The 57671-nt window shown below is 69.5% G+C and carries 44 protein-coding genes and 2 pseudogenes (2 of these 46 running past the window's edge); 21 read left to right on the top strand and 25 right to left on the bottom strand.

Translation table 11 applies throughout. From position 1 onward, the window contains the following. Both AACH11_RS12025 and AACH11_RS12020 read right to left on the bottom strand, forming a co-directional pair. Positions 1 to 476, bottom strand: partial view of an AI-2E family transporter gene (locus tag AACH11_RS12025; protein WP_341374471.1) — the start only. 2296 nt of this gene lie to the left of the window's left edge; 476 of the gene's 2772 nt are visible here — the first part of the coding sequence; it begins with the start codon at positions 474 to 476; its stop codon lies off the left edge, out of view. 130 nt (positions 477 to 606) lie between these two features. Further along, positions 607 to 1860, bottom strand: a complete 1254-nt coding sequence (locus AACH11_RS12020) for a DUF3734 domain-containing protein (RefSeq protein WP_341374470.1) — start codon at positions 1858 to 1860, stop codon at positions 607 to 609. Positions 1861 to 2056: 196 nt separating this feature from the next. Between AACH11_RS12020 and AACH11_RS12015 the strand changes: the two genes are divergently transcribed. The 10 genes from AACH11_RS12015 to AACH11_RS11970 all read left to right on the top strand — a co-directional run bounded on the left by AACH11_RS12015 (position 2057) and on the right by AACH11_RS11970 (position 10894). After that, entirely contained in the window at positions 2057 to 3586 is a 1530-nt protein-coding gene (locus tag AACH11_RS12015) for a serine hydrolase domain-containing protein (protein WP_341374469.1), read from the top strand. Positions 3587 to 3718: 132 nt separating this feature from the next. Further along, positions 3719 to 4105 (top strand): Fur family transcriptional regulator, encoded by a 387-nt coding sequence (locus AACH11_RS12010; RefSeq protein ID WP_341374468.1) that lies wholly within the window; start codon positions 3719 to 3721, stop codon positions 4103 to 4105. Beyond that, on the top strand, positions 4102 to 4260 hold the full coding sequence (locus AACH11_RS12005) for a hypothetical protein (protein WP_341374467.1): 159 nt from the start codon (positions 4102 to 4104) through the stop codon (positions 4258 to 4260). Before AACH11_RS12010 ends, AACH11_RS12005 begins: the two co-directional genes overlap by 4 nt. Continuing rightward, positions 4257 to 5207 carry a metal ABC transporter ATP-binding protein gene (locus AACH11_RS12000; protein WP_341374466.1) on the top strand — a complete coding sequence of 317 codons (951 nt, stop codon included), beginning with the start codon at positions 4257 to 4259 and terminating at the stop codon, positions 5205 to 5207. The genes AACH11_RS12005 and AACH11_RS12000 overlap by 4 nt, the downstream gene beginning before the upstream one ends. Beyond that, positions 5207 to 6073, top strand: coding sequence for a metal ABC transporter permease (locus AACH11_RS11995; RefSeq protein ID WP_341374538.1), 867 nt, complete (start codon positions 5207 to 5209; stop codon positions 6071 to 6073). Before AACH11_RS12000 ends, AACH11_RS11995 begins: the two co-directional genes overlap by 1 nt. Before the next feature lie 167 nt (positions 6074 to 6240). Next, positions 6241 to 7284: a metal ABC transporter solute-binding protein, Zn/Mn family gene (locus tag AACH11_RS11990; RefSeq protein WP_341374465.1), complete on the top strand. Its 1044-nt coding sequence runs from the start codon at positions 6241 to 6243 to the stop codon at positions 7282 to 7284. Then, positions 7281 to 8036, top strand: coding sequence for a ZrgA family zinc uptake protein (locus tag AACH11_RS11985; RefSeq protein ID WP_341374464.1), 756 nt, complete (start codon positions 7281 to 7283; stop codon positions 8034 to 8036). Before AACH11_RS11990 ends, AACH11_RS11985 begins: the two co-directional genes overlap by 4 nt. A gap of 109 nt (positions 8037 to 8145) precedes the next feature. Next, positions 8146 to 8934 (top strand): ABC transporter ATP-binding protein, encoded by a 789-nt coding sequence (locus AACH11_RS11980; RefSeq protein WP_341374463.1) that lies wholly within the window; start codon positions 8146 to 8148, stop codon positions 8932 to 8934. 4 nt (positions 8935 to 8938) lie between these two features. Beyond that, the gene (locus AACH11_RS11975; RefSeq protein WP_341374537.1) at positions 8939 to 10204 is read left to right on the top strand and encodes an ABC transporter permease; all 1266 of its coding nucleotides are present in this window, start codon (positions 8939 to 8941) and stop codon (positions 10202 to 10204) included. Positions 10205 to 10288: 84 nt separating this feature from the next. Next, complete coding sequence (locus tag AACH11_RS11970) at positions 10289 to 10894, top strand: DUF3299 domain-containing protein (RefSeq protein WP_341374462.1); 606 nt, start codon at positions 10289 to 10291, stop codon at positions 10892 to 10894. A 40-nt stretch (positions 10895 to 10934) separates the two neighbouring features. On the opposite strand, the gene AACH11_RS11965 is transcribed toward AACH11_RS11970, so the two are convergent. Then, entirely contained in the window at positions 10935 to 11441 is a 507-nt protein-coding gene (locus AACH11_RS11965) for a tellurite resistance TerB family protein (RefSeq protein WP_341374461.1), read from the bottom strand. A gap of 294 nt (positions 11442 to 11735) precedes the next feature. On the opposite strand from AACH11_RS11965, the gene AACH11_RS11960 reads away from it, so the two are divergent. Beyond that, positions 11736 to 12713, top strand: coding sequence for a TerC family protein (locus tag AACH11_RS11960; protein ID WP_341374460.1), 978 nt, complete (start codon positions 11736 to 11738; stop codon positions 12711 to 12713). On the opposite strand, the gene AACH11_RS11955 is transcribed toward AACH11_RS11960, so the two are convergent. The 3 genes from AACH11_RS11955 to AACH11_RS11945 form a co-directional block, all read right to left on the bottom strand. After that, positions 12701 to 14653 (bottom strand): O-linked N-acetylglucosamine transferase, SPINDLY family protein, encoded by a 1953-nt coding sequence (locus tag AACH11_RS11955; RefSeq protein ID WP_341374459.1) that lies wholly within the window; start codon positions 14651 to 14653, stop codon positions 12701 to 12703. The two genes, AACH11_RS11960 and AACH11_RS11955, sit on opposite strands and share 13 nt — an antisense overlap. A gap of 129 nt (positions 14654 to 14782) precedes the next feature. Further along, positions 14783 to 15193: a hypothetical protein gene (locus AACH11_RS11950; protein ID WP_341374458.1), complete on the bottom strand. Its 411-nt coding sequence runs from the start codon at positions 15191 to 15193 to the stop codon at positions 14783 to 14785. Positions 15194 to 15249: 56 nt separating this feature from the next. Then, entirely contained in the window at positions 15250 to 18078 is a 2829-nt protein-coding gene (locus AACH11_RS11945; RefSeq protein WP_341374457.1) for an ATP-binding protein, read from the bottom strand. 445 nt (positions 18079 to 18523) lie between these two features. Between AACH11_RS11945 and AACH11_RS11940 the strand changes: the two genes are divergently transcribed. Both AACH11_RS11940 and AACH11_RS11935 read left to right on the top strand, forming a co-directional pair. Beyond that, on the top strand, positions 18524 to 19402 hold the full coding sequence (locus AACH11_RS11940) for a helix-turn-helix transcriptional regulator (protein ID WP_341374456.1): 879 nt from the start codon (positions 18524 to 18526) through the stop codon (positions 19400 to 19402). Positions 19403 to 19493: 91 nt separating this feature from the next. Then, positions 19494 to 20360, top strand: a complete 867-nt coding sequence (locus AACH11_RS11935; RefSeq protein ID WP_341374455.1) for a DMT family transporter — start codon at positions 19494 to 19496, stop codon at positions 20358 to 20360. A 70-nt stretch (positions 20361 to 20430) separates the two neighbouring features. Here the strand turns inward: AACH11_RS11935 and AACH11_RS11930 are convergent, their stop codons facing one another. The 3 genes from AACH11_RS11930 to AACH11_RS11920 are packed head-to-tail and all read right to left on the bottom strand — an operon-like array spanning position 20431 to position 23589. Continuing rightward, positions 20431 to 21519 (bottom strand): tripartite tricarboxylate transporter substrate-binding protein, encoded by a 1089-nt coding sequence (locus AACH11_RS11930; protein ID WP_341374454.1) that lies wholly within the window; start codon positions 21517 to 21519, stop codon positions 20431 to 20433. Continuing rightward, a complete protein-coding gene (locus AACH11_RS11925; protein ID WP_341374453.1) occupies positions 21495 to 22943 on the bottom strand; it encodes a sensor histidine kinase in 1449 nt (482 codons plus the stop codon). Before AACH11_RS11925 ends, AACH11_RS11930 begins: the two co-directional genes overlap by 25 nt. Continuing rightward, positions 22909 to 23589, bottom strand: coding sequence for a response regulator (locus tag AACH11_RS11920; RefSeq protein WP_341374452.1), 681 nt, complete (start codon positions 23587 to 23589; stop codon positions 22909 to 22911). The genes AACH11_RS11925 and AACH11_RS11920 overlap by 35 nt, the downstream gene beginning before the upstream one ends. Before the next feature lie 149 nt (positions 23590 to 23738). Here AACH11_RS11920 and AACH11_RS11915 point away from each other — a divergent pair, with 149 nt between their 5' ends. Continuing rightward, positions 23739 to 24746: a Bug family tripartite tricarboxylate transporter substrate binding protein gene (locus tag AACH11_RS11915; RefSeq protein ID WP_341374451.1), complete on the top strand. Its 1008-nt coding sequence runs from the start codon at positions 23739 to 23741 to the stop codon at positions 24744 to 24746. Between the two features lie 70 nt (positions 24747 to 24816). On the opposite strand, the gene AACH11_RS11910 is transcribed toward AACH11_RS11915, so the two are convergent. Then, positions 24817 to 25440, bottom strand: a complete 624-nt coding sequence (locus tag AACH11_RS11910) for a hypothetical protein (protein WP_341374450.1) — start codon at positions 25438 to 25440, stop codon at positions 24817 to 24819. A gap of 242 nt (positions 25441 to 25682) precedes the next feature. On the opposite strand from AACH11_RS11910, the gene AACH11_RS11905 reads away from it, so the two are divergent. Continuing rightward, complete coding sequence (locus tag AACH11_RS11905) at positions 25683 to 27389, top strand: sensor histidine kinase (RefSeq protein WP_341374449.1); 1707 nt, start codon at positions 25683 to 25685, stop codon at positions 27387 to 27389. Next, complete coding sequence (locus tag AACH11_RS11900) at positions 27386 to 28120, top strand: response regulator transcription factor (RefSeq protein ID WP_341374448.1); 735 nt, start codon at positions 27386 to 27388, stop codon at positions 28118 to 28120. The genes AACH11_RS11905 and AACH11_RS11900 overlap by 4 nt, the downstream gene beginning before the upstream one ends. An 18-nt stretch (positions 28121 to 28138) precedes the next feature. Here AACH11_RS11900 and AACH11_RS11895 read toward each other — a convergent pair whose 3' ends face one another. The 6 genes from AACH11_RS11895 to AACH11_RS11870 form a co-directional block, all read right to left on the bottom strand. Then, positions 28139 to 28501 (bottom strand): copper-binding protein, encoded by a 363-nt coding sequence (locus AACH11_RS11895; protein ID WP_341374447.1) that lies wholly within the window; start codon positions 28499 to 28501, stop codon positions 28139 to 28141. A gap of 15 nt (positions 28502 to 28516) precedes the next feature. After that, on the bottom strand, positions 28517 to 29914 hold the full coding sequence (locus AACH11_RS11890; RefSeq protein ID WP_341374446.1) for a multicopper oxidase family protein: 1398 nt from the start codon (positions 29912 to 29914) through the stop codon (positions 28517 to 28519). 20 nt (positions 29915 to 29934) lie between these two features. Continuing rightward, complete coding sequence (locus AACH11_RS11885; RefSeq protein ID WP_341374445.1) at positions 29935 to 31431, bottom strand: TolC family protein; 1497 nt, start codon at positions 31429 to 31431, stop codon at positions 29935 to 29937. Positions 31432 to 31778: 347 nt separating this feature from the next. Then, on the bottom strand, positions 31779 to 32291 hold the full coding sequence (locus AACH11_RS11880; RefSeq protein ID WP_341374444.1) for a hypothetical protein: 513 nt from the start codon (positions 32289 to 32291) through the stop codon (positions 31779 to 31781). A gap of 65 nt (positions 32292 to 32356) precedes the next feature. Further along, entirely contained in the window at positions 32357 to 34219 is a 1863-nt protein-coding gene (locus tag AACH11_RS11875) for a sensor histidine kinase (protein WP_341374443.1), read from the bottom strand. 33 nt (positions 34220 to 34252) lie between these two features. Beyond that, positions 34253 to 34777 carry an acyl-CoA thioesterase gene (locus AACH11_RS11870; protein ID WP_341374442.1) on the bottom strand — a complete coding sequence of 175 codons (525 nt, stop codon included), beginning with the start codon at positions 34775 to 34777 and terminating at the stop codon, positions 34253 to 34255. A 79-nt stretch (positions 34778 to 34856) separates the two neighbouring features. On the opposite strand from AACH11_RS11870, the pseudogene AACH11_RS11865 reads away from it, so the two are divergent. Then, positions 34857 to 35069 (top strand): annotated as a pseudogene (locus AACH11_RS11865) (hypothetical protein); the annotation flags it as partial. A 35-nt stretch (positions 35070 to 35104) separates the two neighbouring features. Here the strand turns inward: AACH11_RS11865 and AACH11_RS11860 are convergent. After that, positions 35105 to 35479 carry a DUF2185 domain-containing protein gene (locus tag AACH11_RS11860; protein ID WP_341374441.1) on the bottom strand — a complete coding sequence of 125 codons (375 nt, stop codon included), beginning with the start codon at positions 35477 to 35479 and terminating at the stop codon, positions 35105 to 35107. 549 nt (positions 35480 to 36028) lie between these two features. Here AACH11_RS11860 and AACH11_RS11855 point away from each other — a divergent pair. Next, positions 36029 to 36619, top strand: a complete 591-nt coding sequence (locus tag AACH11_RS11855) for a hypothetical protein (RefSeq protein WP_341374440.1) — start codon at positions 36029 to 36031, stop codon at positions 36617 to 36619. On the opposite strand, the gene AACH11_RS11850 is transcribed toward AACH11_RS11855, so the two are convergent. Both AACH11_RS11850 and AACH11_RS11845 read right to left on the bottom strand, forming a co-directional pair. After that, complete coding sequence (locus AACH11_RS11850) at positions 36620 to 37039, bottom strand: hypothetical protein (RefSeq protein ID WP_341374439.1); 420 nt, start codon at positions 37037 to 37039, stop codon at positions 36620 to 36622. 73 nt (positions 37040 to 37112) lie between these two features. Continuing rightward, the gene (locus AACH11_RS11845) at positions 37113 to 37313 is read right to left on the bottom strand and encodes a hypothetical protein (protein ID WP_341374438.1); all 201 of its coding nucleotides are present in this window, start codon (positions 37311 to 37313) and stop codon (positions 37113 to 37115) included. Between the two features lie 757 nt (positions 37314 to 38070). Between AACH11_RS11845 and AACH11_RS11840 the strand changes: the two genes are divergently transcribed. The 3 genes from AACH11_RS11840 to AACH11_RS11830 are packed head-to-tail and all read left to right on the top strand — an operon-like array spanning position 38071 to position 42553. Further along, entirely contained in the window at positions 38071 to 38304 is a 234-nt protein-coding gene (locus tag AACH11_RS11840) for a ribbon-helix-helix domain-containing protein (protein ID WP_341374437.1), read from the top strand. Then, the gene (locus AACH11_RS11835) at positions 38301 to 39398 is read left to right on the top strand and encodes a DNA cytosine methyltransferase (protein ID WP_341374436.1); all 1098 of its coding nucleotides are present in this window, start codon (positions 38301 to 38303) and stop codon (positions 39396 to 39398) included. The genes AACH11_RS11840 and AACH11_RS11835 overlap by 4 nt, the downstream gene beginning before the upstream one ends. 41 nt (positions 39399 to 39439) lie before the next feature. After that, positions 39440 to 42553, top strand: a complete 3114-nt coding sequence (locus tag AACH11_RS11830) for an N-6 DNA methylase (protein WP_341374435.1) — start codon at positions 39440 to 39442, stop codon at positions 42551 to 42553. 56 nt (positions 42554 to 42609) lie between these two features. Here AACH11_RS11830 and AACH11_RS11825 read toward each other — a convergent pair whose 3' ends face one another. From AACH11_RS11825 to otnI, 6 genes and pseudogenes are all read right to left on the bottom strand, one after another. Then, positions 42610 to 44298 (bottom strand): nuclease-related domain-containing DEAD/DEAH box helicase, encoded by a 1689-nt coding sequence (locus AACH11_RS11825; protein WP_341374434.1) that lies wholly within the window; start codon positions 44296 to 44298, stop codon positions 42610 to 42612. A gap of 1 nt (position 44299) precedes the next feature. After that, positions 44300 to 50656 carry a DEAD/DEAH box helicase gene (locus AACH11_RS11820; protein WP_341374433.1) on the bottom strand — a complete coding sequence of 2119 codons (6357 nt, stop codon included), beginning with the start codon at positions 50654 to 50656 and terminating at the stop codon, positions 44300 to 44302. Further along, complete coding sequence (locus AACH11_RS11815; RefSeq protein ID WP_341374432.1) at positions 50614 to 53658, bottom strand: hypothetical protein; 3045 nt, start codon at positions 53656 to 53658, stop codon at positions 50614 to 50616. The genes AACH11_RS11820 and AACH11_RS11815 overlap by 43 nt, the downstream gene beginning before the upstream one ends. A gap of 294 nt (positions 53659 to 53952) precedes the next feature. Then, a pseudogene (locus tag AACH11_RS11810) lies at positions 53953 to 54444 on the bottom strand (transposase); the annotation flags it as partial. A 295-nt stretch (positions 54445 to 54739) separates the two neighbouring features. Then, positions 54740 to 56788: an NHL repeat-containing protein gene (locus tag AACH11_RS11805; RefSeq protein WP_341374431.1), complete on the bottom strand. Its 2049-nt coding sequence runs from the start codon at positions 56786 to 56788 to the stop codon at positions 54740 to 54742. Between the two features lie 157 nt (positions 56789 to 56945). Next, positions 56946 to 57671, bottom strand: partial view of a 2-oxo-tetronate isomerase gene (gene otnI, locus AACH11_RS11800; RefSeq protein ID WP_341374430.1) — the 3' portion only. Its footprint extends 84 nt past the window's final position; 726 of the gene's 810 nt are visible here — the last part of the coding sequence; its start codon lies off the right edge, out of view — the gene reads right to left on this strand; it ends in the stop codon at positions 56946 to 56948.

Raw genomic sequence — 57671 nt, 5'->3', positions numbered from 1 at the left:
TCGAGCTCGCCGCTGACGACCTCGATCATGCGGCCCAGGTCATCGAGCACGCCGCGGCCCGACATCTGCTGGCGCAGCGTGCGCAGCTTGGTCTGCATCGTGGCCTGGTAGGTGGGCATGTCGCGGCCCAGCGCCACCGCCTGGCCGCCGACGAAGACCGAGGACGCGCCGATGGCCAGCACGGTGCCCGTCACCACCAGGCCCACCGCCAGCCCGCGCGGCACCTGACGCCGGGCCAGACGGTCGACCAACGGATCCAGCACGAAGGCCAGCAGCGCACCGAGCGCCAGCGGCACCAGGATCTCGCGCCCGCTCCACAGCATCAGCACCACCAGCGCGGCCGAGATCAGCAGCAGCGCGGGCTGCAGCAGCGGGGGCAGTGCGGCGGATGTGCCGGCGGCCGCGGGCGGGGCCTCGTCCGCCGGGGCGCTGGCGCGGGGTGGATCGCGGGCCGGATCGCTGGACGGGGCGTGCATGCCCGATGCTCGCCGCGGGCCGGCGGCGCGGCTGTCGGCCTCCGGCGCTCCGGCGTGTCGGAGTCCGCCGATGGTGCGCGGTGCCGGCCCGGTCGCGGCCTTGGCCTCGGCCTCGGCCTCGGCCGCGTGGTCAGCCGCGGGTGCGCAGGCGGTCGTGGGTGGCGAAGGCCGGTGCGTCGCGGCCCAGCGTGTGCCAGTCCTGGTGGCGCAGCGTGTCGCGGATGTCGTCCAGGCCGGCCTGCCAGTGGTCGCGCATGGTGCGCGGGCTGAACTCGTAGTCCTTGCTGTAGCCCTCCCAGGCCTTGTCCTGGTAGATCAGGTGGATGACCGACACCCGCTGGGCGCAGGCCTCGGCCCGGGCGGCCTGGGCCAGCGGGCTGTCCTGCAGGCTGGCCGGCAGCTGCTGCAGCAGCGCGTGCAGCAGGTGGCGCAGCTGGCGGTCGCCGGCCCGGCCGTCGGTGGCCGCGCGGGTGCGGCTCGAATACTGGATGTCCTTGAGCCGCTCCTGCGCGTCGTAGACATGGCGGGGCAGCGGCCCGCGCGCGCTCCACAGATCGACCTGGAAGGCCACCAGATCGTGGCGCAGGGTTTCCTGCAGCACATGGTCCAGCGGGGTGTTGGAGACGATGCCGCCGTCCCAGTAGTGCTCGCCGTCGATCTCCACCGCCGCGAAGGCCGGCGGCAGCGCGCCCGAGGCCATGATGTGCGCGGCCCCGATGCGGGTGTGGCCGATGGCCTCGTCCGCGGTCCGGCGGTGCCCGTCGACGGTGGCGCCGGGCGGTGGCAGGCGGCGCGGTCCGCGGGCGGCCCGCGGCCCGTTGTCGAACCAGCGCAGATTGCCGCTGCGCACGTTGACCGCGCCCACCGACAGCCGCACCGGGCCGTCGTTGACGAGGTCGAAGTCGACCAGACGCTCCAGCGTGCGGCGCAGTGCGGTGGTGTCGTAGAAACTGGCTTCCTCAGGGGCCTGCTCCAGGCCCAGCCAGGGCCAGGGGCCGCGTGGGGTGAAGAAGGCGCTCTGTCCCTCGGCCACCGCGCGCGTGGCCGCTCCCGCGTTGAACCAGCGTCGCAGCGAGGGCGCGGCCTGCAGCATCAGGTCCTGCCAGGCATCGAGCGCGGGCAGGGGCACGGCCGGGCGGCAGACCGTCTCCCAGAACTCGCGCAGGCGCTCCACCCGGCGGGCCGGCGGATTGCCGGCGATCAGGGCCGCGTTGATGGCCCCGATCGAGATGCCGGCCACCCAGTCGGGCGCGATGCCGGCCTCGCTCAGTCCCTCGAACACGCCGGCCTGGTAGGCGCCGAGGGCACCACCGCCCTGCAGCACCAGGGCACAGGCCGGCGCACGGCCGGGCGGGTCGGTATCACGGCTGGATTCCGGATGCATCGCGGGCGCCTCGCGTCGGTGATCGGGTGTCCAGTGTGCATGTTGCAGTGCAATAAGTCGATGACCGGCGGCGCCCGGCGGCGCCCGGCGGTGGCGGCCGCGGGTGCGTCACCGCGGACTTCGTGTGTGGGGGGGCGCCCCTGCACTTGAGCGGCGCGCTGAAGTGTATTGTTACAAATACGGGCACACTGCCGCCATGTCCCGCCGGAGTTCCCGTTCCTCGTCGCCGCGCCCGCCCGCCCCGCCACCGTCCGCCTGGCGTTGGGTGCTGGCCGTGCCCCTGATCCTGGCCCTGATGCTGAGCATGACGGCCATGGGCTATCCGATGGTCTACCTGACGCGCGTGCTGCGCCATTGGCACGAGGGCCAGGCCGCCACCGACGCCACGCTGCCGCGGCGCGCGGTGGCCGCCCGCGCCGGTGTCACCGAGCTGCAGCCGGTGCGCGACCCGCTGCGCGCCGAGCCCGCGCTGCGCCAGGCCTTCGACGGCCGTGCGCCGGCCGGCTGGCTGGCCGAGCGCGGCACCCGGGCGCTGCTGGTGCTGCAGCACGGCCGCATCGTGGCCGAGCACTATGCCGACGGCGCACAGGCCGACAGCCTGCAGCCGGTGCGCCAGATCGGCGACGCGGTGCTGCCGATGCTGCTGCTGGCCGCCATCGAGGACGGCCTGGTGCAGGGCCTGGACGATCCGCTGACCCGGTTGCTGCCCGAACTGGCCGATCGGGATCTGCGTTATGAGCTCTACACGCTGCGCCATCTGGCCCGGCAGCAGGGCGGCCTGCGCTGGTCGGCACGCGCCGGGCTGGCCGATGACCGCCTGCGCAGCCTCTACTGGCCCGACCGGCGGGCCTGGCTGCTGCGCGGCCTGTCGCTCGACGGCAAGCCCCGTGACGAGCACGTGCCCCACGCGTGGCAGGCCGATCTGCTGGCGCTGAGCCTGGAGCGCGCCACCGGCCGCCCGCTCAGCGACTACCTGTCGCAGCGCCTGTGGCAGCCGCTGGGCATGGCCCGGCCGGCGGCCTGGCTGCTCGATGTCGAGGACGGCCTGGAGCGGGCCGACAGCGGCCTGCTGGCCCGCGCCCGCGATCTCGCCCGACTGGGCATCCTGATGAGCGCGCTGGGCGTCGGCCCCGACGGCCGCGCGGTGCTGACGTCCGGCGCGGTGCAGCAGCTGATCACGCCCGACGGCGCCCACCGCCTGAACGGCGGCACCTGGGTCCAGCTGGGCTGGCATGCCCGGCCCGATCCGCAGCAGGGCCTGCTGTGGTGGGCCGAGGGCAGCGACGGCCAGCTGCTGCTGGTCTGGCCACGCCAGCAGATCGTGATGGTGCGCCTGGGCACCCGCGAGGGCGAGCCGGTGCCCGCCTGGCTGGACCGCCTGGGCGGCCTGGCGCGCGCGCTGGCCGCGAGCGATCCCTGCGGCGCATCCGGCACCCCGCCCCCCGCGGCCGAGCCGCACGAGGGCGCGGATGCGGCCATCGCGCAGGCCGGCGCGCCGCTGCAGCGGGTGAACCTGACGGTGGGCACGGCGGAGGCGGCCGGTCCGGCCCGCACGGCCGCGCCCGAGGCCGGCGCCCATGCCGGTGTCAGTGCCAGTGCCACCCCCGTGGCCGGCGCGGCCAGCACCGCGGGCGTGCGCCCCGCCCCGTCACCGGTGCCCGCCTGGGCCCGGCTGCCGTTGAAGGTCGATCCGGCGCTGGCCTGGGGCGGTTGTCCGGCCCTGTGAGGCGGGCGGGCGGGCCGGCCGTCTCCGGCTCGGCCTGATAATGAAACTCGATTATCATGAAAGCCTGTGCACCGTCGGTGCGACGGGCCGGCGCCGTGCCGGTGCCGCGCCTGGACCGTCGGGCCAGGCCCGATGGAACGTTCGACCCGACAACGCCAGGCGATCCGCGACGCGATCGCCGCCGCCGGCCGGCCGCTGCTGCCGCAGGAAGTGCTGGCCGAGGCCCAGCGCGGTGCGCCCGGCCTGGGCCAGGCCACCGTCTACCGCACGCTGAAGGCGCTCGTCGAGGACGGTGCGCTGCATGTCGTCAGCCTGCCCGGCGAGAACCCGCGCTACGAGCCCGCCGGCCACCACCATCACCACCATTTCCAGTGCACCGCCTGCCAGCGGGTGTTCGATGTCCACGCCTGTCCGGGCGATCTGGCCCGTCTGGCGCCGGCGGGCTTCGAGGTCTCGGACCATGAGCTGACGCTCTACGGCCGTTGCAGCGACTGCCGCCAGGCAGCCCCGGCCCGATGAGCCGCCCCGCACCGCAGGTCGTCCGCCGGCCACCCGACCCCGCCGGACGGCTGACGCTGCTGATGATGGGCGTCGGCCCGCGGCTGGCCGGCGCGACGGTGCTGGCCGTGCTGATCTGGGCCGCCGTGGCCTGGGCGCTGGCGGAGGTCGCATGAGCGCCGCCTCCCGCCTGGGCATCGGCCACGGGCCGGCCGACATCCTGGCCCAGGGCCATCCGCAGGCCCACGGTCATGCCCACGACCACGGCCCCGACCACCCCCATGGCCACCCCCATGGCCACGCGCATGACCCCGGTCACCGCCACGCGCACGGCGCGGCCGATGCCGCCCCGGCTGACGGCCCGTGGCCGGCCGAGGTCGCGCTGCGCGTGCGCGACCTGACCATCGCCTGGCGCGGCCATCCGGCCGTCCACCACCTCAACGGCCGCTTCGCCCGCGGCCAGCTGACGGCCGTCGTCGGCCCCAACGGCGCCGGCAAGAGCACGCTGCTGGGCGCGCTCGCCGGCCAGCATCCGGGCCATGAGGGCCATGTCGAGCGCGCCGCGGACCTGCGCCTGGCCTGGCTGCCCCAGCTCTCGGCCATCGACCGCAGCTTTCCGGTGCGGGTCGACGAGCTGGTCGCCATGGGCCTGTGGGCCGAGATCGGCGCCTTCGGCCGCGTCAGCGCCGCGCAGCGCCAGCGCATCGCCGCGGCGCTGTCGGCGGTCGGCCTGGCCGGCTTCGAGCGCCGCTGGCTGGGCGAGCTGTCGGTGGGCCAGGCCCAGCGCGTGCTGTTCGCCCGCCTGGTGGTGCAGGACGCCGGCCTGATCCTGCTCGACGAGCCCTTCAGCGCGATCGACGCGCGCACCCGCGACGACCTGCTGCGCCTGCTCGGCCAGTGGCGCGACGAGGGCCGCACCGTGATCGCCGTGCTGCACGAGATGGAGCCGGTGCGCCTGCATTTCGACGAGACGCTGCTGCTGGCGCGCGAGGCCATCGCCTGGGGCCCGACGGCCGAGGTGCTGACCGACGCGCACCTGCGCCGGGCCCGCCACATGGCCGAGGCCTGGGACGAGCAGGCCTCGACCTGCACGCTGCCACCGGCCGCCGGAGACGCCTCATGATGTCCGACTGGTTCGGCCCCCTGGTCGAGTTCGCCTTCATGCGCCGTGCGCTGGTCGCCACGCTGGTGCTGGCCCTCGGCGCCGCGCCGGTGGGCGTGCTGCTGGTGCTGCGCCGCATGAGCCTGGTCGGCGACGCGATGTCGCACGCGGTGCTGCCCGGCGCGGCCGTGGGCTTCCTGCTGGCCGGCCTGTCGCTGCCGGCGATGAGCCTGGGCGGCTTCGTCGCCGCGCTGGTGGTGGCCCTCGGCGCCGGCCTGGTCTCGCGCCACACGCCACTGCGCGAGGACGCGAGCTTCGCCGCCTTCTACCTGATCGCGCTGGCGCTCGGCGTGCTGCTGGTGTCGTGGAAGGGCAGCCAGGTCGACCTGATGCACCTGCTGTTCGGCAGCGTGCTGGCGGTCGATGACGCGGCGCTGCTGCAGATCGCCGCCGTCAGCAGCGGCACGCTGCTGGCGCTGGCGCTGATCTGGCGCCCGCTGGTGCTCGACAGCTGCGACGCGGCCTTCCTGCGCGGCGTGGGCGGCGGCGGCGGGCGCTCGCACGCGGTGCTGCTGCTGCTGCTGGTGGCCAATCTGGTCAGCGCCTTCCAGGCCATGGGCACGCTGATGGCCGTCGGCCTGATGATGCTGCCGGCCGCGGCCGCCCGCTTCTGGGTGGCCAGCCTGGGCGGCATGGCGGCCGTGGCCGCGGTGATGGCCATGGCCAGCGGCCTGGCCGGTCTGCTGTGGAGCTACCACGCCGAGCTGCCGTCGGGCCCCTGCATCGTGCTGGCCTGCGGCATCGCCTATGGCCTGTCGCTGCTGCTGGGGCCGCGCGACGGCATGCTCAGCCGCCACTGGCAGAACCGCCACCACCGCACGGCCTGAGCACTCCGCCCGACCGCCCGCCCACCGTTTCCCCCAGCGGAAGGCGCCGGCCCCCGGCCGTGCCGCCTTCCGTCATCGGGCCGCCCGCCGGTGGCCGCAACCGCATCGACCGTGGCGCGTCATCGTCATCGACCTGACGCCCATGGCGAGGACACTGGAAGTCCGCCATGCCAGACCGCACCCCGAGCGCTCCCCTGAAGACATCCTGGAACACCTCCCGCCGCCAATGGCTGCTGGCGGCCTGTGGCGGCCTGGCCGGTGCCATGCAGGCCCCGCAGGTCCGGGCCCAGGCCCAGGCCCAGACCCAGACCCCGTCGGCTCCGGCTCCGGCCGCGTCCCGCCCGCCGCGCATCGTCGTGAGCTTCTCGATCCTGGCCGACATCGTCAGGAGCGTGGCCCCTGCCGACGCGCAGGTCGACAGCCTCGTCGGCCCCGATGCCGATGCCCACGTGTTCGAGCCCAGCCCGGTCCACGGCAAGCGCTTGGCCGCGGCCGATCTGGTCGTCGTCAACGGCCTGGGCTTCGAGGGCTGGATCACCCGCCTGGTCAAGGTCTCGGGCTACAAGGGGCCGCTGGTGGAGGCCGCCCGTGGCGTCCAGACCCTGCGGGCGACCGAGGCCGATGGCCATGATCACGCCCACGCCCACGCCCACGACCCTGCGCACGGCGCCGGCGGCGCGGTCGATCCCCATGCCTGGCAGGATCCGCGTCAGGTGGTCCGTTATGTCGCGAACCTGGGCGAGGCCTTCATCCAGCGCTGGCCCGAGCGGCGGGCCGAGATCGAGCAGCGTGTCCGGCAGCAGACCGCGGCGCTGCAGGCGCTCGATGCCGCGCTGCGCCAGCGCCTGGCCGCCATCGCGCCCGGGCAGCGCCGCGTGATCACCTCGCACGATGCCTTCGGCTATCTCGGTCGGGCCTACCAGATCCAGTTCCTGGCGCCGCAGGGCTGGGCCACGCACAGCGAGCCGTCGGCCGCGGCCGTCGCGCGCCTGATCCGCCAGATCAAGGCACGCCAGGCGCGCGCGCTGTTCGTCGAGAACATCAGCGACCGCCGCATGATCGACCGCATCGCGCAGGAGGCTAAGGTGGGCGTCGGCGGCGCGCTGTACTCCGACGCGCTGTCCGCACCCGGCGGCCCGGCCGACAGCTATGAGCGGTTGATGCGCCACAACGTCGAATCGATCGCCCGCGCGCTGGAGCAAGCCCGATGAGCCGCCTGCCTTTCTTCTTCAGCGGCCTGCGGCCGTCGTGCCTCTCGTCACGCGCCCGGGCGCGAGGCCTGCTGGCGCGTGGGCTCGCCCTGGCCGCCGTCTCGGCGCTGTGCGGGCTGGCGCCGGTGGCCTCCGCGCTGGCGGCCGGCACCTCTGCGCCTGCGGTGGACCCTGGCCATCGCCCCGCCGCCGCCGGATCGCCGGCCGCCCACCATCACGGCGTGGGCCAGCTCGACATCGGCCTGGACGGCGACCGGCTGCAGGTCACGCTCACGCTGCCGCTGGACAGCCTGCTGGGCCACGAGCGTGCACCCCGCACCACGGCCGAGCGTGAGGCCGCACGGCGCGCCGTGCAGCGCCTGCGGGCGACCGCTGACTGGTTGCGGCCCGACGCGGCCGCGGCCTGCCGCCTGGTCGATCTCGCGATCGAGGCCCCGGTGCTGCGGGCCGTGCTGGAGGGGGGGACCGTCCCGCCTGCCCAGGCTGCGCCGGCACCGGCCCGCGCCACGGCCCGGCCCGGTCCGGCGGCAGCGTCGTCCGTGCTCGCGCCTGCCGTTCAGGATGAAGGGCATGCCGATCTGGACCTGGACGCCACCTGGCAGTGCGCTGCCCCCGGGCAGCTGCGCACGATCGAGCAGCGCCTGTTCGCCCAGCATCCGCGTCTGCAGACGCTGGAGGTGCGCATCGCCGGCCCGCGCGGCCAGCGCCAGCGCACGCTGTCCCGGCCGCAGGCCCGCATCGACGGGCTCTGATCGACGGGCTCTGATCCGGCCGCGCGGGGCGGATCCAGCCGCCGGCCACCGTCGCCACCCGGTGCGGCCTGCCCCGCACCTTCGCTGCCGATCTTCCGGCCCGATCGCCATGGACCGACTTTCCGAGCCTTCCACCGCCACCCCGTCCCAGGGCCGTCCGGCCGGTGATGCCGCTGAAGCCGCCGACGCCGTGATGGCCACCGCGGCCCCGCCGGTGCTGGCCATGCAGGCGGCCCGTCACCGCTGGCCGGGCCGGGCGGCGGCCGAGCTGATGCTGCCGGCCATCGCCCTGCCGGCCGGCCGCTCGCTGCTGCTGCGCGGGCCCAGCGGCAGCGGCAAGTCCACGCTGCTGTCGCTGGCCGCCGGCGTGCGCGTCGGCGCACCGGGCCAGGTGCGGGTGGCCGGGCAGGACTGGGCCGCGCTGCCCGCCGCCCGCCGCGACGCCTGGCGCGGCGAGGTCATCGGCTACATCTTCCAGCAGTTCAACCTGCTGCCCTGGCTGGACCTGATCGACAACGTGCTGCTGCCCTGCCGCTTCTCGGCCCGGCGGCGCGCGGCCTGCGGCGCCAGCGGTCCGCGGCGCGAGGCCGAACGCCTGCTGGACGCGCTCGGCCTGCCGCGCGACGCCTGGCGGCGGCCGGCGGCCACGCTGTCGGTCGGCCAGCAGCAGCGCGTGGCCGCGGCCCGCGCGCTGATCGGTGCGCCCGCCCTGGTGCTGGCCGACGAGCCCACCTCGGCGCTGGACGAGCCGCGCACCGCGGCCTTCATGGCGCTGCTGCAGGCCGAATGCCGCGCCGCCGGCAGTGCGCTGCTGATGGTCAGCCACGACAGCCGCCTGGCCCCTCATTTCGACGCCACGCTGAGCCTGGACGCCCCCGCCGGAGCCGAGCATGACTGAACGCCTGAGGGCCCTGCTGCGCCTGGCCGCGGCCAGCGCCTGGTACCGCCGCGGCACGCTGGCGCTGGTGACGCTGGCCATCGCGCTGGCGACGCTGCTGCAGCTGGGCATCGAGCAGCTGCGGCGCGACGTGCGGCTGCACTTCTCCAGCGCCGTCTCGGGCACCGACCTGATCGTCGGCGCGCGCACCGGGGCCACCCAGCTGATGCTCTACAGCGTGTTCCGCATCGGTCAGGCCACGCAGAACATGCGTTGGGCCTCGGTGCAGGCCATCGCCCAGGACCGGGCGGTGGCCTGGGTGGTGCCGATCGTCCTCGGCGACAGCCTGCGCGGCCATCCGGTGGTCGGCACCACGGCCGACTACTTCCGTCACTTCCGCTACGGCGACGACCAGGCGCTGGCGCTGCGCGAAGGCCGCGTCTTCGCGCACTGGTCGGAGGCGGTGCTGGGCGCCGACGTGGCCGAGGCCCTCGGCCTGCGCGTGGGCGCGCCGCTGGTGCTCAGCCACGGCATGGCCGCGGGGCTGCCCGGGGCCGAGCATGCGGACCGGCCCTTCACCGTCGTCGGTGTGCTGGCGCGCACCGGCACGCCGGTCGACCGCTCGGTGCACATCGGGCTCGACGGCATGGCCGCGCTGCACGTGGACTGGATGGCCGGCGTGCCGCTGCCCGGGCAGTCGACCCCGGCCGCTGACCTCCAGGCCGAGGATCTGGCGCCGACCCAGGTGACAGCGGTGCTGGTGGGGCTGAAGTCGCGCGCGGCCGTGTTCTCGGCCCAGCGCCGCATCCAGGCCCTGCGCGAGGAGCCGCTGGTGGCCGTGTTGCCGGGGGTCACGCTCGACGAGCTGTGGGCGGTGGTCGGCGTCGGCGAGCGCCTGTTGCAGGCGGTGGCCGCCCTGGTCGGCGTGGTCAGCCTGGCCGGGCTGAGCGCCACCGTGCTGACCGGCCTGGAGCAGCGCCGCCGCGAGCTGGCCGTGCTGCGCGCCGTCGGCGCCAGCCCGCGCACCCTGGCCGCGCTGCTGCTGTGCGAGGGCCTGTGGCTGGCCACGGTCGGCGTGGCGGTGGGCGCGGCCGCCGGCTGGGTGCTGCTGCAGGGGCTCGGGCCCTGGCTGGCGCGCCACCACGGCCTGGTGCTGGGCCGTGCCGAGCTGGCCGACGGTGCGCTGCCGGCGTTGGCCGCCGTCTGGCTGGCGGCCCTGCTGGCCTCGCTGCTGCCGGCCTGGCGGGCCTGGCGGCTGTCACTGGCCGACGGGCTGGCGCCGCCGCCCTGAGCGCTGAACCCTGAGCCCGAACGTGTCATCGCGATGCGCGACACTGTCAGGCCGGCGATGTCGCCCGTGCTGTTCGCTGCCACCATGTCCACTGACCTGAACCGAAGCCGCCGCCGTGCGCTCCTCTGCCTGCTGGTGCTGACGGGCACGGCCGGGCCGATCCGGGCCCAGACGGCGGCCCGCGGCGCCGTGCCGGCGGGCAAGCCCGCCGCCGGCGTGCGCACGCTGAACTGGGACGAGCTGATCCCCGCCGGCTGGGATCCGCGCAAGGAGCTCAAGCTGGACCCGAAGGCGATGCGCAGCGCGCTCGAGGGCGGCGAGGCCGAGCAGCAGATGATGCGGCAGCTGCGCGAGGTCTGGGACACCGCGCCCACCCGGCCCGAGCTGGATGGGCTGACCGTGCGCATGCCCGGTTATGTGGTGCCACTCGACGGCCATGACGGCCGCATCCGGGAGTTCCTGCTGGTGCCGTACTTCGGCGCCTGCATCCACAGCCCGCCACCGCCGGCCAACCAGATCGTCCACGTGCACCTGCCGCAGCCGCAGGCCTTGCGCACGATGGACACCGTCTGGGTCACCGGCCGCCTGCTGCGCCAGCGGGCCGACAACGAGATGGGGGTCAGCGGCTATGCGCTGACCGGGGCCGCGGTGGCCCCGTACCAGCCGGCGCAGGCCGCGCCGGCCCGTTGAAGCCCCGGGAGCCGGCGCTCGCCGGCCCCCGCGAGGCCCCTCAGACCGACAGCTTGACCTGGTAGCCGGCCGCGTTCTTCGGGTGGTTGGCGGCGGTGAAGACGCTGCGGTCGTTCTTCAGCACGATCACCTCGAAGAACGGGCGGAAGCGCTCCTCGCTGACGCCGAAGGCCTGCAGGAACTTGCCGATCATCTCCTGTTCCTCGCGCTCGGGCTGGCCGTCGGCCAACGAGGAGTCGATCAGGTTGGTCAGGATGCACATCTTCTGCGCGTCGCTCAGCAGCGGTGCGGCCTCGGTCAGGAAGGTCTCGACCGAGTTCTTGCGGCGGTACTTGACGGCCGAGTCCAGCAGCGCCTGGTTCTGCGCGCCGACACCGATGCTGCCGTTGCCGTCGTCCTTGCCGCCGAGCACGGACAGCAGGTGGCCGACCTCCTCGGCATCCATCTCGCCGTCGGCGCTCATGATGTAGATCAGCGAGGTGGCGAAGGCCAGATGCGGCGTCATCTTGTCGCCGGCATCGCTCTTGAACATGTCGAACAGACCCATGGTGTCAGGCTCCTGGTGTGATGGTGGTGGATGGCGCACAAGCGCCTCGTGCGCCGCTCCGATGCCCGCCGCAGATGTGAAGTTCCCCGTATTTTTTCAAGACCCCACGGCGCGTCGGATTTGTTTTCAGTCGGCAGAATCCGTCCCGTCGAAAGGGGAGTAGCCGGCCGCACCAGCGGTCGCGGCCCCCCGTCAATACGGAGGCTGGCAAGGCCGCCTCCCGGGACCGCAAGGGCACCCTCGCCCTCGCAAGACCTTTCGGCGCGACCCCAACCTTTCACTCAAGGAGTGTCCGTGGACACGATCGCGCCGGCCTGGCTGTGGGCCTTTTTCATCGGCACCGTTGTGGTGGCCCTGTTCGTCGACTTCGTCGTGCTGCGCAAGCAGGGCGCCCATGTGGTCACCGTCAAGGAGGCGATCAACTGGTCGCTGGTCTGGGTGGCCGCGAGCTTCGCCTTCAACGGCCTGTTCTGGTGGGCCGTGCAGATCGACCACGGCACCGCCGTGGCCAACACCAAGGCCCTCGAGTTCCTGACCGGCTACCTGATCGAGAAGAGCCTCGCGGTCGACAACATCTTCGTCTTCCTGATGATCTTCACCTACTTCGCGGTGCCGCCGGCATTCCAGAAGCGGGTGCTGATGATCGGCATCATCGGCGCCATCGTGCTGCGCACGGTGATGATCCTGGTCGGCTCGATGCTGATCGCGCAGTTCCACTGGTTGCTCTACGTCTTCGGCGCCTTCCTGCTGATCACCGGCATCAAGATGTGGTGGGCGGCCGGCCAGGAGCCCAGCCTGGACGACAACCCGGCGCTCAAGCTGCTCAAGCGCGTGATCCCGGTCAGCCCGTCCTTCGACGGCGAGAAGCTGTTCACCGTGCAGAACGGTAAGCGCATCGCCACGCCGCTGCTGCTGGTGGTGGCGCTGGTCGGCGTCATCGACGTGATCTTCGCCGTCGACTCGATCCCCGCCATCTTCGCCATCACGACCGATCCGTTCATCGTGCTGACGTCGAACATCTTCGCCATCCTGGGTCTGCGCGCGATGTACTTCCTGCTGCAGGCCATGGCCTCGAAGTTCCATCTGCTGAGCTACGGGCTGGCGGTCATCCTGGCCTTCATCGGCACCAAGATGCTGTTGATCGACCTCTACAAGATCCCGGTGATGGCGTCGCTGGGTGTGGTGATCGGCATCCTGGCGCTCACGATGTGGCTGTCGGTGCGCACCGCGCCGAAGCTGCCGCAGAACGCGCCGCAGCGTCAGCAGGGTTGATCGCCGGGCCGCCCGCCTGACGGGCGGCCTGATGGGCGGGCGACCTGATGGGCGACCTGATGGGTCTGCCACAGGGCCCGCAGCGTGCGGGCCCAATCGTCCGCATGGCGTGCACCGTCGAAGAGGGCGGTGCCCGGCAGGTGGTCGCGCAGGCCGGCCCGCAGCTCGGCCAGTCCGGCGCGCACGCCGGGCCGCGGTGAGGCGCAGCGCACGGCCTTGGCCACGTAGTCGTCCGCGTCACGCGCCACCCAACGCGGCAACTGCGCTGCCTTCATCAGGCCTTCGCCCTGGCGGCCCAGCATGCCGGGGGTGGCCAGGGTCAGCGTCGGCACCCCCATCCACAGGGCCTCGCAGGTGGTGGTGCCGCCCGGGTAGGGGAAGGTGTCGAGCAGCACGTCGACCTCCGCATGGCTGGCCAGGTAGGCGGCGCGGTCCATCGGGCCGTGCAGCTCCAGCCGGGCCGCCGGCAGGCCGGCGCGCAGCGCACGGGCGATGAAGGCCTCGCGCACGTCGGCCTGGGCCAGGCGCGCGCTCTGGAGGCGCAGGCGCGCATGGGGCACGGCCTGCAGCACGCGGGCCCACAGTGCCAGCACCTCGTCGTTGATCTTGGCCAGCTCCTGATAGCTGCCGAAGGTGAAGTGTGGCCGCGTCAGGCAGGGCAGCGGGCTGGGCGGCGGTGCGTCGTCCGGCGCGCTGAAGCACAGCCGGCTGCCGGCCAGGCGCACCACGCGCTCGCTGAACCAGCGCTCCTCGCCGGGCGGTACGCACTGCGCATCGGCCAGCACGGCATCCATCTGCGGCAGGCCGGTGGTGGCGAACCAGCCCAGCCAGCCGATCTGCAGCGGCGCCGCCCGGCGCGCGAACACGCCCAGGCGGTTGAGCGCGCTGTGGCCGGCGAGGTCGATCAGGATGTCGATGCGGTCCTCGGCGATGCGCCGCGCCAGTGCGGCATCGCTCCAGGTGTCGACCGTCTGCCAGCCGGCACAGCGTGCGCGCAGGCGCTGGGTGACGGCGTCGGGCGGGCCGCCGTGGTTGGCATAGGCGTACAGCGGCAGGTCGGGCGCCGCCAGGTGCTCGAACAGCGACAGCAGGAAGAAGCCGACCGGATGGGCGCGCAGGTCGCCCGAGACGAAACCGATGCGCAGCGGGCCGTCGGGGCTGATGGCCGGTGCCGGTGCCGGTGCCGTTGTTGCCGTCGTCGTCGTGCCCGCCGGCCGTGCCACGGCGGGGGCGGCCGCGCGGCCGGGGGCCTCGGCGGCCATCGCCCGTGCCGTGGCCGCGGCCAGCGCCTGTCCGGCGCCGCGGGCCTCCTTCAGCCGGGTGTCCGCATCGGTGCGCGGCAGGTACTGCAGGCAGAACACCAGGTTGTTGTGGGCGCCGGGATGGCCCGGATCGCGTGCCAGGGCCTGGCGGTAGGCGTCGACGGCGCGGTCGAAGTCCAGCCGCTTCTGCCACAGCACGCCGCGGGCGAAGACCGGCTGCGGATCGCCGGCCTGCAGGCGCGCCGCCGTGTCGTGGGCCTGCAGGGCCTCGTCGAAACGCTGCAGATCGGCCAGCGCCAGCCCCAGGTTGTGCCAGGCGCCGGCATGCTCCGGGGCCCGCCGCAGCGCCTGCCGCAGACAGGCCTCGGCCTGGGCCGGGCGCTGCAGGCCGCGGTAGAGCAAGCCGAGGTTGACCTGGCCTTCGACCCAGTCGGGCGCGCGGCGCAGCAGCCCCAGCCAGATCGCCTCGGCCTCGGCCTCGCGGTGGGTGCGGGCGGCCAGCACGGCCGCCAGGCTCAGCCCGGTCCAGCTGTCGACATGGCGGGCCAGATGAGGGGCCAGCGCGGCCTGGGCCGCCGCCAGTTCACCCGCGTGGAAGGCGGCGATCGCCTGTTGCAGGGCCGGGTCGGCCGTGGCGGGATCGTGGCGGGGGGCGGGCGCAGCGGTCGGCGGGGGCATCGGTGGCACAGGCCGCCGGGCGGCCGGCAAAGGCAGGATCGGCCCAGTATAGGAAGGCCCTGTGCGGCGCCGGGTGGCGCTGGCGCATCCAGTTGCGTCCGGGTGTGTCGGGGCGCAACGGCGCCGGGATCAGGCGGCCGTCGCGTCGACGCGGGCCGGATCCACCTGGCGCACCCGCTCGTCCTGATAGTAGCCACCGTACTCGGTGTAACGCAGGTACAGCCGCGCGCAATGCCGGCAGCGCCAGACCGTGCAGCGGTTGTACGGGTGGAAGGCCGGCGCGATCGGCGCGTCGGGGCTCCAGCCGTGGGTGCCGGCCGGATGCCATTCGTCCAGCGTGGGCTCGATGTCGGGATCGGCGGTGCGCAGCGTGCCCACGCCTTCGAGCACGCCGGTGTCGAAGGTCGAGGGCAGGGATTCCCAGCCCGGGCAGCGCAGGCTGTCACAGGCCGGGCAGGGCTGTCGGGTGTCGGCGCGGGCGGCGAGCGCGCGCAGTGCCTCGGCGTCGAGGGGAGTTCCGGAAGCGGGGGTGGGGGTCATCGGGGCGGTTGACCGCGGCAGGGCGGCAGGGCGGTGTCGGGTGCAGTGTGCCGTCTTCAGGGCGGGGGCAGCCGCTGCTGCACGGCCTGCAGGCCCTGCAGCAGGGCGCGCAGGCGCGGCTCGATGCGGTCGGCCGCGAGCGGCCGGGGCGCCGTGCCGGTGTCGCCAGGAGGGCCGGCTTCGGCGGGGCGCGCGCTGCGGCCCGCTTCGGTCAGGGCCAGCTCCAGCGCCCGCGCGCGGGCCTGCAGGGCCGGCAGCAGCAGGTGGGCGGCCATGCCGACGATGCCATGGGCCAGGCCGCGCAAGCCCTCCAGATCCCCGTCGTCCCAGGCCGCCTGCAGGCGCGCGGGCTCCTGCGCCAGGCTGTCGCGCACCCGCGCCAGCAGCCGCGGCAGGAAATCCGGGCCGACCCGGTAGTGCGCGAGCAGCGTGTCACCGTCGATGCGCCAGGGGTCGTCGTCGGCCTGCGGATCGGCGGCGGCGCGGGACAAGGGGCGGGGATCGGGGGCCGTGATCGCCGTCGGCGCCGGCACGCTGCGCCGCCGGGCCGGCAGCTGCTGCACGATCGCCTGCACCAGCACGTCCACCAGATAGGGCTTGGTGACGTAGTCGGCCATGCCGGCCTCGCGGCCGCGGTGGCGGGCGGCATCGAAGGCATGGGCGGTCAGGCCGATCACCGGCAGGCTGGCGTTCAGGCCGTGGATGCGCCGCGTGGTCTCGTAGCCGTCGAGCCCCGGCATCTCGATGTCGCACAGCACGATGTCGAAGGCGGCGGGTGTGCGTCGCACGGCCTCCACGGCGGCCAGGCCGTTGTCGACGGCCACCATCCGCGCGCCCTCCTGTTCGAGCACGTGGGCCAGCACCATCCGGTTGACCGGATGGTCCTCGGCCACCAGCACCCGCACCCCGGGCAGACGCGCCGGCTCCTCGGGCGTGGCACGGGCCTGACCGTCAGTCTCAGGGGTCTGCAGCCAGGTCGGCCAGCGTGCATCCAGGTCGGCCGGCAGCTGCTCGGCGCAGACTGCCGTCAGCGGCAGCGAGACCTCGAAGCGGCTGCCCTGGCCGGGCGTGCTGTGCACGCGGATCACGCCGCCCATCATGCCGATCAGGCGGCGCGTGATCGACAGCCCCAGCCCCGTGCCGCCGACCCGTCGCGTGATGCTGCCGTCGCCGCGCTCGAAGGGCTCGAACAGCCGCGCGACGATCTCCGGCGCCATGCCCACGCCGGTGTCGGTGACCGACATCACCAGCCCGCCACCGTCGCGTGCGCTCAGCCGCAGATCGACGCGGCCGTGGGTGGTGAACTTCACCGCGTTGGTCAGCAGATTGATCAGGATCTGCGTCAGCCGCACCGGATCGCCCAGATAGGCCGGCGCCAGCGCCGGATCGCGCGTGACGTTCAGCCGCAGGCCCTGCGCCGTGGCCAGCGGCCGCACGACGGTCAGCGCGCGTTCGACCAGCAGGTCCAGCGCCACCGGCACCTGCTGCAGCTCGACCTTGCCGGCCTCGATCTTGGAGAAGTCCAGGATGTGGTCGATCAGGCTCAGCAGGTGCTGGCCGGACTGCATGATCTGCGCGAAGACCGGTGCCGGTGCCTGACCCGCGCAGCGCCGCGCGCCGACCTGGGCCAGACCCAGCACCGCGTTCAGCGGCGTGCGGATCTCGTGGCTCATGCTGGCCAGGAAATCGCTCTTGGCGCGGCTGGCGTCGGCGGCGGCCGTCTGGGCCTGCTTGACCTCGGTGATGTCGAAACCCATGGCGATGAAGCCGACCACCGTGCCCTCGCGCAGGTCCGGCACGTAGTGCACCATGAACCAGCTGTCGCCGGTGCGCCCGGGCGCGGTCACCGGGCCGACCTCATAACGCGTCGGATGGCCGGACAGCACACGGTCGACATGCGGCCGCACGAAGGCCATGCGCTCCGGGCCGATCATGGCCTCCATCGCCATGCCGATGCCGCCGTTCTCACCCTCGTGGACCAGCCGTGTGCGGTGCTGGTGGTTCGCATAACGCAGAACCAGATCGGCATCCCAGTAGGCGACCAGACCGGGCATCCCTTCGAGGATGGTCTGCAGCTGGCGCTCCTTGTCGGCCAGCGCGTGGGTGCGCTCGGCCACCAGCTCCTCCAGCCGGGCCAGGTCGGCGCGGTGCTGCAGGCGTGGCGGGTCATCGGCCGGTGATGTGGGCGGTGATGTGGGCGGTGAGGCGGCCTGTGGTGTGGCCTGCCGTGCGGCCTGTCGTGCGGCCTGTCGTGCGGCCGGCGCCTCGTCGCGGCCTGCGGATCCCGCCGGCTGGCGCCGGTGGAGCGGCCACGGGCCCGGCTCGGCGGCGAAGCCGGCCGCCGGCGCGTTCACGGCATCGGACGGGGCCAGCAGCAGCCGGCCACCGTCGTCCAGGGCCTGGTGCAGACGCCTCAGGATGCCGGTCTGCACCGGGGGCGGCAGGTGGCTCAGCGCGTGGCGGCAGCTGACCAGATCCAGGTGCAGGAACGGCGGCGGGCTCAGCAGGTCGTGGACGACGAACACGCACAGCTGGCGCAGCGCCGGCACCACCTGCACCTTGTCGCCGTCGCCGATGACGTAGCGCGCGCGCAGCGCTGCCGGCACGGCATCGAACGCGGCGCGCGGATAGCGACCCTGGCGGGCCAGGCGCAGCGCGCCGGCATCGGGATCGGTGACGATGATGCGCAGCGGCGTGGTCGCCGTCAGGCCGCCGAGGGCCTCGCAGGCCAGGATCGCGAGCGACCAGACCTGCGCGCCGGTTCCGCAGCCGGCCACCCACAGGCGCAGCGGCCGATCGTCCCGCCGTTGTGCGGCCAGCGTGGCGATCAGCGGCAGCCAGGCGTCCAGTGCGGCAGGCGGGTCGACGGCGGAGAGCGGGTCCATCGGTGTCAGGGCCGATCCCCGCCCGTTGCCGCGGCCGGTGCCGACCCCTGCACCGCAGGCCGGCACGCGCGGGCCGGTTCACGGCGCGGCGAGGATCGTGTCTTGGTCCAGTCACCGACGATACCCGATGCGGTGTGGCGGGCCGGCCACAGGCCACAGGCCACAGGCCACAGGCCACAGGCCGCCTACCGCCTACCGCCGACCGCCGACCGCCGACCGTCGACCGTCGACCGTCGACCACCCGCCATCTCGCCATCTCGCCATCTCGCCGGACAGCCGGACAGCCGGACAGCCGGACAGCCGGACAGCGGGCCGGCCGCCCGGTTGGCCGCCGCGCACCGACCGTGCCAGACTCCAGCCCGCACCGCACCGCACCGCACCGCACCGCACCGCCCGGCCCGGCCCAGCCCAGCCCAGCCCAGCCCCTTCGCCCCCCACTCCCACCATGTCCCCCGCCGCCCCCCGAGCCACCGATCCGGCGCTGACGCCCGAATTCAGCCTGCGCCGCTACGGGCCGCAGCAGCAGGCCCATGCCCACGGCCATGCCCAGCTGCTGTGGGCGCTCGACGGCACGCTGGACCTCGAGATCGACGGCCACGCCTGGCGGCTGGCCGCCGGCCAGGGCCTGGTGATCGCAGCCGGCGAATGGCATGCCTACGGTGCCGAGGCCGTCAGCCGCTGCCTGGTGCTGGACACGCCCGACGGCGGCTGGCCGGCGCGTGGCACCCGGCCGATGGCCGCCGGCCCGCTGCGCCAGCTGCTCGGCCATGTCGCGGACCGTCTGCAGGCCGGGCGGCCGCTGGCCCATGGCGCGGCGGCGCTGCTGCTGCGCGAGGCCTGTGCCGATGCCGGTCCGGGGCCGGCCGGGGCGGTGGCCACCGTCGGCGGCGCCGTCGGTCTGGCGCCGCGGGCGGCGCGCCCGGTGGACTGGGACGGGCTGGGGCAGTGGCTGAGCCAGCGCCTGGCCGCGCCGCTGCAGGCGCAGGATCTGGCCCGGCGCGCCGGCCTGGGCACCAGCCAGCTGCGCGCGCGCTGTCTGGCCGAGCGGGGCTGTACGCCGATGCAGTGGGTGCGCGCGCTGCGCCTGCAGCAGGCGCGGCGGTGGCGGGCCGACGGCCTGTCGGTGGCCGAGACCGCCCGCCGCGTCGGCTACGAGTCGCCCGCGGCGCTGACGGCCGCGCTGCGCCGCGAGGCCGCGCTGCATCGCGAGACCGCGGGGAGCGCAGGGATCGCCATGGCCGCCGTGGGCGACATCGCCCCCCTCGCCCCCTTCGCCGCCGCCGCCGCCCTCGACGCCCACGCACCCGCGAACCGCGGGCGCTGAGCCCCCCGGCCGGCGTCGCGCGATCACCGCACCGGCGTCGCGCGATGGTCGGCCGCGCCGGTGCGCCAGCGCCGGGCCTATGCTCGGGCCCATGTCCCGTTCCGATCTGCTGGCGCTGTCCGCCATCGTGATGTGGGGAGGTCTGGCCGCGCTCGGTGTCAGCCTGTCCCATGTGCCCCCGTTCCTGCTGACCGGCCTCGGCCTGCTGGTGGGCAGCCTGATCGCCTTGCCCCTGTCGCGCTTCAGGCCCGCGGCCTGGAAGGTGCCGCTGCCGACGCTGGCGCTCGGCCTCTACGGCCTGTTCGGCTTCCACCTGCTGCTGTTCATCGCGCTGCGCACGGCGCCGCCGGTGCAGGCCAATCTGGTCAATTACCTGTGGCCCCTGGGCATGGTGGTGCTGGCGCCGCTGCTGCTGCCGGGATCGACGCTGCGCCTGCGGCAGGTGGTGGCGGCCGTGCTGGGCTTCGCCGGCGCGGCGCTGGCCATCCTGGGCCGCAGCGGCGACGCGGCGCCGGCCGGTGCGGCCGCGGGCGCGCTCGATGCCGCCTGGCATCCGGGTTATGCCTTCGCGCTGGCCTCGGCCTTCGTCTGGGCCAGCTACTCGCTGCTGACGCGCCGCGTGCCCCCGTTCCCGACGGCGGCGGTCGGCAGCTTCGCGCTGGCCTCGGGCCTGCTGTCGCTGGCCTGCCACGCCGTGTTCGAGCCGCCGGCCGCGCTGTCGGCCCGCGATGTGGCCTTGATCGTCGCGCTCGGCCTGGGGCCGTTGGGCGGCGCCTTCTTCCTCTGGGATGCGGCGCTCAAGCAGGGCCAGCCGCAGCGCATCGGTCTGCTCGCCTTCCTGACGCCGCTGCTGTCGACGCTGGTGGTGGTGTGGACCACCGGCCAGTCGCTGAGCGCCTCGGTGGTGCTGGCGGCCGCGCTGATCGTCGGTGCGGCCTGGTGGGGCAGCCGCGGCTGAGCGGGCGCAGCGGCGGCGTCAGCGCCAGCCCGGCCCGCCCCGCCCCCCGGCGCGCCCAGGCCCGGGCCCGTCAGCGCAGCGGCCGGGCGGCCAGACCGTAGGGCGCCACCAGGGCCGCATAGTCGGCCAGCTGGCGCGTGACCTCGGCCTGCAGCGCGTGGCCGGTCAGCGCCAGCGGCTGCAGGCCGGCGGCGCGCACCCGCTCGGCATGGGCGGCGCCGGCCAGCCCGCGTTCGAGCCGGGCCTGCACGGCGGCCCGCCGGGCCGGCGCCATGTCGGCGCTGGCATAGACGCCGCGCAGGATCGGCCACTGCAGGTCCAGCCCCTGCTCGATGGCCGTGGGCACGGCCTGCAGGCGGCCGTCCAGGCGCCGCGGCGCCAGCACCGCCAGCAGGCGCAGCGGCGCGCCGTCGCGCAGCGCCGGCAGCAGCTCGGCCACATCCCCGCACAGCACGCCCGCGTGGCCGTTGAGCAGCGCGCGCTGCGCGTCGCCGCCGCCCTCGAAGGCCAGCACCCGCAGCGCGCGGTGGCTGACCCCCGCGCCGCGCGCCAGCAGGGTGGTCTTCAGCCAGTCCTGGCTGCCGATGGTGCCGCCGGTGGCGAAGGTGATCGCGGCCGGATCGGCCCGCAGCGCCTGCAACAGCGCGCCCAGCCGCGGCCAGGGGGCGTCGCGGTGGACGGCGACGGCGCCGTGGTCCCGCGCCAGGCCGGCCATCCAGCACACGCGCTCGGGCGACCAGGCGCCGAAGCGGCCCTGGGCCAGGTTCAGCAGCGTGCCGCTGGAGAAGGCGACCAGCGCGTCGTCGTCGGGCCGCAGGCCCTGGACCAGCGCCTGCCAGGTCAGTGCGCCGATGCCGCCGGGCTGGTAGCGCCGCTGGGGCGTGCCGTCGCCACCATCGAGCAGCGGCTGCAGCAGCGTGCAGGTCAGGTCGAAGCCGCCGCCGGCCTTGGCCGGCACGATGCAGCGTGCGACGCGCGCCGCGCCCGGGCCCACCGCTGACGCCGCCGTGGCCGTTGACGCCGCCGCGGCCTTCGGCGGCGATGCGGCCGGTGCCGCGACCGCGCGGCCCGGCCCGGTGCCGGGGCCGGCGAGCAGGGCGGCGGCGGTCGTCGGCCCGCACAGGGCCCGGCGGATCAGGTGGCGGCGGTGGGCGTCCATGGGGTGTCCGGCAGGGGCCAGAGCAGGCACACGCGCAGGCCGGGCGCGGCGGTGGCGGCCGCGGCCGCCAGGGTGAGCTGGCCGCCGTGGCGTTCGGCCACCGCGCGGGCCATCGCCAGGCCCAGCCCGGCCCCGCGGCTGCCGCGGCCCTTGGCGAAGCGCTGGCCGGCCCGTGCCTGCAGATCCTCGGGCAGGCCCGGTCCGGCATCGATGACCGACAGCCGGGCCCAGGTCGTGGCCTCCGCCACGCCCGCGGGCGCCGGCCCGGCCGGCCGTACGGCGGCCTCGATCGTCACCGGCCCCGCGCCGTGCACCAGTGCGTTGTGGGCGAGGTTGGTCAGCGCCTCGCGCCACAGCAGGCGGTCGCCGTGCACCGGCAGCGGACCGTCCGGCGCCTCGACGCCGAAATCGATGCCGGCCGTCCGGGCCTGCGGCAGCAGCGCCAGCGCCACCTCGCGCGCCAGATCGCCGAGATCGAAGGCCTCGGGCTGCAGCTCGGCCGCATCGGCGCGGGCCAGGCGCAGCAGCTGGTCGGTGGCGCGGCTGGCGTGGGCCAGCTCGCCCGACAGCGCCTCCAGCGCGGCACGGCGTTCGGCCGGATCGGCGGTGCGCCGCGCGTAGTCGAGCTGCGCCCGCAGCGTGGTCAGCGGCGTGCGCAGCTGGTGCGAGGCGTCATCGACGAACTGCCGGCGCTGGGCCAGCAGCGCCGCGGTGCGGGCCAGCTGGGCGTTGATCGCCGCCAGCAGCGGCTGCAGGTCGGCGCTCAGGCCGTCGTCGGGCAGCGGGTCCAGCGCCTGGGGCGGGCGATCGCGGGTGGCCTGCACCAGCGCGCGCACCGGCCGCAGCGCCAGCGTGGCCGCCACCGCCACCAGCAGCGCCAGCAGCGCCAGCAGCAGCAGATCGCGCACCAGCGCCTGCCGCACGAAGGTGGCGGCGAAGCGCTGGCGCGAGCCGGTGGCCTCGGCCACCTGGATCACCACGCCGCGCGCCTGGCCCACCGGCGGGCGCAGCGGCCGCCACAGCGCGCCCACGCGCACCGGCTGGTCGAAGTACACCGCGTCGTAGAACTGCGGCGTGCCCTCGCGCAGCGGCCGGGGCGGTGCGGGCAGATCGGGCGCGCCGATCTCGACCAGGCCGTCGTCGGTGGCCACGCGGTAGTGGACGGGGCCGTCGGCGCTGAGGGCGAAGAACTCGAACAGCGTCCACGGCTGCTCGACCGACAGCCCGCCCGAGGCGGTCGAGATGCCCTGGTCCAGGCCCTTGATCGCACCCATCAGCGAGCGGTCGAAGGCCGCGTCGGCCGCGCGCAGCGCGTCCACCCGCGTCGCCCACAGGCTCAGGCCCAGCACCAGGGCGAGCGCCGGCAGCACCAGCGCCAGCAGGCGCTGCCTAAGCGTGGCCTGACGGATCGGCTTCCAGCGCATAGCCCAGGCCGCGGTAGGTCCGGATGTGCACGCCGCGCCCTTCGAGGCGGCGCCGCAGGCGGTGCATCAGCACGTCGAGGGCGGCCGGCTGCACGTCGGTCTCGTCGTCGAAGACGCGGTCGAACAGCGCCTGGCGGGCCATCGGCTCGCCGCTGCGCACGATCAGCGCGCGCAGCAGGCGCTGCTCGCGCGGGGTCAGGGCCAGCACCTCGTCGGCCAGCGTGAAGTGGCGGGCCACGGTGTCGAACTGCAGCGGGCCGCAGGCCAGGCGCGGATGGGCGTTGCCGCGCGCGCGGCGCACCAGCGCCGTCAGCCGCGCCTCCAGCTCCTCCAGCGCGAAGGGCTTGGGCAGGAAGTCGTCCGCGCCCAGGTTCAGCAGCGCCACCCGCTCGGCCAGCGTGTCGCGCGCGGTCAGCACCAGCACGGGCAGCGGGCTGGCGCGCTCGCGCAGGCGGCGCAGCAGGCTGGCGCCGTCGAGCCCGGGCAGGCCGAGATCGAGCACCAGCGCGTCGTGGTCGCCGTCGATCAGCGCGCGTTCGGCCAGACGGCCGTCGTCGAGCCAGTCGACGCGGAAGCCGGACTGGGCCAGGGCCTTGCTCAGCCATTCGCCCAGCGCGTGTTCGTCTTCGGCCAGCAGGATGTGCATGCGGCGGATTGTGGCGGCAGCCCGCACGGCCGCCCGGCCGACGCGCTGAGAGAAGACTGAAAGGTGGCCTGCGGCACAGTGCGCGCCACGCTGCGGCCGCCGGCAGGTGCCGGTGCAGCCGCAGGGATCCCGATCCAGGAGACAGACCGATGACCGCACCGACCCACGGCGAGCGCCGTGCATTCCTCCAGCGCCTGGCTGCCCTCGGCAGCGTGGGCGCCGGCAGCCTGGGCCTGGCCGACGCCGCCCACGCCAGCGAGGCCTGGCCCTCGCGCTCGATCCGCCTGGTGGTGCCCTTCGCCCCCGGCGGCAGCTCGGAGATCATCGCCCGCCTGACCGCGGCCGAGATGGCCAAGACGCTGGGCCAGTCGGTCTACGTCGACAACAAGCCGGGCGGTGCCGGCAACGTGGCGATGCAGGAGGTGGCGCGCGCCGACGACGGCCACACGCTGATCCTGGGCCACATCGGCACGCTGGCGGTCAACCCGTACATCTTCCCCAAGCTGCCCTACGACGCCGAGCGCGACTTCAAGCCCGTCTCGCTGCTGGCCAAGGTGCCCAGCCTGTATCTGGTGCGCCCGGACTGCCCGGCGCGCAACCTCAAGGAGTTCGTCGAGCTGATGCGCAAGAACCCGGGCCGGCTGAGCTATGGCTCGGCCGGCAACGGCAGCGCCGGCCATCTGGCGATGGAGTACCTGAAGATGGCCAGCAGCACCTTCATGCTGCACGTGCCCTACCGCGGCACCGGTCCGATGATGACCGACCTGCTGGCCGGCCGCCTCGATGCCGCGTCCGTCGGCGCGCCGGCGGTCATGGGCTTCATCAAGGCCGGCAAGCTGCGCTGCATCGCCACCGGCACCACCGAGCGCCTGGCCGCGCTGCCCGATGTGCCGACCGTGGCCGAGCAGGGCTTCCCGGGCTTCGAGATGACGCAGTGGTACGGCCTGATGGCACCGGCGAAGCAGCCGGCCGATCAGGTCGCCCGTCTGGCCGAGGCCGCCGGCACCGCGCTGCGCCAGGCGAGCTCGCGCGAGAAGCTGGCGCAGGAGGCGGCCCAGGGCATCGGCGGCAGCCCGGCCGACTTCGCCCGCTTCATCGCCGCCGAGCAGAAGCGCTGGAAGGCGGTGGTGGCGCGGGCGCAGATCAAGCCGGACTGACCGGACTGACCGGACTGACAGGCCTGATCGGACCGACCGGTCCGGGGCCGGATGCCGGCCCCCGTGCCGCTCACTTCGGGTCGTATTCCAGCGACGAGTGGTGCAGCACGATGCGCAGGCGGCCGGCGTCGTCCTTCACGTAGCCCCAGGTCTTGTCGACCGTGGTCACCTTGCCGTCCTTGCCGGTGAAGTGCACCTTGCCCAGGGTGGTGGCGCTGTCGCCGGCGATGAACACGCCGGCGTTGGCCACCTCGCACTTCGTCCAGCCCTTGAGGGCGAAGCCGGTGTCCTTCGGGTAGGTCGGATCGTCGCCGACGAAGTACGACAGCGCGCCGGCCCGTGTGGTGCGGAAGGTCTGCGGGTTGACCGTCAGCGTGGGCTTGAACAGCACGGCGCCCATCTGGTAGCCGTAGGCCGCGTCGATCACCTGGCCGGCCAGCGCCTTGGCGGCCGCCTTGCCGCTGCGGGCGTAGGTGGCGCTGATGTCGGTCAGGGCCGCACACCAGGCCTGTTGGGCGGCCAGCACCTCGGTCTCGGTGATGGCCTGGTTGACGAGGGTGGTGGTCTGGGCACCGGCGGTGGCCGGGGCCAGGGCGGCCGCCAGGGCCAGCGCGCAGGTGGCGGCGGTGGCGGCGGTGGTCGCGGTGGTGGAGGCCGTGGCCGAGGCGGTGCGGGAGAACTGCAGGGTCTTCATGATCGGGGGACGGTTCGTCGCAGGGGCCGGGCGCGGGCCCGGCCGTGTCGGGGTGGGGGCCCGGCGGGGGCGGAGGGTGGCCGGCATGCCGGCCTCTCCGTCCGGGCTCTGCGGCATTGGATGCAGGCGGCTTGACGCCGCGCTGAAGCCGGCATGAGCTGCCGCTGACAGCCAGATGAACGGCCGATGACAGCGCCGCCACGGCTGCGCACAGGCCGACCCGGCCCCGCACAATCGGGGTCATGTTCCGCCGTCGCCTGACCGTCGCCCTGATCAGCTTCGCCTCGGTGCTGCTGCTGACCGCCGTGCTGGCCGTCGCCACGCTCGCCGTCACCGAACGCCAGGTCGTGCGGGGCCGGGTGGCCGGCGACATCGCTACCGGCTACGTGCAGCTGTCCGCACAGAAACAGCGTTTGCGCACCTGGGTCGCGCAGCTGCAGCAGGGTCTGCAGCCCGATCCCGGCGTGCGCACCGAGCTGCAGGCCGCGCTGGCAGGCACCGTGCAGCGGCTCAAGGGCCTGGTCGGCCAGGCCCGTGCGCTCGACGACAGCGAGGCCGCCGGTGCCGAGCACCAGCGCCGCAGCGAGACGCTGCAGCAGCTGCAGACCGGCCTGGTCGCGCTGCTGCAGGCGGTCGATCAGGTGCGCCCGCTGGGCGATGATCCGCACCCGGCCCAGGCCTGGCAGGCGCTGGCGCAGATGTTCGACATGCCGCAGGGCCTCGACATCCGCATGCTGATCGCCGAGAACATCGCGATCGAGGCGGCCTCGGTGCAGCGCGAGCGGGCGGCGGCCGATGCCACGCTGGCCGGCGTGCGCTGGCTGTGGCTGGCCGCCGCGCTGCTGCTGGCCAGTGCCGCGCTGGCCGTGGCCTGGCACTTCGACCGCGCGCTGCGCGACCCGCTGCAGCAGCTCAACGAAGGCGCCCAGGCGCTGCAGGCCGGCCGCCTGGGCCACCGCATCGCCTACCGTGGCGAGGACGAGTTCGGCGCCGTCGCGCGCAGCGTCAACGCGCTGGCCGCCGAGCTGGAACAGCACCGCGAGCGCGAATCCGCCGACCGCCAGCGCCTGGAGGACCTGGTCGCCGTGCGCACCCGTGAGCTGGCCGATGCGCTGGCCTCGCTGCGCCAGGCCGACGGCCAGCGCCGCCGCCTGTTCGCCGACATCAGCCACGAGCTGCGCACCCCCACCACCGTCATCCGTGGCGAGGCCGAGATCACGCTGCGCGGCACCGACAAGCCGCCGGCCGAGTACCGCGAGGCGCTGCGCCGCATCGCCGAGACGGCCCGCCAGCTCGGCACCGTGATCGACGATCTGCTGGCGATGGCGCGCAGCGACATCGATGCGCTGTCGCTGACGCGCGAGACGGTGGACCTGGACGAGCTGGCCGCCCAGGCGCTGGAGCCCGCGGCCGCGCTGGCCAGCCGGCGCGGCGTGCAGCTGGAACTGCCGCCGCCGCGCAGCGGCGCCCATCTGGTGGCCGGCGATCCGCAGCGCCTGCGCCAGCTGCTGCTGGTGCTGCTGGACAACGCCACGCGCTACTCGCACGCCGGCGGCCGGGTCGAGCTGCGGCTGTGGCGCGCCGCTGCGCCGGGGCCGGGGCCGGGGCCCGGCCACGCGGCCGACGGGGTGTGCCTGGCCGTGCGCGACCACGGCATCGGCATCGATCCGGTCGAGCTGCCGCAGGTCTTCGAACGCCATTTCCGCGGTGCCCGGGCGCGCCGCCACAGCCCCGACGGCAGCGGCCTGGGCCTGTCGATCGCGCGCGTGCTGGCCCAGGCCCACGGCGGCCGTCTGCAGCTGGAGCCGGCCATCGGCGGCGGCACGCAGGCCACGCTGTGGCTGCCGCTGCAGCCCGCCACCGACGAGCTGCTGGCCGAGGCGGCGGGGCCGCCGCCGCAGGGCCTGCCATCGCCCGTCCACCGCCCGTCCACGCCGCCGCCCGCATGAACATCCTGATCATCGAGGACGATGCCCGCATCGCCGATTTCCTCGGCCGCGGCCTGCGCGCCGAGGGCCACCGCGTCGACATCGCCAGCGACGGCCGCCAGGGCCTGGAGGCCGCGCGCCAGGCCGCACGCGACGCCGCCACCGACGGCCGGCCCACGGTGCTGGTGCTCGACCTGATGCTGCCCGGCCTCGGCGGCCTGGAGATCTGCCAGACCCTGCGCGCCGAGGGCGTGGCGCTGCCGATCCTGATGCTGTCGGCGCTGGGCCGCGTCGAGGACCGCGTGGCCGGCCTGCGCCTGGGCGCCGACGACTACCTGCCCAAGCCCTTCGACTTCGAGGAGCTGCTGGCGCGGCTGGAATCGCTGTCCCGCCGCGGCCGGGAGCGGGCCCAGGCCAGCCCGGCACGCCTGGTCGTCGGCGATCTGACCTTCGACCGCGAGCGCATGCAGGCCCACCGTGGTGGCCGGCTGCTGGCGCTGACGGCGCGCGAACTGGCGCTGCTGGAGCTGATGATGAGCGCCCCCGGCCGCCTGTTCAGCCGCGAGCGCATCCTGGCCAACGTCTGGGGCGCCAGCGAGGACCCGCTGACCAACGTGGTCGATGTCTACATCCGCCGCCTGAGGGGCAAGATCGAGGCCGATGGCGAGCCGCCCCTGATCCACACCGTGCGCGGCCTGGGCTACCGGCTGGAGACCGTGGCCCCGGCGGACAACGGACGCACCGCCCCCTGAGCGCGGCGGCGGGCCGGCTCAGCGCGCGGCCGGGGCGATCCGGGTCACGGTCAGGCCGGTGGTGCGGCGTTCGACCGTGAAGCGCACCGCGTCGCCGATCTGGAGCCCGTCCAGCAGCGCCGGGTCGGCGACGCGGAAGACCATCGTCATCGGCGGCATCGACAGCTGCGGCAGCGGGCCGTGGCGCAGCGTGAGCCGGCCCTGCGCGGCATCGACCTTGCGTACCTCGCCGTCGACCCAGTCGGCCTCGACTGCGGCCGCGGCCGCGGTGGCGGAGGCCGACGGGTCGGCGGGCGCGGACTGTGCACGGGCCGCGCCGGTGGCCGCCAGGGCCAGGGTGAGCGCGAGCAGCAGGGGGGTCAGGTACCGGTTCCGGTTCATCGGGAGCTCCTCAGGTCAGTGGCCATGGTGGGTGCCGCCGGGCGTGGTGCCGGACGTGGTGCCGGGCTTGCGCACCGGCAGCGTGCGGGCGTCGGCCGCGGGCGCCGTGGCGCGGGCCGGCGCGGGCGGCTCGGCCGTGTACTCGCTGGCCAGCGTGCCCGCAGGATGGGCGTAAGGTCCGGGGTCCTTCCAGTCGCCGGGCTGCAGGTCGTCGCGCACCTTGACGACGCTGAACATGCCGCCCATGCCCACCGGGCCGAAGGGCCCGCTGCCGGTCATCATCGGCAGCGTGTTGTCGGGCAGCGGCATCTCCATCTCGGCCATCTCGTGCATGCCGTGCTCGCCCATGGCCATGTAGTCGGGCACCAGGCGGCTGAGGCGTTCGGCCAGGTCGGCCTGCTTCACGCCGATCATGTTGGGCACGCCGTGGCCCATGGCGTTCATCGTGTGGTGGCTCTTGTGGCAGTGGATGGCCCAGTCGCCGGCCATCGCGTCGAACTCGAAGGCGCGCATCTGGCCCACCGCCACGTCGGTCGTCACCTCGGGCCAGCGGGCCGATTTCGGCACCCAGCCGCCATCGGTGCCGGTCACCTCGAAGTGCGGGCCGTGCATGTGGATCGGGTGGTTGGTCATCGTCAGGTTGCCGACCCGGATGCGCACCCGCTCACCCGTGCGGGCCACGAAGGGGTCGATGCCGGGAAAGGCGCGGCTGTTCCAGGTCCAGAGGTTGAAGTCCAGCATGGTGTTGACGCGCGGCGTCGCGGCCCCCGGCGTGATGTCGTAGGCGTTGAGCAGGAAGCCGTAGTCGCGGTCGACCCGGTGCTGGCGCGGGTCCTTCGGGTGGACGATGAACAGGCCCATCATGCCCATGGCCATCTGCACCATCTCGTCGGCATGCGGGTGGTACATGAAGGTGCCGGCGCGCTGCAGCGTGAACTCGTAGACCCAGGTCTTGCCCGGGGCGATCGGCGGCTGGGTCAGCCCCGCGACGCCGTCCATGCCGCTGGGCAGCAGGATGCCGTGCCAGTGCACCGTCGTCACCTCGGGTAGCTTGTTGGTGACGAAGATGCGGATGCGGTCGCCCTCGACGGCCTGGATGGTGGGGCCGGGGCTGCTGCCGTTGTAGCCCCACAGGCGCGCCGTCATGCCGGGGGCGATCTCGCGCACCACCGGCTCGGCCACGAGGTGGAATTCCTTGACCCCGTCCTTCATGCGCCACGGCGCGGACCAGCCGTTGAGCGTGACCAGCGGCTGGTAGGGCCGGCCGTCGGGCGGTGGCGGCGGGGGCAGGGTGGCGGCGGAGGTCTCGACCGCGGCCTCGGGCAGCAGGGCGGCACCGGCGCGGCTGACGGCGCCGGCCCCGATCAGGGTGGCACCGGCACTGCGGAAGAACTGTCGACGTGAGGAGCTCATGGGCGTCGTGCCTGCGGGCATCAATGGGCATCGCCGCGGCTGGCCGCGGCAGGGGAGGTGGCGGGGCCGGGCGCACCCAGCGCGCCGGGCGAGCGGCCCTGCAGCGCCAGCTGCAGATCGGCCGCGGCCAGCCAGTGCGCGCGCAGCGCTTCGATGGCGCCGCTGACGGCCTGGGCCTGCTCGCGCGCATCGGCCAGCAGATCGAACACGCTGGCCAGCATGCCGTTGTAGAGCAGCAGCTGCTGCTCGGAGATCTGCTGGCGCAGCGGCACCACCTCGTCGCGGTAGAGCCGTGCCAGCTCCCAGGCGGCGCGGTAGGCCGAGCCGGCCTCGCGCGCCTCGGATTGCGCCTGCACCTCCAGCGCGGCCAGCTGCTGCAGCTGCTGCGCGTGGCGGGCGGCGGCCTCGGCCCGCGTGCTGCTGCCGGCCAGTGCATCCAGCGGCAGGCCGGCCTCCAGCTCCCAGCCGCGGGCGCTGCCGTCGGCTGTGCTCTGGCGCACCAGGCCGGCGTGCAGGCCGTCGAGCCAGCGCGTCTGGCCGCTCAGCCCGAGCGTGCGGGCGCTGGCCTCGGCGCCCTGGCGGGCGGCCTGCAGGTCCAGCCGGCGCGCCAGCGCGGTCTGCTCCAGCGTGGGCTCGTCCGGCGCACGGGCCGGCAGCTCGGGCAGGCGGTCGGGCAGTTGCAGCCTGCCGTGCTGCGCCTGCAGGCCCAACGCGCGCACCAGCGCCTCACGCGTGGCCTGCGCCTGGTGGCGGGCCCGCGTCAGGGCGGCGCTGGCATCGGCGCGGAAGGCCTGCTCGCGCAGGCGCTCCAGCGGGCTGAAGTGGCCGGCCTCGGCCATGCGGCCGGCCAAGGTGTGGGCGGTGTCGGCGGCCTCGTGCACGCGTTCGGCCTGGCGCAGCAGCTGGCGCGCGGCCACGGCCTGGATCCAGGCCTTGCGGGCCTCGGCGGCCAGCGCCACGGTGTCGGCCGCCAGCTGCCACTGGGCCTGCTCGAAGCGCTGCTGGCCGATGCGCGAGGTCTGCGGCAGCGTCAACAGGCCCAGCAGGTTGACGCCCAGGGCCCGCTCGATCTCCAGCCCGTCATGGCCGCTCATGCGGCTGAAGCCGAAGGTCAGGCCCGGCAGGCGGCCGGCGCGCACGCGCTCGGCCTCGGCGATGCCCAGCCCGGCCTGGGCGGCCTGCAGCGCCGGGTTGTTCAGCAGCGCGATCTCGGCCGCCGCCTCGGCCGACAGCGGGCTGCCCAGCAGCTGATCGACCCGCTCGCGGGCGGCGGCGCGCGTGGGCTCGTCATGCGGCGTGCGCACGTCCAGGCCGGTGCGCTCGCGCGCCAGGGCCTGCACGCGGTCGCGGCCGCCGTCGGGGCTGAAGCCGGCGCAGCCGGCCAGCACCAGCGTGGCCAGCAGCGTCGTCAGGCCGAGGCCCGCGCGTCGGGGTGCCGGCCGGCGGGCCGATCGGCTGCGCTCCGCCGCAGCGCGCGCGGCGGGGACGGTGGGCGAAGGGGTCCGGGCATGGGCCACCGTGTGGGGCGGTGTGTCGGCCGGTGACGGGGCCGATGGAGGTGCTGATGAAGGTGCCGATGAAGGGGCCGATGAAGGGGCCGATGGATGGGCCGACGGGCCGCCCCGTGCAGGGGCGCGCGCAGCGAGATCAGGAATGGGCATGGCCGTAGGGCCGGCGCACAGGCCGGCAGAACGTGTCGGGGCGCCCCCGGTCGGCCAACAGGCCGATCGAGGGGCTCAAAAAGGGCAGGACGGCAGGACGGCAGGAGACCGTGCCGCGGCGCGGCCACGGCAGCACCGGGGCAGACCATCCGCGCGCGCTTGCCAGCGTGCGGGCGCGATGCCGCCGCCGGGGCCGTGGTGCGTCAGCCCTTGGGCGGACGTTCCAGACCGTCCGGCACCCAGGCCAGGACGGGCAGCGCAGGCGCCGGGAAGCGTGCGCCGCTGGCCACCGGTTCGGGGCGCCAGTCGTGCGCGTCGGTCGGCAGCGGGAGCCACAGGCAGCCGGCCACGCACAGCTGGCAGCTGGCGTGGTGCGGACTTCCGTCGTGGGGCAGCCCGGCCGCCGCCACGCCGGCGTCACCGGCATCACCCGCATCACCCGCATCACCCGCCTGCGCGGCCGCGCCGAGGCCGCTGGCCGTGGGCGGCAGCACCGCGCCGTGCGGGCAGTCGTCGTGCGGCGATGGCGGGGCCGATGCGCGGGCCTCGCTGTGCTCCGGCGCCGTCATCGGGTGCCCGGCCGCCTCAATGACCGCCTCGACGGCCGGCAGCGGTGCTGCCAGCGTCGCGCAGGCCATCGCCGCCGCGAGTGCGCCGCGCAGCGGCAGCAGCACGCACAGCAGCAGCACCCAGACGAGACGCCCGCGACCTTTCATGGCGCCGCAGCATAGCAGGCAGGCCGGCCCAGGCCACGCCGGCGCGGGCCGGCCGCTGATGCCGCTCAATCCACCGGCGGCACGCGGCGCGGACCACCGGCGGCCGCGGTCGCGTCCGGGCCGAAGGGCAGGGCCAGCGTGAAGCAGGCGCCCTCGCCCGGGCGGGAGCGCAGCGTCAGCGTGCCGCCCAGCACCCCGGCCACCGCCCGCGCCAGCGCCAGGCCCAGACCGGTGCCGCCGTGCTGCACCGCGATGTCGCCGCTGCCCTGGCGGAAGCGCTCGAAGACCAGCTCCTGCAGGCCCTCGCCGATGCCCGGGCCGGTGTCCTCGACCTCGAACAGCAGCCGCCCGTCCTCGCAGCGCAGGCGCAGCAGCACGCCGCCGTCCGGGGTGAACTTCAGCGCGTTCGACATCAGGTTGTTGAGCACCTGCCGGATGCGCAGCGGATCGCTGACGATCTGCGCCGGCAGATCCGGCCCCAGCGACAGCTGCAGCTGCAGGCCCTTGGCCTCGGCCGCCAGCGTGTAGAAATCGACCGTGCCGCGCACCAGGGCCACCGGGTCCACCGGCTGCGGGTGCATCACCATCGCCCCGGCCTCGACCTTGGCCAGATCCAGGATCTCGTTGAGCAGGCCGTTCAGGTGCTCGGCGCCCTTGCGGATCAGGCCGGCCTGCTCGCGCAGCTGGGGCTGATCCAGCCGCAGCTGCAGCAGCTCGGCGAAGCCGCGGATCGAGGTCAGCGGCGTGCGCAGCTCGTGCGAGACCGCGGCCAGGAACTCGCTCTTGGCCTGGTTGGCCGCCTGGGCCCGGGATTCGCTCAGGCGCAGCGCGCGGTTGGTGCGCTCCAGCCGGCGCAGGCCGATGACGAACACCAGTGCCGTCGTCACCACCACCGCGCTCAGCAGCAGGGCCAGCAGCAGCAGCAGGTGGCGCGTCTGGCGCCATTCCCCCAGCGCCTCGTCGTGGCCGCTGAAGACCAGCACGTGCAGCGGATAGTCCGCCACCCGCTGGCTGGAGACCAGCAGCGCCGTCGCATCGCCGTGCAGGTTCAGCTCGGTCTGGCGCAGCGGGCTGGCCAGCAGCTCCGCCAGGCCCGCGGCCGGCAGCAGCGTGCTGCCCATGCCCTCGGCCCGGCCACCGACGGCCTGCGCGCGCAGCGTGCGGTCGGCGCCCAGCAGCGCCACGCCGCCGGTGCGCCCCAGCGCCACCTGCTGGTAGAGCTGCTCGAAATAGGCCGGATCCAGCGAGGCCACCACCACGCCCGCCGTCCGGCCATCCGGCCCGTTGACCCGGCGCGAGAGCTGGATCGTCCAGCGCCCGGACACCTTGCCCAGCACCGGCCGGCCGATGAAGAGCCCGCCGGCCGCCGGCCTGGGCGCCACCCGCGGCGAGGGCCCGGCCAGCGGCTGCAGATGCACCCGCACGTGTTCACGGGCCGACAGATCGACCGCGCCCGTCTTGCGCCCGTCCGGATCCAGGTTGCTGCCGACGAAGCGCCCCTGCGCATCGACCAGCGACAGCTGCACCAGGATGTGCGGTGCCAGCCCCGTCTCGGCCGCCAGCCGCGGCAGATCGGCCGGCGTCACCGCGCGCTGCTGCCACAGATCCGCCAGCCGGATCAGCGACTGATCGGCGCCCTGCACCACGCGCAAGGTCTGCTCCGCCAGCACACCGGCCAGGTTGCCGTTCTGCCGCCACTCGGCCCGCAGCGCGTCCTGACGCTTGATCTGCAGCGCGGCGGCCACCGCCAGCCACACCACCAGCAGCAGCAGCAAGGCCAGCAGCAGCGCGATGCGGCTCAGCGGGGCCTGGCCGCGCAGCGCACGCCACACATGGCCGCCGACGCCGGGCGCCGCCGCGGCACGGCCGCCGGCCGCGGTTTCCGGGCTCAGACCGGCCGGCTGCGAGGAAGAAGGGCTGTCATTCACGCCCGCAAATGTAACCAGCCGATCGCCCGGGCCTCAGCCCGCCGGATCGAGCCCCGCCGCCGGGCTGTCCGGCCGATCGGGCAAGGCCCGCAGCGCGGCGTGGCGCTGCGCGATCTCCTGACGCATCTGACGGCGCACCAGCGCGGCCGCGTGGCGACGCCGCTGCTCGGGCGTGCGCAGCTGCAGCGCCGGCACGGCCACCGGCTTGCGCTCGTCATCGACCGCCACCATCGTGAAGAAGCAGCTGTTGGCGTGGCGCACCACCTGGGTGCGGATGTTCTCGGCCACCACCTTGATGCCGATCTCCATCGACGACTTGCCGGTGTGGTTGACCGAGGCCAGGAAGGTGACCAGCTCACCCACGTGGATGGGCTGCAGGAACATCACCTGATCGACCGACAGCGTCACCACATAACGCCCCGCATAGCGGCTGGCGCAGGCATACGCCACCTGGTCGAGAAACTTCAGGATCGTGCCGCCGTGGACATTGCCCGAGAAGTTGGCCATGTCCGGCGTCATCAGCACGGTCATCGAGAGTTGGTGGGTGGGCAGGTCCATGGGGGTGGCAGATGGCTGGAGGGACAGGCCGAGTATCCCTGCATCGGGCTGAGCGTCAGCCCGGCGTCAGCCTGCGGGGATGTCGCAGGCAAACTATGGGCCAGGTGTGTTCGCCGCGTCATCCGGATGGCCGTGGTCGGACCGGGCTGCAGCTTGCGGCGCTGGTGGGTTCTCGGCCTCCAACCCGTGGCGGATGAAGGGCCTGTTCGAGACCTACTGCGGCGCCGAAAAACTCGCACCACTGGCGCGAGAAATCGGCTGGAGCCACAACCTGCTGATCCTCGAACGCTGCAAGGATGCGCAACTGTTCCACCGGCAGCGACAGGCTCAATCGTCCTCGTCCTCGTCCTCGTCGTCGTCTTCCGGCGGCCAGGGCTGGACCGGCACGAAGGCCTCGGCGCCCTTGGCCTTCTCGAACGCGCAGCCGACCGGCTGCTGCAGCAGCGGGATCACGCTGGGATCGAGGTTGGCGATGGTGTTGACCGGGTACAGGCCGTGGTTGGTCGGGTCCTCCATCTCGTCGTCGCTCTCGTTGCCGGACAGGAAGCGCCAGCCGCTGTCGTCGGCGTTCCAGGGCTCCTCGCGGTACATGAAGCGCACGGGCTTGCCCTTGACCGTCACGTGATCGGTGGCGAGGCAGTTGCCCATGTCGGTGACCAGGGGCTGGATCTGGTCTTCGGGCAGGTGGAGTTTCTTGGCCATGGGCGTCGGGGGAGGGGGGATGAACGGTGAATGACCCGTCAGGGTACACGGCCGATCGGTGATCGGCCGTGGCGGGGCGTCGCCATCGCGGCATCGGTGTTGGACCGCCACGATGGCGGACTGAAGTGTCATCCCCTTGTTTCGGGATGGTCTGCGCAGATGTCTGACCCACAAAATGGGGGGCCGCAGGGCCCTGTTTCAGGGGCCTCCGATGCACGGCCTCTTGCGGGCCGGCTCGCGCCTGATGCTGCGGATGGACCTGCGCCCAGCGCATCTCCAGCATGTTCTGTCATCTTTCCGGCATCTGCGGGCCGCGACCGCACCGGGTCACGCTGCACGCCTGGCCCACCCCGATGCCGATTCCGGCGGTGCCCATGCCGCCCGTCCCACCCCATCCGAACGAACGTCTCCGGGCCACGGCGCCGCTGATCCGGCGGCTGGCGCGACTCATCTCGCCGATGGCCCATGTCGTCGATCCCGGTGGCCCGCCTGCCCGCGGCACGGGCTGTTGGCACAGTTCGCCACATCCACCTTGAGAACGACATGATCATGCGCACGTACCAAACCGCCACCACGCTGGCCCTGCTGCTGCTGAGCGCCGTGGGCGCCAGCGCGGCCACCGGCCCCACGGCACAGCTCGTCAGCCAGAGCCTGACGCCGAGCTCACTCTCGATCCCCGGCAGCGGCTTCTCGTCAGCCCAGACCTTTCTGGCCAACCTCACCGTCAGTGCCCCTGTGGTTGCCGGTGAGGCCGTGACCCTCACCCAGGTCATCGTGAGCCTGTACGAGGACGACGTCTCCTTCGACGACCTGATCGGCCAGTACGTGTTCTCCAGCGGTTTGCCGACGCTCACCGCGACGCAGAGCACGCAGTCCTTCAGCCTGCCGATCACGGTCTCTGCCTCGGCACTGAACAGCCAGTGCGGCGGGGGATGCAGCAGCTTCTTCGGCAGCCTGGCCGAGGGCGGCGGCCTGGAGTTCTATGCCCAGACCACCCTGCAATCCACGGTGACGGCCATCAGCAGCGTGCCGGAGCCCGATGCCGGCTGGATGCTGGCCAGCGGCGTGTCACTGCTGGCCCTGGCGCTGCGCCGCCAACGGGGGGCCACTTCCCGGGCCAACGGCCATCCTGAGGCTTGATCAGGCCGGCACGCCGCGCAGGCCATCGGCCCAGCGGCGTTTGACCTGCACGGCCGCGGCCAGCAGCACGAGCAGACCCAGCGTGGCCTCCGACCCGATGGTGATGTTGGTGGCGAGCGTGTGCTCCGAGCACAGCGCCAGCGTGTAGTGCGCCAGGCCGGCCAGCCCCAGGCCGCCATACACGCCGATGGCCGACAGACCGAAGGTCTTGAGCCGGGCGATGACGGCGACGATGCCCACCGCACCGACACCCGTCACCGCCAGCCAGGCCAGATACACCTGACCGCGCGTCAGCCAGGCGGGCATGCCGGGATAGAACGCGATGTACTCGGCGTTGTGCGCGAAATGGGCGAGGCTGGCGACGAAGTACGCGAGAACCAGCCACCAGAACGGCGCCGGCAGGGACGGTGAACGGGGCATGGTGCTGTCGCGGGCGATGCCCGGCCGGCAAGGCTGGCCTTCCGGCCCAGGTGACGCCGATCCGGCGGATGGCTTACTTGCGGGCGCCATCCGCCTCCTTGCGATAGACGTCATGCGACATGCCGGCATCCTGCATGCAGCGGTCACGGGCCGCGGCATCGGCCTGCTTCATGCACGTGTTGCGCTGGGCATTGCGGCCGCTGGCATAGAGCTGATCCGACGAACAGCCGGCCAGCAGCAGGACGAGGACGGTGGCGAGACAGGTGTGGCGCATGGGCGTGGACCGGGCGGGCTAAGGGAATCACCGGAGTGTGCCGCAGGCGGACCCGACGCAGCGCATGAAACGGGCCGCCAGGCTAGCTTGTGGATCGGCGGGCGGGCGGACGGTGGTCGGGCGCCTGCTTCGAGGGAGCCGGAACATCGGTCCGCCACGAGCCGCGTACGGCAGCGCAGGCACGGGCCGCTAACGTCCTGATTCCCTACAGCCGGTCACCAGTGACCAGCCGACGGCCCTGCTCACCGATGCCGAATCAGCAAGACTAGCTCCGGCGGTAGAGCTAGCCAGAAGCGCGAGACCGGCTTTAGCCCGCCCCCGCCCCCGCCGACCAGCACCGGAGCTATCAGCGCCTCGCCCAGCGAGGGCAACTTCGACGTCCTCGATGCTGAAGCCTTCAACGCCACCATCCGGACGCACGGGTCGATCGAGAACACCTGCCACTGGGTGCTGTACGTGAACTACCGGAAAGATGAGTGTCTGATCCTGCGCGCCTACGGCCCACACAACATGGTCAGGCTGCGGCGCACCGCGCAGAACCATATCGAGCTGGACATCGAAAGGGTAGCCGGAAGACCGGGCGCATGGGCCGGTGTAGGGCTTCTTCGACTTGGCGCCGTGCTCAGAGTGGCAACCGCATGATCCTGTTGCGGGCTAATGCAATTGCCCTTCACGCCAAGCCCAGTGGAAGGCAATCTGCAGCATTCACCACTGTGGTGTAAAATGGTGAATTCGCTCTTCAGTTCGGGGAATAGCCATGCGGACTCAATCAAAACGCCATGACAGCGGCGCGCATGAGCGCACGGTTCGCGCCTCCATCAGCTTCCCGGAGGATCAGTACCACGTCCTGGAAAGGATCGCGGCAGAGAACAAAGTCTCTCTTGCTTGGGTCGTACGGGATGCGATCGATGGCTACTTGAAGGCCAAATGGCCCCTTCTCCCGCAAGGCACCGATGCCGAAGATGCGCAGCAGAGAAGTGACACAGCGTGAAAAAAACATTTGAACAAGCCGGTACAGAGATCAGAGTGCTTTCTCTGTTCTCGGGCTGCGGCGGCATGGACTTCGGCGTGGAAGCAGCTGGCGGCCACGTTGTCTTTTCGAACGACATCCTGGCAGACGCCTGCAAGACGCTGGAGAAGTATTTCCCTGGGGCGGACATCCGCCATGCGGACATCTCAGGAATTCAGGCGTTCCCAGGTGCCGATGTCGTCGTTGGTGGCTATCCGTGCCAATCCTTTTCCATGGCTGGCAACCGAGATCCTGAAAAGGATGCGAGGACCAACCTATACAAGCAGTTCCTTCGCGTCGTCAACATCGTTCGGCCCAAATACTTCGTCGCGGAGAATGTGTCTGGCCTCAAAGCCTTGAGCAGCGGGACTTTCCTGAAGGAACAGCTCGAAGCCTACGGCAAGGCCGGCTACAACGTCACATATAAGCTGCTGAACGCTAAGGACTACGGCGTGCCGCAGTCGCGCAAACGGCTATTCATCGTCGGCGTGCGCAAAGACCTGAACCAGGTTTTTGAGTTCCCAAAGGAAACCCATGGCAAAACGACCAAGGCGTCGGGCCCTCTCCTGCCGTACGCCTCACATGGCGATGCCATCAAGGGTCTTCCGCTGTGGCCGGAAGGCGAGTTCTACGAGCGCCCGCATGATCCCGATGGTCACTTCTCCTGGTACTACATGTCCAGGAACCGCAAGGCTAAATGGGCTGACCCGGCTTTCACGGTCGTAGCCAACTGGAGGCACATCACACTGCATCCCGCCAGTCCGGTAATGACCCTGACCTGGTCGAACCTCGCCGATGGGTGGAAACAACGCTGGGACTTTTCCGATCAGTACGAGCACCTGGAAGCTGACCCGAAGCGCAAGAAGCTTGAAACACCGCGCCGACTGTCCTGGCGCGAATGCGCGCGCATCCAAACCTTTGACGCCAAATTCATACCAGTTGGCGAAACCGATTCGAAGTTCACCCAGATCGGAAATGCCGTTCCGCCCAAGCTTGCGCAGGCCATATTCACCCACCTGTTCTCTGGTGCAGGCCTGGTCTCTCTTGACTCTCAAGCTACCCGCAAGGTGGTATAGACCGATATGCACCTGCCCGGTGAGTCTGCCCAAGGAATGCTGTGAGCACCGCGACTACAACCTCACTCGTTAACGCTGTCATTTCTGCGGCGGAGATTTCCAAGAACGAAGCGCAGCTCCGACACGAGCTGGAGAATGCGCTTGAGCAGGCTTGCGCGGAGTTGTCTATTCCTTGGACGCCATTCCAGCTTGAACGGGCCCTCAAAGCCAAGGGTAAGCCTACGAAATTTGCCGACGTGGCGCACGGCGCCGTTGTCATCGAGTACGAACCACCAAAGTCGTTTCGCGGACTTGCTGGCGCAAAAGCAGCCCACGCGCGCCAGCAAGCTGAAGAATACGCAGAACTGATCTCAGCCGAAGAAGGACGTGCACTACAAGAATACGTTCTGATCGCATGGGATGGTTCGCACATCACTTTCGGAAATTTCAATGGCACTTCAGCCAATTGGGAAGATGTCGTTGCATTCGACAGGATTTCGGCTGACCGCCTACTATCCGCACTGGAAAGCAACGGCCGCCCGCTCGTCCACCCTCAGCTCCTGCAAGCATTGGTAGGCCCGGACTCCGAGTACGGCACAGCGCTGATCCCGGAGCTCTACACCAGTATCTGCAAGGCGGACTCGTCGGCCGTCACAACGAAAACCAAGATGTTGTTTGCGGAGTGGCGCAGGCTTTTCAGTCAAGTCGTGGGGTTTCAACCCTCGCACATGAAAAAGCTGCTCGCACGGCAAGAAATATCACACGACCAGCCGTACCAGGAAAACCCTGCGGCCTACCTGTTCGCTCTCAACACATACATTGCGATTATCGCAAAGGTGGTCGCTGCCTGCGCGCTTCCCAGGGCCAGCCAGGACGTGCTGCAACCGGACGTGCCGGTGGCGGAGCGGCTACGTGCGGTGGAGACAGGCGAACTGTTCGAGCATGCTGGCATACTAAACATGCTGAGCGGTGACTTTTTCTCTTGGTACCTCGATGACAGCGACTGGCCCCGCTACCAAGGTGCACTTGGCGCCATGCTTGGTAGGCTGAGCGGTGTCGACTTCGCCGTATCCAAGAAGCACGCAGACACGACACGTGACCTATTTAAGGGCATCTATGAGCGGTTCATTCCTCGGGAAGTTAGACATGCCCTTGGCGAGTTCTACACGCCGGACTGGCTGGCTGAACACGGCATGGACTTGCTCGAATGGCAGCCTTCTGACTCGCTGACCGATCCCACGTGTGGGTCGGGCACCTTCTTGCTGGAAGCGATCCGCCGCCGGCGTAAGGCCAACAGCGGCGCTACAGCTCAAGCGCTGCTAGCTGGCATCCATGGCATCGACCTCAACCCACTCGCAGTGCTTGCGGCGAAAGGGTCTCTTGCCGTTTTCCTATCACCACACCTGGATCCAGCACACCCCATTCGGCTTCCGGTGTATTTGGCGGATGCGGTACACCCGGCAGCCGTCGATCTTTTCTCCAACTACAGCCACGTCCTGCACACAGAAGTCGGCCCCAAGGAGTTTTCCGTTCCTGAACGGATGATTGAGCACCCGGACTTCTTCCGCATCTTCGCGAAAGTACGGATGCTGATCGATGCGAACTATCCTGCGGCGAAGATCTGCGGCGCAATCCTCGCCGACTTGAAAAGCATGGGACTTGATCCATCCGATGTCTCCATCGTCAGCACGACGGTTAGCAACTTGGTCGAACTCCATGACCAAGGATGGAATGGCATCTGGTGCTCGATCCTGGCCGACCGTTTTGCGGCTGGCGCGATCCCACCGTCCTCCCACATCTGCGGCAACCCACCATGGGTCAAATGGAGCAACCTTCCGAAGGACTATGCCCAGTCAATCCAAACTCATTGCCGGGGGCTCGGTGTATTTAGCACCGACAAATGGGTAGGTGGCATCGAGTCTGACATCTCGACTGTGATCACCTACCAAGCTGTAAAGCACTACCTCGGGAGGGACGGGCGCTTGGGCTTCTTCCTACCTGGATCCGTGTTTACAACCGAATCTAGTGCGGGCTTCAGGCGCTTCTCGATTGACAGCGGCAGCTTGCAGTGCCGGGTACTGTTGGTTGAGGACTACCAAGACATCAAGCCGTTCGACGGCGTCAGCAACCACCCGACGTTCCTGATGCTCCAGCGAGACGCTGCAACTGCTTTCCCTGTTCCGTACCGCTCATGGACCGCAGACCCGGACAGCGGGGCCAACCAGCGGACATACGCTTCGGCTGAGCAGTTTCGCCATACCTCGAAACGTAATGATGGAACTGCAGTTCCAGTACCAGGCGGAGATGGAGCGCGTCCCTGGCTGGTCGGATCGGCGCAAGACCAAGCTGTATTCTCGAAAGTTTTTGCGGCAGGCGCAAAGCCTGAGTACAAGGCCCGCAAAGGCATCACAACCGACCGAAATGGCATCTTCTGGGTCCATGCCACTGGCGCAGTGGGAGCCGACCTAGTGGCAATACGGAACGCTTCAGACATTGGCAAGACGAAAGGAATTCCCCAGATCACGGCAACGGTTGAGTCGGAACACCTTTTCCCTCTCTTGCGCGGGCGTGGTGTCGCGCCGTTTAATGCTGTGCCTGAGACAGATCTCCGCATTCTCGTGCCGCAGCGAGGCATGCACGGCAACCCTGACCTGCCGACAGCAAGCCCCCACACGTTCAAGTTTCTGAACCGCTTCAAGAGCCACCTCGAACAGCGTTCTAGCCTGAAAAGATTTCAGAAGGGGCAGGAGTTTTACTCGCTCTGGAGCACCGGCCCTTATACGTTCGCTCCATTTAAGGTGCTTTGGCGCGAGATGGGCAACACCTTCGCCGCGGCGTACATCGGCAGCGCGCCAATCGAATACGCTGGCGAGAAGATCGTTGTGCCCGACCACAAGCTCTACTTCATTCCGGTCGAGTCAGAGCCCGAGGCGGCTTACCTGACAGGCTTCCTGAACGCCCCAACAATTGCAAAGGCAGTGTCTGCATACGCGGCACAGCTTAGCCTGGGCGCCAGCGTTGCGGAATACCTGAACATTCCAAAGTTCGACGAGACTAACGGGCAGATGGCTGCTATTGGCAACATCGCGCGGGATCTCACGAAGCGAGGAGGTGACGTCCAGCCGGCGGAATTTGAGCAGTTGGATGCGCGCGTCCGGGAACTGTTGTCGATCTAACAGAGCCGTGTATTCGAGCCTGCCCAAAGGCTGTCTCTCCCGTACAGCCAACTGGCTCAGGAAGTGAGCTCTGTTGTTGGAGGACGACCCGTTCGCTGCGTGTACCACTGAAGCGCCTCTTCCGAAGCCGCCATGATGACAAGGCGGCCGGTTGCCCTCGTACAAGCGACGTATAGGTCATCGGGGCTGAGTGCTGGGATCCGCGCAGGAACATCGGCATGCAGTAGCACTACGTTTTTTCCTTCCAGCCCTTTGAAAGATCGAATGGTGGAGAAGTAGACAAAGCCGGGCTTTCCTAGCAAGGCGATGTCTTCAGTCACCTCAAGGTTGTAGGCTCGCCTGACCAAGTCCAAGCAGGAGTTCTCCAGTTTGAACGGCGACAGGAAGATCGCCCCCCCCTCTGGGCTCAACTCATGCGCAGCGGACCACGCAGCGCCTGCGGCTGTTGTTCCCCATCCCTTCTTCACAAGCGGGGCAGCACCCAACGGGACGCCGGGCATATGCACGACGGAAAGCTCGCAGCAGCCATTGGTTGCTGCGTTCACAAGCTGGGTATTGCGGCAATTGTGATAGAGCCGAAATGTGACTTCAGCACCGATTGGCTCATGTTTGGTCGACTTGTAGACGTTCTGCTCCCAGTCGGCAAAAAATAGCCATTGGCCTGCCGGAGTGAGCATGTCCAGCAAAGCAAGTAAGCGAAGTTCTCCGAAGTCTTGGCCCTCGTCCACGATGATCGCTTCGTACTTGGACAGCAGCGGCAGTTCTGCCGCCACGTCTTGAACAAGCGAAGGAAGCTCTTCCGTGAAGAAACTCTCCCCGATCTTGCGGCCGTCAGGTACTTCGGCAAGTTGGTAGAAAAGTCGATCAACTGAAGTAATCGCTGTCGAAATCTCAGGATTGGTCAGCCTCAGGTGTTCGGCCAGGGCCTTGTTAAAGCAGACATACAGGGCCCGCTTTCCCTCTTCGAGTAGCGCATCCAGCTTCCATAGCGCGAGCAACGTCTTGCCAGATCCAGCAGGACCAACGATAGCGACCCGAGGCAGCTCAAAAGCTCCACGCAGAGCTGCAAACTGTTGCCTAGTCAGCTCATCGAGATCGACTGCATCCTCTTCGGCGTCAAGGGGCGCGTCGCGCGGCGCAATGCGGAAGGATGCATTCGAGAGGATCGCGGCTACTCTGCCCGCCATATCCGCCGTGAACTCGCTTGACTGCGCCTGGTGGAAACGCGCCTCAAGGGCGCCCCGTATCCTCCGTTCCAAGCGGTGCATGTCTTGCGAGGGCACTATCGTGCTGGGGTCGTAGAGCGCGGAAGGCCCCTCAACCCGGCCGTTCGGATATGCAACAAGGAAAGCAAACGCGCCAGGGAAGCGTTGCCGAGGCAAGCGGTCGCAAACGGCCTTTGCTAGCGTATGCATATTCCTGCAAGCCTGCTCGGGCGGAGGTTCATCGATCGCTACTTCGGCCTTTACATGCCCCGTACGCCGATCGGTTTCTTGTCGGTACCAAATTCCGTTGTCGCCGACCCGGACCGAGCGGGAACCCTTCACTTCAAGCACGGCCATTCCAAGTCCAGGTGCCAGCACGACGAAGTCGCACTGCCCGTCCCGCACCAGGCCTTGTTCGTTTTGCAATGCCCAAGCTACATTGCACACCACCATCCAGTCCAGGGGCAGTTGGTCCGCCAGCTGACGGCGCACCTCTCGCTCCCAACGGTCCATACTGTTCTGTCCAAGAATCTTCGGCATGTCAGGAGCTCCCATCGCCCGAGCGAAATGCAATCAGCGGGAGGGTGGGGCAAGATCGGCGGTCGAGGTAAGTAGCCCCAATCACTTTGACCCGCAAGCCAGCTCCTGCGAAGTTAGAAATGTTCACCTTGGCCAGCTGGCCGTTGACGTGTGCGAGCCACACTCCCGGCTGAGCAGCCCAACCATCGCCGCCGGCTACTTTTGTCCAGTTCCACCCTTCGTGAGCTAAGACGCCGCCTTCTTGTAACCCGATCAACTCCTGCATCCACGATTCTTTTGGTATCGGTGGCGACCCACCGCTCGCTCCCAAACCATCCGTACTAATATCGAGTTTTGGGAAGAGATCCAGGTTGCCGCGTACCCATGCCATCCTGCGCGATAAGTTGAATGAATCGACTAAGCAGATCGCCGTTGCACCGATGTTTTGGGCCCATTCAGTGAGGTCCGGACCGACCGGTCCTGAGCTAGTCACAGAAGCGGCCCAAAGCGGATGACTCACCAAATAAAAGACCATTGATTCCCGACCAGCTATGCCTCTCTGCGCTAACCAACCGTGTGCGCCCATAGGGCCACGCTGTCGGGCTAGGGGCTCCTTCTCATAAGCCGCGCAATAGGTGTCAGCCAGTTCCGATGCAACGGCCTCCCAACTGCGCAAGCCTACGCTCCATTCCTCGAAGAACTGATCCCGTCCAGGCAGAAATGCAGAGTCATGCATGACGCGCAAGAGCTCAAGCCCCAGTCGCCAATCGATTAGCCCATGAAGCTGACGGTTTCGAAAACCGCGCAGTAGTAGGTCGGGCGAACGCCAAACCTGTTCGCCCTGCGTTGCGCGCCGACACTCTTCCCGGATCATTGAGCCGAGTCGTGCGTACTTGCCGGAACCTTCTATACAACCGGCCAGCAAGTCCACCCAGTTGCGGCTGGCCCAGTCGACAAGTCCAGCACCATTGGGGTGATCGTCCGCAAGGTATAGCTCGGCACCAGACACGTTGCTGTCCTCCAAGTACCTGTGGACAGACGCAATCTCTATATCAAGCGAATCAACATCAAGTTCTAGTGCTATCGCGCGCTGCAAGATGGTCGCGGCGGAATACCAAGCCGCCCGCCTTGCACAAACCTCTTTGGAGTGGTCAAAGAAAGTTAAGCCGCTGCCATCGAGAAGCCTGACGCTCAAAACATCCGTCGTCTTCGGAGACGCGATGCATGCGGAGATTTCCGCCTCATCGGGCGATGCCTTCCAGATTTCGCCGTCCAACCATTGTTGCCCCCTCTGCTGGCGAAGCGAAATAGCCCGGTTGAAACCGAACGGTTTCCCACTCGGAGCCTGGGCGATCCGGTAGACCTGCCCTTGATGATCCAAGGCCAGGAAAGCCCGCCCCAGCTGCCGTTGCGCCATAGCGCGCAGCGAAGGCGATGCAACAAAAGACCTTGGTCCGCCATTGCGTGTCGATTCTGTCGATATCACTGGCTTCTCGATATTGAGATCAGTCAAAAAGCCATTCGGAACAACCGCCAAGGACAGGTCGGCAACAGCACCGCATCGAGGGCAAAGTTGAGACGGCGGATTCCTGATCCAGGACTCGTCCCATCCATCAATAGCCTGAGTGGGCCGCAATGTACGGGGATCGGCACGGTAAATGGTGAAGTTCCTGCAGCTCTGGCAGAAAAGCTGCCAAGTCGCACTCCCGATTGGCCGATCAATGGCTTCCCACTTGTAGCTACGGTGATGGGAAATCGATCCCACGAGGCCTATTGGCGAAAGCAGCCGCTTGTCCCAGACACGTTCCGAGCCTGGCGCAAAGTCAGTGATGGCATGGTCCAGTGTCCGGTCAAGCACTTTCGGCTCCCTCGATTGGCCCGATGGCTCTGGAGGAAGGTGGAAGTACAGATTTCGCACGGACGTCGGCATCCCATACATCGGCAGTACACCCGCTTCAGCAAGGGCCGTAGCAAGCCCTTGGCTCGGATCAGACGCTGAACTTGCAACTTTCTCTAGACGCACCGCCAGACCCTGGACGTCGATGGCAAGCCGTTTAGGGTCGATTTCCGTGCCTCTTGAGACTACATCGGCTACACCTTCAATCTCTGCGCTCTTCTCCAGGAACCACTGCTCGACCGCTGCCCTGCGCGGACCGAAATACTCCCGGACGAGGCCCATCTCGCCATGCGTATCTACCGGCCTGCCCGAGTCGTGCCACATACAGCCGGCAGACCGGAATGCCCTACGAAGAACTTCTTTGGCTACCAGACGTTCAGCGAGTAGCCGTTGGTCCTCAGTTGCCGACACCGTTGGCTGCGGGGGAATACCGCCTGTCATCTCATCAGGATGGTCGAAGTGGATACGGTCGTGTGTCTGACCGCGACAGTAGGTCAGGACTACTGAAAACGCCTGCCCCTTACGGCCGGCCCGACCTGCGCGCTGCTGGTAGTTGAAGCGCTCGGGAGGCATGTTGGCTTGGAACACGGACTGAAGCGCACCGATGTCCACACCGACCTCCATCGTTGTTGTGACAGACAGCAGGTCGATCGTGTCTACTTTGGGCACTACATCCCGTCGCACGACATCCTCGAGACATTCGTCAGGAAAGAAAACGTCGCGAAAATGCCGTTGGCGCTGAGCCTGGTCGCTTGTCTGCCCCGTAAGCTCCTCAGCGTGGATACGAAATCCCGACCCCCCATCGGCCGCAAGGTAGGCGTAGTAGTGGTCTTGCTCGATCTCTGCCGCCGAGCGCAGACCATTCGGAGACAAAGGCAAATGCCCCGTACAACGGGAGCAAATGCCACCCGATGGCTGCCAATGGACTTGCCCGCAACGCTCGCACACCCACGGTCGGGAATCGCGCGCGGCGACTTTTACCCAAAGGGAAGAAAGTTCCACAACCCCCCAAGCGTCTTCGGTTCCGTGCCCAACTCGGGCCAAAGCACCACGCACGCTGTCCCGAAGGCCTTCCCAGCCAATGCCGAGCCGAGTGGCACAAGCATGCAAATAGTTTCCGATACGCGCCTTGTCGGCACCCTCTCTGCGGTCCCGCCGTGGGTGATCTCGAGACCACGCCTCTGGCGGCCAATCCCTTTGTGATGGATTCGTTCGCCTCTGTTCAGTAAGTATGCGGATAACGCTCTCGCAGATCCCTCGGAAGACCGGTTCGTCAATGTTCGAGGGTTGAAGCGTCCCCGCAGACGGCGGCAAGCAAAGGTGACCGACGCCCTGCGCTTCGAGGTCATAAAGCAATCGCCCAGAAATAGCACGCCAAGACTGCCGGCGCAGTGCGTCGCCAAACTGCTCCAGCCTGTCGGCCTTCTCTTGCGGAAACCCAGTCGACGAAAGCCTAGGTCCACCTGGATACTCGAAATCGAAGAAAGAGGTCCAATCCTCCCTCTCACCGACGCGCTTTGAATCGATTCCCGGGCCCGCAGGATTGACCCCAAGACCCGCAAAGTAACTCCAAAGAGGAGGAAGCGCCAACTTGGCTGGATTGGGCCGAGAAAGAAACTCGTCGAAGCGAACAAACCCAGGCACCCAGTTCATCAGGCGGCCAACGTTCGATTTTGCTTCTTCGCTAGCGAACTCAGGCTCATCTCGCACGGACTTGGCGTCTCGCCAGAATTCAGCCAAAGCTTGGAACTGGGCCGGAGGCAACAATTCTTTACGCTCGCGCAAGATGGCTTGCCCTTGGGCCACATTGCCAGCCTCCAAGCAATCGAGGAGCTGCCGCTTGATTGGTTCGACGCCTCCGGTGGCCCTCTCACGGATCTCGCGCAGCACAGCGACTCGCAGCAGATGTTCCCACTGTTCGGCCTCGACCCCGTTTGCCAACCTGGCGGCAGACTGCCGGCTGTCAGAAAACGCGACGAGCTTTCGGCCGGCACCTTCCGGCATGACTCCCATGAGGTGCTTCGTCAGCAACAGGGATGTCTGGGTCAGGCCAGTTGCGAATGACCGGATCGGGGCTGGCCGCCCGCCCTTGCGTGCTGAGTAATCGATCTTGCACGAGGGGCAGCGTTGCGGCATCGCGGGCAACAGATCGCCAAATGCTTCCAGACAGAACCAAAGGCACGGTATGCCATCGCCTACAGGTTCCTTGCCCACCTCGACAATGCCTGTCACAGGGTCGATAGAGGCACGCTGCCACTCCGCCTGCGCGTCGTACACGGGCTTCCGATCGTTCTCACGACGCTCCTCTGATCCTTGTGTCCACTTGAGCTCTGATGCGTCAGAAACCCCCTCCCAATCGCCCGGCAACAAGTGGACCACGCCTAGCTTGTCATAGCGCTGTGCATCGGTCCTGGTCTGGGGCGTTGCTTCCGGCAAGCCTTCGATTGCCGGAGGCATGGGAGCCAATTCGTACCGGTCGACACTTCCGGGGATCGACGCAGAAGTTTTGTAGCCAGCAAGCAACTGCGTTCCGCAGCATTCACAGTACAACACCTCAAGCGCTCGGTTTCCGTCAACGTCCATGAGGGGCTCGGCAAGCAAGCGTCCAACCCTACGGCGACGGTCCTGACCGACATGCTTAGCAGTGGCCCATAGTCCGTCGATGTTCTTGACCATCCAATGGAACCGTACCCGAGGCAAAGGATGGGCGGGACTGATCGCCCTCACCGCTGCCAGCTGCGCTGCCTTACCCGCCGCTAGGAACAGCCCGCGGGCTGCATCGCCGGCATCGCTTGCCGCCATGTAGGGGAATAGGCCTTCCAGATGCCTGGAAAGCGATACTGCGCGATGGCGGCCACCTTCCTTGTTCCAGAAAGAGTCTGCAAGACGTTTCGCAGGAATAGCACCGCCTACGCTGGAGGAAAATTCCCGAGCTAGTAGATCAAGGAGCTTGGCACCATCAGCTTGCCTTGCAACGTCCAAGCAATCCTGCGCAAACGAAGCCGGTATTTCTACCGGGCCGTTGGGAGCGCCATTCACACTGGCACCTCCCTCCACATGGAATCTATCGCGCGCGTTCTCCTGGCCCATCCCGAAGAACTCGCCCAGAAACTTGTACGTGCTCTCGGCCTCGCCGTCCAACGAAGCACTGGAAGCGAGGATTTGAAGCTGGTTGCTACCCGGCTCCAAGCCAAGGCGTTCCAACAGCAACCGTAGCAAGTACCCGACTTCTGTGCCTGACGCGCCGCGGTAAAGATGGAGTTCGTCGAGGACGAGCTGGAAAACGTGGTTGTCCCGGTCTTCTGCGAGCCACTCGCGCGTGGTCTCGAAAACCTCAGCATCGGCGCGATCCCCTTCTATTTCAGGGCTAGCCTGGCGCATAAGCATGATGGAGAGCATGCTCACGTTGGTAATCAAAAGATCAGGGGGCGCCGCCTGCATCTCCCAGCGATGGAACATCTCGGCCGCGCTAGGCGACATCCGCGGCACAAACGACAACTGCGCCCTAAGGTCAGCAAGTTGTTGCTTGGTATCGCGGGTGTCGCCACAGGTAGCATCTAAGGACCGAAGGCGGTCCTGAGCAGCCCGTATCGCCATCGCCAGCTGTTGGTACTGGTCGATCGCTTGCTTCAACTCGGCCTTCAGCTCGTCGTGTTTAGGCCTATTCAGTTCTCGCTTGCCTTGGTCATCAAGCCGCCATGGATGTCCTGGCACGGGGGTAGTCCCGTTATAGCGGCCAAACCGGACGCGGTTAGCTCCCCAATGCCGATCGAGCGCAGCGTGCGCCTCATCGGAGTCCAAGGCGCGGCGCAAGCGGGACATCTGGTCCTCTACCAGAGCGTTCATTGGGTACAGAAGCAAGGCCCTGACAGCGGGCTTTCGCCGCTCGCCGCGCGCGGTCGCCCGACCGAAGTTCCACTGCGGAGCGCTCTTCCACTCGGAGGGCAACGCCGCCGGCGGCGCTGCTGCAGCCCAACCTCTAGACGGCCGGAGCGCTTCCCTCGCGATTGACGCGAACACCGGCAGTAGGAAGGACTCCGTCTTGCCAGAGCCCGTTCCTGTCACCACCACGCAATGCTTTCGTTGCATTGCAGCCTGGAGCATCCGTTGCTGGTGCACGTACAAATCCGCGCCAGTGGGCATGAGCCCAGCTTCTGCCAATGCGATGAATCCCTGCCGAGCCGCTTCATCCAAGCCGGGCAGGTCCCCTGCATCTAGGGCGCTGAGCGCCTTGGCATTTACGTATGACGGCAGTAGCTCAAGGTACGGCTCCTGGAATAGCACCCCCGAAGTGTTGAGAAGCTCTTTGCGATCGTCCTCAAACGAGGGTGAATCGGTGCGAAATGCAGATTGGATGTACCGCTTCAGATGACCCTTCAGCTGTTCCCACGAACCGATCGGATCTTCGCCTATAGTTTCTTGCACTCTTACCGTCCCTTTTAAGCATTTAATGTTTCTGGGCCACGGGCTGCGCTTACGCACGTGAATGGCTCCAACACGCATCCCAGCAGCGCAGCGACTTGCTGCGCAACCTCTGTAGGAACCCAGCAGTAGCGGAGCCAATGCCCCGGAACAAACTCCCGGTACACATGGCTGATAGCGCCCACGACGCGTCCGGCGTAGCTGTCGAAAACAGGCGCCCTGCCGTCGGCATCCCCGGCGGAAGAAAGGAAATGGATTACGGGGCCGTCACCCGAGCAAAGCGCGAGAGCCCTCTCAAGCACAGCAGGAGGACGCAGCCGCGCAGGCACCCACAAATCGCGTGTTACTGCGTCATAGTGGAGCGGCCACGGAAATGCGTCGTCTCGGCCATGCTTCTCCCTGAGCATTTCCGCAAAGGCCAACTGTGAGATCCAAACTCCCCAGCGCGAGTCGGGCACATGCGAATACCTCGAAGTTCCATCTGCTCGGCGCACGCCCAAGACGTAAAGCTGCATGGCTGTGGCCTGAGGATCATCGAAACGGAAAAGCTGAGCGCCGCACTCCCGATCGATAGACATGCGTGGCTCGGCAACCGGTATGAACCGAGCCGAATCCGCCTTCAGGCGATGTAGGTGCCCCAGCTCAGCGGAAACTGTGTCCGTACCCAGAGATTCCGCAGCCTCCCTGGCCTGCCTGAGCGTGCCCGCCCAAAGAACTACATCTCGTGCCGGACTCGGCGCAAACTGGAAGTCCATCGAGGAGCACTCAGCCTGGACGGAATACGCGTCAATTGCAGCCACGCGCAAGGCTGGTAGATGCCCTGCGATGGGATCCTCAGAAGTCACCATGAAATTTTCATTGGATTGCAACAATGCCCAATGGGCAAGCCGCAGGGTCCCCGCTACACCAAACAGCGGCAGGCCGTCTCGCATTGCAGGCAGCCCATAGATTGCGGGAGCAACGCCATGGATGCGAATGAAGTGCCCCTTACCATCAGTCTCGATTTCTAGGCAGCCTCGCGCTCGCAAGCTAGTCAGCAAGGAAATGGGATTGATATCTCCGGAGAGTTGTGAAATCTGGTCCCTCGCAGCGCCGTAATACATAGAGCCTCGCGCCGCCAACGTATCTAAAAACTGAGCTGCGCCCGACTCCGCAAAGGATCCTCCTGCCCACTCGGTTGTAGCTGGAACCTCTTGCATTTCTCCGCGGCTCCAACCATGACCGGCCTGGTCTTTGCACGCGTCGCCAATGCAAGCGCCAAGCAACCCCGCGAAGGTAGGCCTAGGGAAACCCAAGGGACTGAGTGAAAAGCTCCGAACCACTCCACGCCCCTCCCCATCCGGATCGGCCACTCGCAGACGGATGTTCGCCAATTCGGTCCTGCCCGCTACGAGCCTGATGGTGAAGCTGCTGCGATTCACGTCCAACACCTTGACCAAAAACCGCCGGGCTCCCGATTGCACTTCTTTGACAGGACGTGAAGGCACCTCCAAAAGCTGCAGTCCAGGAGCGTCAAGTTGCGCTTCAGGAGGGCCCTCGAATTCAACAGCCGGCAGGCCGTAGGAAGCAAACAAGCGTGTACCGCCACGCAGCAGCCGGCTGCCTCCAACAAACTGCAACCTGGCTGGCGGTACGTCAGCGACTTCGTGAGCATCAGCCAAATACTGCCGTTGCTCGGCAGTAAGCTTCTCTGCTCTATGGATGCAGGCCATCCGCCATCCACTTGGCAAGCCGCACACATCCATTGGCTCGAAAAAGATATGCTCCCGTTTAAGCCAGGAGTCGGTTCTGGTCCAATCGGACGGAGCGCAAACTAGATAGAAAGCGCCGTAAAGCGGAACATCGCGCTCGATGAGCTGCTGTCCGAAGCGCGGGTCAATCGAGTTCCATGCCATTACTCTACGGGGAGTCTGGCGGATTAGTTCGTTGCGGCACTGGTCGCCGTATGCGCAAGCGCTATCGTCGTCAAGCTTGACTTGCACGTCGAGCTGCTGCGACGCCGAAGCAAAAAGGGCTGCAAGCGATTGGCGGACGGAATTCTCCGAAACGTCCGTTATAAAGCTTGCACTAGCACGATGCAGGGAAGCAGCCAATCGCTGGCCTCCGATCTGGAAACTACAGCGGATGGCATCGACCACTGCCGGAAAGCTCCAACACACATCCCATCCGTTTGGCACTTCTTCAGAAGGAACAAGAACAAGTCTGACTGCAGCCTGAGTTTCGGTGGGCTCCTGAAAAAATGGCTCTGTACTGGGGTGATGTGTATCGGCGCGACTATCCTTCGGCCGGCTACCCCCCCACGATGCGAAGAGCTTCCGTACCAGCGCAGCAAGCGGCAGTTGGTACTCGGGCTTTGCCATAGCCGACCGCAGCGCCCTGGTCAGGAAAGGCAACTCGCAACCACGCTCGAGTATGGATACGAGCGTCGCATCTGTCAGGGTTTGGCCTGGCCGTAGCCTGGCATCCCAGAAAAGCCTTGACAGATTCCGTTCATCTTGGCGGCTGATCAGGCCCTGCGAACGCGGCATTCCGACAAACCGGTGTCCTCCCAGTACGCGGCAGTGGAAGTTGCCAAAGCGTCCATCACACTCCTTGGATGACCACGCTTCGAGGTCCTCCCACGTCCGGGACATCGCTTCAGTGACCTTGACCTCATTTTTGAAGGAGGGTCCCAGCATCCGCTGCACTGAAGCATAGAACCCGCCCTCAGTTGTCTCGTCCGACGCGGCTAGTACCCAGAGCGCAAGTATGGGAAGGTATGTTGGCGCACGAGCACCAGCGTATCTAGGACTTGAAGTTCCAGGGTCTCGGTAAAATTGGGTTTGCAGAGGACTCTTGCGCTGCTCGACCAATTTTTGTGCCGCTACCGAACAGTTGGAAAGGCTCGGCAGCCAAGGAGCACCGGATCCGACTGCACTGATCAGCCCTTCGGCGCCTCCGAGGTGCAAACCGAAAGAGTCCAGCTCCGCGCGCGTGGCACGGATCCACACTTCCTCGTGGGCGGAGGCCGGAGAAAAAAACTCTGCCAACAGCAGATCGTTCCAAGCAACGAATCGGGACATCAGGCAGTCGATTAATTTATAAAAATCAAAATTGGGTGATGGCTTGACCGCACGTCCCCTAGACTCCTGGCAATTTCCGCCCTAGCTCCCGACACCCAGCTTAGTGACATGTACGCTCCCGTTGTTGTTGCTTGGCTGTTTAGATAATTTTGCAGCATTGGGGCACTTCTCGAAACCCGTCCCAACGCGCTGAGACAGTCCAGCCCCGGTCATGACGGTCCCTACGCGCTCGCCGCAGCCGCCTGCGGCACCTCACCTGCCCGTCCACAACCCGCGAACCAGCCCTGCCGACCTTCACACCGCCCTCGCAGGCGGACTTCCGCTCTTGACTAGCCACGCCAGCCGCCGCGCTGTGTACGCCACGCACGCCAGCGTGATACTCAGTGCGTTGCGTGCCAGGTTCATCGCTTGCACGCACTTGCCGTCCTGCTTATGCGGCGCTGCAAAGACGTGCTCAACCCACGCCCGTGTCCGACTGACCGTCTTGTTGCGCTGTTTGAGCCTCACCTTGGCCGTTTGGCCCGGCCGGGCCCGCCGCGCGATGCCCTCGCACAGCCCATGCTGGAGCAGCACTTGGCGATAGGCTTCGCTGTCATAGCCCCGGTCTGCCAGCAGGCGGTCACGCGTGTTGGCCTTCTGCAGCATCTTCGACAACTGATGACCATCATCAGGGTTGGCTGTCGTGACCGCGATGCGTCGGATCAGCTCGTAGCGCGCGTCCACGTCGCCGTGCATCTTGTAGCCATAGTATGACTTGCAGTGCGTTTGCGTCCAACGTGCATCTTGTTCGGTGTGCGCTAGCCGCTTCTTGTTCTAGCCTGCAGGCTCTTCGCCCTTCTTCATCGTCTTGCGTTCCTGCGTGGTGGCATGTGTGATCGGCGCCTGCACGTTGCTAGCGTCGACGATCTGCCCACCTTGCGTTATGGAGGCGATGTAGCGTAGATCGGTGTGGGGCGTCGGCGTCAGGCGGGCGGCTTCAAGAAGTGCCCAGGCCGAAGAGCGCGTGACCTTAGCGGTGCTGCGTCACGTGGCAGCGTCTGTGGCAGATCGGGCAGGTTCTCGGGGGTCGCGCAACCCCAGCTCACACCTTCCTAGCATCCCCCAGCCTCCGGATGTCATGACACCCAAAGTAGTAATCCAGATCCGGATCCACCCCCCACGGCAGCTCCAGCCCCCACGGGTTGAACCCACCCGCCCCGAACCGCAGCCAGCCGCCCTCCTGCTGGAACAGCTCCCTCCCGCGCTTGTAGCGGCCGGTGTCGATCGGGGGGCCGGCCTCGTAGCGGGTCAGGCCCATGGCGCTGCCGGCGTAGTACATGCGGCCTTCGCCCACGGCCACGGCGGCTGAGTAGGTCTGGGGGTCGTTCCAGGGGGCCTGGCCGGCGTGCTTGGTCCACTTGCTGCCGTCGGGCAGCACGCCGTAGTGGGCGGCGCAGGACTGCTGGGCCCAGCTGCAGTAGAAGATCGTGCCGGCGGGGGCGAAGCTGTCGTCGCGGGCGATGTCGAAGTTGACGAACCAGGATTGGCGGTCCATCTCCACGCGCTGGATGAACTGCACTTCGCCGGTCTTCAGGTGCACGCGGTGGATGGCCTGGGCGGCGTAGCTGCCGTAGTACAGCCAGTCGCCCCACAGGCGCAGCATTTCGGGCGCCAGGCAGGGCTGGGCCTGGCGCTCGGCCAGGGTGGCGCCGTCGGGGTCCATCGCGCGGCGCCAGGATGACATGGTGGCGTTGCCGGGGCGCTTGGGGTCGCGCTCGACGATGACGCGGCTGATGCGCCGGGTGGCCGGGTCGATCTCGATGATGCGGTGGGCGGTGCGCTCGGAGACGATGACGCGGTCGTTCCACACCACCAGGCCGAAGGGGTCGTGCAGGCCGGTCATCCATTCGCTGACGACGGCCTGCGGGCCGTGCATGCGTGGGTGGAAGCGGTGGGCCAGGATGCGGCCGTGGCCGGAGTCGGCCACCAGGCCGATCGGGGGCAGGCGGTGGGGTTTGAGGTCGCCTTCGCTGGGGATGGGGGCGGCGGCCTCGTCGGTCTCCACCTGCAGCCAGGCGCTGCCCCAGGGGTCGTGGTAGCCGCGGCGCTCGGGCGGCACGGCGCTCCAGTCGCCGGCCAGGCGCAGGGTGCGGCCGTTGGCGCCGTCCTTCCAATGTGAGGGGGCGTCGTCGTGGATCCAGCCGGCCAGGGTCTGGATCGAGCCGTCGCGCATCAGCTTGCGCCAGGCGTGGGCCGTCATCAGATAGGCCTCGACGTCGCGCTCGGGGTCGCCGGGCCGGGTGGGCGTGGCGATGTGGATGTCCACGATCATGCCGGCGGTGGCCTTGCCGCGCGGGCCGTCCACATGGGGCACGGGGGGCGGGCCGCCGGCCATCACGTCGGAGAAGAAGTAGGCCTGCTTGCCGTGGGTGTTCCAGATCCCCTCACGGCTGAGGTTGGGCGTGACGATGTCCTGGCCCATGTCGGTGGGCACCACCAGCCGCCCGCAGACGAAGCGCGACACCGGCTCGAAGCGTTGCGGCCGCAGCGGGTGCAGCGTGGGCGTGTAGCGCGCGGGCATCATCGCCCAGCGGTGGATGGGCGCGCGGCTCCAGCCGAGGGCGTGCGAGCCCTGGATCACCGGCATGGTCTGCGGCGGCGGGGCGCCGGGCACGTGGTGGTAGCCGGCCCAGTGGATGAAGCTCTCGCCGTCCTGCGTGCCGTCGACGTCGATCGTCAGCCAGCCGGGGGGCAGGCCGGCCAGCGGGAAGCTCACCGGCAGATCGGTCTGGCCGGCGGCGAAGCGGGCCTCGGCCACGCGTCGGCCGCCGATCAGCAGGCCGTAGCTGCGGGCCGGCGTGTGGTCGGGCAGGGGCTGGGCGGCCTGCTTCAGGCACTTGCGGCGCAGGCGCACCTGGCCGGTGCTGCCGCGCCACACCAGCAGGCCCTGCCAGCGGTTGTAGAGGCCGTCGCCGTCGTACCACTCGGGCACGCACAGCACGCGGGCCAGGTCGGGGATCGTCCGCTCCTGCAGGGCGGGGGCGGGGCTGCCGATGGCCGGGGCGGTGGGCTCGGCCGCCGTGGGCCGGGTCGCCGCCAGGGCGGGGCTGCCGAGTGTCGTCAGCAGCAGGGCGCGGCGTTGTCTGTCCATGTCCACTTCTCCGGGCCGGCGCGCCAGGACACCCCGGCGTCGGGGTGCATTCTGGCGCGCCGGGCGGCGGCCCGTCGGGCGGAGAAGCGCACCGGCCCGTGCAGGACGCCCGGACGGGGTGGGTCGGTGGGAGAGTGGATGGCCTGGGCGCGGGCCGTCAGCCCTGGCGCTCGCGCCAGGCGCGCAGCCAGCCCAGGCCGTCGGACGTGCCGCCGGCCACGGCGCCGCGCCGCGGCTTGTACTCGCAGCCGACGAAGCCGTCCCAGCCCAGTTCGTCCAGCAGGGCGAACAGGGCGGGGTAGTTCAGCTCGCCGGTGTCGGGCTCGTGGCGCTGCGGCACGCCGGCGATCTGGATGTGGCCGACGCGGCCGGTGGGCAGGTACTGGCGCAGCTTCATCGACAGATCGCCCTCCATCACCTGCGCGTGGTACAGGTCGAACTGCACCTGCACGTTGGGCGCGCCGATCTCCTCGACCAGCGCGTGCGCCTGATCCTGGCGGTTGAGGAAGTAGCCGGGCATGTCGCGCAGGTTGATCGGCTCGATCTGGATCGCCACGCCGACGGCCGCCGCGCGCAGCGCCGCACGTTGCAGGTTGGCGACGTAGACCGGGCGCACGTCGTCGCGCGTGGCGCCGGCCGGCAGCAGGCCGGCCATCACGTGCAGGCGGCTGCAGCCCAGCGTCTGCGCATAGGCCAGGGCCTGGGTGATGCCGGCGTCGAACTCGGCCTCGCGGCCGGCCAGGCAGGCGATGCCGCGCTCGCCGGCATCCCAGTCGCCGGGGGGCGCGTTGAACAGGGCCTGGGTCAGGCCGTGGGCCTGCAGGCGCTGGGCGATCTCGGCGGCCGGGTGGGCGTAGGGGAACAGGTACTCGACGGCGTCGAA

The sequence above is a fragment of the Pseudaquabacterium rugosum genome, assembly GCF_038066575.1.
GTDB lineage: Bacteria > Pseudomonadota > Gammaproteobacteria > Burkholderiales > Burkholderiaceae_C > Pseudaquabacterium > Pseudaquabacterium rugosum.
This window is presented reverse-complemented; position numbering and strand designations above follow the sequence as displayed.

What these genes read in the sequence shown, in the direction of transcription:
- AACH11_RS12020 (WP_341374470.1), bottom strand. Translation starts at nt 1,860, where the DNA reads ATGCATCCGGAATCCAGCCGTGATACCGACCCGCCCGGCCGTGCGCCG.
- AACH11_RS12015 (WP_341374469.1), top strand. Translation starts at nt 2,057, where the DNA reads ATGTCCCGCCGGAGTTCCCGTTCCTCGTCGCCGCGCCCGCCCGCCCCG.
- AACH11_RS12010 (WP_341374468.1), top strand. Translation starts at nt 3,719, where the DNA reads ATGGAACGTTCGACCCGACAACGCCAGGCGATCCGCGACGCGATCGCC.
- AACH11_RS12005 (WP_341374467.1), top strand. Translation starts at nt 4,102, where the DNA reads ATGAGCCGCCCCGCACCGCAGGTCGTCCGCCGGCCACCCGACCCCGCC.
- AACH11_RS12000 (WP_341374466.1), top strand. Translation starts at nt 4,257, where the DNA reads ATGAGCGCCGCCTCCCGCCTGGGCATCGGCCACGGGCCGGCCGACATC.
- AACH11_RS11995 (WP_341374538.1), top strand. Translation starts at nt 5,207, where the DNA reads ATGTCCGACTGGTTCGGCCCCCTGGTCGAGTTCGCCTTCATGCGCCGT.
- AACH11_RS11990 (WP_341374465.1), top strand. Translation starts at nt 6,241, where the DNA reads ATGCCAGACCGCACCCCGAGCGCTCCCCTGAAGACATCCTGGAACACC.
- AACH11_RS11985 (WP_341374464.1), top strand. Translation starts at nt 7,281, where the DNA reads ATGAGCCGCCTGCCTTTCTTCTTCAGCGGCCTGCGGCCGTCGTGCCTC.
- AACH11_RS11980 (WP_341374463.1), top strand. Translation starts at nt 8,146, where the DNA reads ATGGACCGACTTTCCGAGCCTTCCACCGCCACCCCGTCCCAGGGCCGT.
- AACH11_RS11970 (WP_341374462.1), top strand. Translation starts at nt 10,289, where the DNA reads ATGTCCACTGACCTGAACCGAAGCCGCCGCCGTGCGCTCCTCTGCCTG.
- AACH11_RS11965 (WP_341374461.1), bottom strand. Translation starts at nt 11,441, where the DNA reads ATGGGTCTGTTCGACATGTTCAAGAGCGATGCCGGCGACAAGATGACG.
- AACH11_RS11955 (WP_341374459.1), bottom strand. Translation starts at nt 14,653, where the DNA reads ATGCCCCCGCCGACCGCTGCGCCCGCCCCCCGCCACGATCCCGCCACG.
- AACH11_RS11950 (WP_341374458.1), bottom strand. Translation starts at nt 15,193, where the DNA reads ATGACCCCCACCCCCGCTTCCGGAACTCCCCTCGACGCCGAGGCACTG.
- AACH11_RS11945 (WP_341374457.1), bottom strand. Translation starts at nt 18,078, where the DNA reads ATGGACCCGCTCTCCGCCGTCGACCCGCCTGCCGCACTGGACGCCTGG.
- AACH11_RS11940 (WP_341374456.1), top strand. Translation starts at nt 18,524, where the DNA reads ATGTCCCCCGCCGCCCCCCGAGCCACCGATCCGGCGCTGACGCCCGAA.
- AACH11_RS11935 (WP_341374455.1), top strand. Translation starts at nt 19,494, where the DNA reads ATGTCCCGTTCCGATCTGCTGGCGCTGTCCGCCATCGTGATGTGGGGA.
- AACH11_RS11930 (WP_341374454.1), bottom strand. Translation starts at nt 21,519, where the DNA reads ATGGACGCCCACCGCCGCCACCTGATCCGCCGGGCCCTGTGCGGGCCG.
- AACH11_RS11925 (WP_341374453.1), bottom strand. Translation starts at nt 22,943, where the DNA reads ATGCGCTGGAAGCCGATCCGTCAGGCCACGCTTAGGCAGCGCCTGCTG.
- AACH11_RS11920 (WP_341374452.1), bottom strand. Translation starts at nt 23,589, where the DNA reads ATGCACATCCTGCTGGCCGAAGACGAACACGCGCTGGGCGAATGGCTG.
- AACH11_RS11915 (WP_341374451.1), top strand. Translation starts at nt 23,739, where the DNA reads ATGACCGCACCGACCCACGGCGAGCGCCGTGCATTCCTCCAGCGCCTG.
- AACH11_RS11910 (WP_341374450.1), bottom strand. Translation starts at nt 25,440, where the DNA reads ATGAAGACCCTGCAGTTCTCCCGCACCGCCTCGGCCACGGCCTCCACC.
- AACH11_RS11905 (WP_341374449.1), top strand. Translation starts at nt 25,683, where the DNA reads ATGTTCCGCCGTCGCCTGACCGTCGCCCTGATCAGCTTCGCCTCGGTG.
- AACH11_RS11900 (WP_341374448.1), top strand. Translation starts at nt 27,386, where the DNA reads ATGAACATCCTGATCATCGAGGACGATGCCCGCATCGCCGATTTCCTC.
- AACH11_RS11895 (WP_341374447.1), bottom strand. Translation starts at nt 28,501, where the DNA reads ATGAACCGGAACCGGTACCTGACCCCCCTGCTGCTCGCGCTCACCCTG.
- AACH11_RS11890 (WP_341374446.1), bottom strand. Translation starts at nt 29,914, where the DNA reads ATGAGCTCCTCACGTCGACAGTTCTTCCGCAGTGCCGGTGCCACCCTG.
- AACH11_RS11880 (WP_341374444.1), bottom strand. Translation starts at nt 32,291, where the DNA reads ATGAAAGGTCGCGGGCGTCTCGTCTGGGTGCTGCTGCTGTGCGTGCTG.
- AACH11_RS11870 (WP_341374442.1), bottom strand. Translation starts at nt 34,777, where the DNA reads ATGGACCTGCCCACCCACCAACTCTCGATGACCGTGCTGATGACGCCG.
- AACH11_RS11860 (WP_341374441.1), bottom strand. Translation starts at nt 35,479, where the DNA reads ATGGCCAAGAAACTCCACCTGCCCGAAGACCAGATCCAGCCCCTGGTC.
- AACH11_RS11855 (WP_341374440.1), top strand. Translation starts at nt 36,029, where the DNA reads ATGCGCACGTACCAAACCGCCACCACGCTGGCCCTGCTGCTGCTGAGC.
- AACH11_RS11850 (WP_341374439.1), bottom strand. Translation starts at nt 37,039, where the DNA reads ATGCCCCGTTCACCGTCCCTGCCGGCGCCGTTCTGGTGGCTGGTTCTC.
- AACH11_RS11845 (WP_341374438.1), bottom strand. Translation starts at nt 37,313, where the DNA reads ATGCGCCACACCTGTCTCGCCACCGTCCTCGTCCTGCTGCTGGCCGGC.
- AACH11_RS11840 (WP_341374437.1), top strand. Translation starts at nt 38,071, where the DNA reads ATGCGGACTCAATCAAAACGCCATGACAGCGGCGCGCATGAGCGCACG.
- AACH11_RS11825 (WP_341374434.1), bottom strand. Translation starts at nt 44,298, where the DNA reads ATGCCGAAGATTCTTGGACAGAACAGTATGGACCGTTGGGAGCGAGAG.
- AACH11_RS11815 (WP_341374432.1), bottom strand. Translation starts at nt 53,658, where the DNA reads ATGTCCCGATTCGTTGCTTGGAACGATCTGCTGTTGGCAGAGTTTTTT.
- AACH11_RS11805 (WP_341374431.1), bottom strand. Translation starts at nt 56,788, where the DNA reads ATGGACAGACAACGCCGCGCCCTGCTGCTGACGACACTCGGCAGCCCC.